Source organism: Flagellimonas sp. 2504JD1-5 (genome assembly GCF_053618295.1).
Window position 1 is genome coordinate 1753455 of sequence record NZ_JBSIOU010000001.1, and the last position, 43944, is coordinate 1797398.

At 43.5% G+C, this 43944-nt stretch carries 37 protein-coding genes (1 of these 37 cut by a window edge); 16 read left to right on the forward strand and 21 right to left on the reverse strand.

Features of this window, described 5'->3' with window-relative positions; genetic code table 11:
• Positions 1–291: the 3' portion of a TrmH family RNA methyltransferase gene (locus ACULLG_RS07770; RefSeq protein WP_452126199.1), read on the forward strand. 432 nt of this gene lie to the left of the window's left edge; the window shows 291 of its 723 coding nt (coding positions 433–723); its start codon lies beyond the left edge, outside the window; it ends in the stop codon at positions 289–291.
• Here the strand turns inward: ACULLG_RS07770 and ACULLG_RS07775 are convergent.
• From ACULLG_RS07775 to ubiE, 3 genes are all read right to left on the reverse strand, one after another.
• Positions 288–1838 (reverse strand): sulfatase family protein, encoded by a 1551-nt coding sequence (locus tag ACULLG_RS07775; protein WP_452126200.1) that lies wholly within the window; start codon positions 1836–1838, stop codon positions 288–290. The two genes, ACULLG_RS07770 and ACULLG_RS07775, sit on opposite strands and share 4 nt — an antisense overlap.
• A gap of 230 nt (positions 1839–2068) precedes the next feature.
• Positions 2069–2767: a type IX secretion/gliding motility protein PorT/SprT gene (porT, locus tag ACULLG_RS07780; protein ID WP_452126201.1), complete on the reverse strand. Its 699-nt coding sequence runs from the start codon at positions 2765–2767 to the stop codon at positions 2069–2071.
• A gap of 4 nt (positions 2768–2771) precedes the next feature.
• Positions 2772–3500 (reverse strand): bifunctional demethylmenaquinone methyltransferase/2-methoxy-6-polyprenyl-1,4-benzoquinol methylase UbiE, encoded by a 729-nt coding sequence (gene ubiE / locus ACULLG_RS07785; protein ID WP_452126202.1) that lies wholly within the window; start codon positions 3498–3500, stop codon positions 2772–2774.
• Positions 3501–3695: 195 nt separating this feature from the next.
• Here ubiE and trkA point away from each other — a divergent pair, with 195 nt between their 5' ends.
• The 5 genes from trkA to ACULLG_RS07810 are packed head-to-tail and all read left to right on the forward strand — an operon-like array spanning position 3696 to position 9028.
• Complete coding sequence (gene trkA / locus ACULLG_RS07790; protein WP_452126203.1) at positions 3696–5045, forward strand: Trk system potassium transporter TrkA; 1350 nt, start codon at positions 3696–3698, stop codon at positions 5043–5045.
• Complete coding sequence (locus ACULLG_RS07795) at positions 5045–6535, forward strand: TrkH family potassium uptake protein (protein ID WP_452126204.1); 1491 nt, start codon at positions 5045–5047, stop codon at positions 6533–6535. Before trkA ends, ACULLG_RS07795 begins: the two co-directional genes overlap by 1 nt.
• 33 nt (positions 6536–6568) lie before the next feature.
• Positions 6569–7000 (forward strand): YybH family protein, encoded by a 432-nt coding sequence (locus ACULLG_RS07800; RefSeq protein WP_452126205.1) that lies wholly within the window; start codon positions 6569–6571, stop codon positions 6998–7000.
• Between the two features lie 13 nt (positions 7001–7013).
• Positions 7014–7967: an ornithine cyclodeaminase family protein gene (locus tag ACULLG_RS07805; RefSeq protein ID WP_452126206.1), complete on the forward strand. Its 954-nt coding sequence runs from the start codon at positions 7014–7016 to the stop codon at positions 7965–7967.
• Positions 7964–9028, forward strand: a complete 1065-nt coding sequence (locus tag ACULLG_RS07810) for a proline racemase family protein (protein ID WP_452126207.1) — start codon at positions 7964–7966, stop codon at positions 9026–9028. The genes ACULLG_RS07805 and ACULLG_RS07810 overlap by 4 nt, the downstream gene beginning before the upstream one ends.
• 51 nt (positions 9029–9079) lie before the next feature.
• Here ACULLG_RS07810 and ACULLG_RS07815 read toward each other — a convergent pair whose 3' ends face one another.
• Together ACULLG_RS07815 and ACULLG_RS07820 are read right to left on the reverse strand one after the other, a co-directional pair.
• On the reverse strand, positions 9080–10270 hold the full coding sequence (locus tag ACULLG_RS07815) for a pyridoxal phosphate-dependent aminotransferase (RefSeq protein WP_452126208.1): 1191 nt from the start codon (positions 10268–10270) through the stop codon (positions 9080–9082).
• A gap of 13 nt (positions 10271–10283) precedes the next feature.
• A complete protein-coding gene (locus tag ACULLG_RS07820; RefSeq protein ID WP_452126209.1) occupies positions 10284–11387 on the reverse strand; it encodes a fatty acid desaturase family protein in 1104 nt (367 codons plus the stop codon).
• 113 nt (positions 11388–11500) lie between these two features.
• On the opposite strand from ACULLG_RS07820, the gene rsmG reads away from it, so the two are divergent.
• Complete coding sequence (gene rsmG / locus ACULLG_RS07825; RefSeq protein WP_452126210.1) at positions 11501–12136, forward strand: 16S rRNA (guanine(527)-N(7))-methyltransferase RsmG; 636 nt, start codon at positions 11501–11503, stop codon at positions 12134–12136.
• 223 nt (positions 12137–12359) lie between these two features.
• On the opposite strand, the gene ACULLG_RS07830 is transcribed toward rsmG, so the two are convergent.
• The 5 genes from ACULLG_RS07830 to ACULLG_RS07850 all read right to left on the reverse strand — a co-directional run bounded on the left by ACULLG_RS07830 (position 12360) and on the right by ACULLG_RS07850 (position 18915).
• Positions 12360–14195, reverse strand: a complete 1836-nt coding sequence (locus ACULLG_RS07830) for a Na/Pi cotransporter family protein (RefSeq protein WP_452126211.1) — start codon at positions 14193–14195, stop codon at positions 12360–12362.
• Between the two features lie 109 nt (positions 14196–14304).
• Positions 14305–15933, reverse strand: a complete 1629-nt coding sequence (gene pruA, locus ACULLG_RS07835) for an L-glutamate gamma-semialdehyde dehydrogenase (protein ID WP_452126212.1) — start codon at positions 15931–15933, stop codon at positions 14305–14307.
• A 117-nt stretch (positions 15934–16050) separates the two neighbouring features.
• Positions 16051–16437, reverse strand: coding sequence for a Co2+/Mg2+ efflux protein ApaG (apaG, locus tag ACULLG_RS07840; RefSeq protein WP_452126213.1), 387 nt, complete (start codon positions 16435–16437; stop codon positions 16051–16053).
• 3 nt (positions 16438–16440) lie between these two features.
• Entirely contained in the window at positions 16441–17640 is a 1200-nt protein-coding gene (locus ACULLG_RS07845; RefSeq protein WP_452126214.1) for a DUF3667 domain-containing protein, read from the reverse strand.
• A gap of 30 nt (positions 17641–17670) precedes the next feature.
• The gene (locus tag ACULLG_RS07850) at positions 17671–18915 is read right to left on the reverse strand and encodes a type IX secretion system plug protein (RefSeq protein WP_452126215.1); all 1245 of its coding nucleotides are present in this window, start codon (positions 18913–18915) and stop codon (positions 17671–17673) included.
• A 151-nt stretch (positions 18916–19066) separates the two neighbouring features.
• Between ACULLG_RS07850 and ACULLG_RS07855 the strand changes: the two genes are divergently transcribed.
• From ACULLG_RS07855 to ACULLG_RS07890, 8 genes are all read left to right on the forward strand, one after another.
• Entirely contained in the window at positions 19067–20416 is a 1350-nt protein-coding gene (locus ACULLG_RS07855) for a Na(+)-translocating NADH-quinone reductase subunit A (RefSeq protein ID WP_452126216.1), read from the forward strand.
• A gap of 3 nt (positions 20417–20419) precedes the next feature.
• Entirely contained in the window at positions 20420–21682 is a 1263-nt protein-coding gene (locus ACULLG_RS07860) for an NADH:ubiquinone reductase (Na(+)-transporting) subunit B (protein ID WP_452126217.1), read from the forward strand.
• A 2-nt stretch (positions 21683–21684) separates the two neighbouring features.
• On the forward strand, positions 21685–22434 hold the full coding sequence (locus ACULLG_RS07865) for a Na(+)-translocating NADH-quinone reductase subunit C (RefSeq protein ID WP_452126218.1): 750 nt from the start codon (positions 21685–21687) through the stop codon (positions 22432–22434).
• 1 nt (position 22435) lies between these two features.
• Positions 22436–23083: an NADH:ubiquinone reductase (Na(+)-transporting) subunit D gene (locus ACULLG_RS07870; RefSeq protein ID WP_452126219.1), complete on the forward strand. Its 648-nt coding sequence runs from the start codon at positions 22436–22438 to the stop codon at positions 23081–23083.
• Positions 23084–23094: 11 nt separating this feature from the next.
• Positions 23095–23835, forward strand: coding sequence for an NADH:ubiquinone reductase (Na(+)-transporting) subunit E (gene nqrE / locus ACULLG_RS07875; protein ID WP_452126220.1), 741 nt, complete (start codon positions 23095–23097; stop codon positions 23833–23835).
• A 2-nt stretch (positions 23836–23837) separates the two neighbouring features.
• Positions 23838–25145 carry an NADH:ubiquinone reductase (Na(+)-transporting) subunit F gene (gene nqrF, locus ACULLG_RS07880; protein WP_452126221.1) on the forward strand — a complete coding sequence of 436 codons (1308 nt, stop codon included), beginning with the start codon at positions 23838–23840 and terminating at the stop codon, positions 25143–25145.
• 108 nt (positions 25146–25253) lie between these two features.
• Entirely contained in the window at positions 25254–25619 is a 366-nt protein-coding gene (locus tag ACULLG_RS07885; RefSeq protein WP_452126544.1) for a Na(+)-translocating NADH-quinone reductase subunit F, read from the forward strand.
• A gap of 2 nt (positions 25620–25621) precedes the next feature.
• Entirely contained in the window at positions 25622–26620 is a 999-nt protein-coding gene (locus tag ACULLG_RS07890; RefSeq protein ID WP_452126222.1) for an FAD:protein FMN transferase, read from the forward strand.
• A 3-nt stretch (positions 26621–26623) separates the two neighbouring features.
• Here the strand turns inward: ACULLG_RS07890 and ACULLG_RS07895 are convergent, their stop codons facing one another.
• The 3 genes from ACULLG_RS07895 to gpmI are packed head-to-tail and all read right to left on the reverse strand — an operon-like array spanning position 26624 to position 29811.
• Positions 26624–27388 carry a class I SAM-dependent methyltransferase gene (locus ACULLG_RS07895; protein ID WP_452126223.1) on the reverse strand — a complete coding sequence of 255 codons (765 nt, stop codon included), beginning with the start codon at positions 27386–27388 and terminating at the stop codon, positions 26624–26626.
• Positions 27389–27415: 27 nt separating this feature from the next.
• Positions 27416–28234, reverse strand: a complete 819-nt coding sequence (map, locus tag ACULLG_RS07900; RefSeq protein WP_452126224.1) for a type I methionyl aminopeptidase — start codon at positions 28232–28234, stop codon at positions 27416–27418.
• A gap of 59 nt (positions 28235–28293) precedes the next feature.
• Positions 28294–29811: a 2,3-bisphosphoglycerate-independent phosphoglycerate mutase gene (gene gpmI / locus ACULLG_RS07905; protein WP_452126225.1), complete on the reverse strand. Its 1518-nt coding sequence runs from the start codon at positions 29809–29811 to the stop codon at positions 28294–28296.
• 207 nt (positions 29812–30018) lie between these two features.
• On the opposite strand from gpmI, the gene ACULLG_RS07910 reads away from it, so the two are divergent.
• Entirely contained in the window at positions 30019–30411 is a 393-nt protein-coding gene (locus ACULLG_RS07910) for an ankyrin repeat domain-containing protein (RefSeq protein WP_452126226.1), read from the forward strand.
• A 95-nt stretch (positions 30412–30506) separates the two neighbouring features.
• Here the strand turns inward: ACULLG_RS07910 and ACULLG_RS07915 are convergent, their stop codons facing one another.
• From ACULLG_RS07915 to ACULLG_RS07950, 8 genes are all read right to left on the reverse strand, one after another.
• Complete coding sequence (locus ACULLG_RS07915; protein ID WP_452126227.1) at positions 30507–30674, reverse strand: DUF6747 family protein; 168 nt, start codon at positions 30672–30674, stop codon at positions 30507–30509.
• A gap of 111 nt (positions 30675–30785) precedes the next feature.
• Complete coding sequence (locus ACULLG_RS07920) at positions 30786–31550, reverse strand: M48 family metalloprotease (protein ID WP_452126228.1); 765 nt, start codon at positions 31548–31550, stop codon at positions 30786–30788.
• A 40-nt stretch (positions 31551–31590) separates the two neighbouring features.
• On the reverse strand, positions 31591–32325 hold the full coding sequence (locus tag ACULLG_RS07925) for a M15 family metallopeptidase (protein WP_452126229.1): 735 nt from the start codon (positions 32323–32325) through the stop codon (positions 31591–31593).
• Positions 32326–32391: 66 nt separating this feature from the next.
• Entirely contained in the window at positions 32392–33513 is a 1122-nt protein-coding gene (locus ACULLG_RS07930) for a gliding motility-associated C-terminal domain-containing protein (RefSeq protein ID WP_452126230.1), read from the reverse strand.
• A gap of 141 nt (positions 33514–33654) precedes the next feature.
• On the reverse strand, positions 33655–34668 hold the full coding sequence (locus tag ACULLG_RS07935; protein ID WP_452126231.1) for a hypothetical protein: 1014 nt from the start codon (positions 34666–34668) through the stop codon (positions 33655–33657).
• Positions 34669–34674: 6 nt separating this feature from the next.
• Complete coding sequence (locus tag ACULLG_RS07940; protein ID WP_452126232.1) at positions 34675–41814, reverse strand: hypothetical protein; 7140 nt, start codon at positions 41812–41814, stop codon at positions 34675–34677.
• 157 nt (positions 41815–41971) lie between these two features.
• Entirely contained in the window at positions 41972–43138 is a 1167-nt protein-coding gene (locus tag ACULLG_RS07945) for a gliding motility-associated C-terminal domain-containing protein (RefSeq protein ID WP_452126233.1), read from the reverse strand.
• Positions 43139–43141: 3 nt separating this feature from the next.
• A partial coding sequence (locus tag ACULLG_RS07950; RefSeq protein WP_452126234.1) for a hypothetical protein occupies positions 43142–43944 on the reverse strand: 803 nt, incomplete at its 5' end.

Below are 43944 nucleotides of genomic sequence, written 5' to 3' on the forward strand. Positions count from 1 at the left end.
GGCTCTATTGCCCGGGTGAATGTTGTTTATGTTGATTTGGTGAAATACCTAAAGGAAACGCACCAACCCGCTTATGGGGCTTTTATGGATGGAGAAACGGTTTATGCTTCCAGGTTACCGAAACATGGGATTTTGATAATGGGAAATGAGGCCAATGGAATTTCTTCTGAAATCGAATCCATGATTTCCAGAAGAATAGCCATTCCACAGTTTGGGGAACAAACCACAGAAAGCTTGAATGTAGCCACTGCTACAGCAATTCTTTTAAGCGAAATTAGAAGAGAGGGTTAATCCAGTTCTGCTTGCAATATTTCAATCATTTCAGGATGATTTTCATCCGTGTCCCTAAAATGTTCCTTTTCTTTTTTCAATTCGACCTTCATTTCAGCAATGATGTCCGCATATTTTGGGTCATCTATGGCGTTATGCAATTCTTTTGGATCTTCTTTTAGATCATAAAATTCCCAAGCAAGCTGTGTTGAGGTAGAATCGCTACCATACATGCCCAATCCTTGTCCATAAAAAAGAGCAAGCTTGTATCTTTTATTACGAATACCGAAATGGGCCGGTCTATCAGGTGAGTGAAGCCAATACCGGTAATACATTTGTTCGCGCCAATCTTTGGCTGTATTTCCCTTTAGATTTTCACGAAAACTTTTGCCCTGGATATAATCTTGTGGCGGCAAACCGGCATAATCGGCCAATAAGGCTGCAAAATCAATATTCAGAATAATATCATCCAAGCGTTTGCCCTTCATCGTTTCTTTTGGGTATCTAATCACAAATGGCATACGAAGACTTTCCTCATAGATCAGTCGTTTGTCAAAAAAACCATGTTCCCCTAAAAAGTATCCTTGATCGGCGGTGTATATAACAATGGTGTTGTCGGCAATGCCTTCTTCCTCCAAATAATTAAGCAGTTTACCTATGTTGTCATCGATAGCCGCCCCACATCGAATAAAGTCTTTTGTTAGCTTTTGGAATATTTTACTCCTTTTTTGAACACTGTCCAGGCCATCTAGGGGATAGGGAAGACCTGGATACGAAGTCCAAAAAGTTTCGGGACTTTCGGTGGCTTTTTGCCATCGAATGCCCAAATTCTCCAATTTTTGCCCCTTAAATGATCTTCCGGTGGTTTCTTTGCCAAAATCATAGAGTGATTCTGGCTCCGGAAGGGTCACATCTTTCAGATAGTCATTGTATCGCTTCGGATATTCAAAAGGTTCGTGGGTGGCCTTAAAGCTGCAGACCATCATAAAGGGCCGGTTGTTTTGTCTTTGTTTTAAATGTTCAATCGTCAAATCTGTGATTACATCGGTAGAAAAGCCCTCATGGGTAATGCCTTCTTCCTTTTTGATATAGCCGTCTTGCCAGTTTTCCTTGACTTTGAAGACCGGATTCCAGTATTCGCCCTGGCCGGGGAGTACCTTGAAATAATCGAACCCTTCAGGCTGCTTGTCCAAATGCCATTTTCCAATGATTGCGGTCTGGTAACCCGCTTCTCCCAAAGATTTTGCAATGTTGGGGTGTCCCTCGGGCAAGGATTCCCGCAGTGTGTATACCTGATTTAAATGGCTGTATTGCCCGGTAAGAATAGCGGCACGACTTGGACTGCAAATGGAATTTGTGCAAAATGCATTATCCAAAACCACACCTTCATTGGCGAGTCGTTGTATATTTTGATTTTTCACATAATCCTTCAATTGTCCCCCATAAATTCCCCAAGATTGGGAAGTGTGGTCATCGGACAGAATAAATAAAATATTAGGACGCTCTTCTTCTTTTTGGGAGTTACATCCAATCAAAAGCACCAGCAAAGGAATAAGTAAATAGCGCATATTCAAGTTTTTAATGAAATGAGCATAAATTTTTTCGGTGGTACATTTCCCACCAAAATGAATAAAATTTATACGAATTACTGAATGTCTTGAAATTTTTAAAATATTAAAATTCAATGATTTAAAAATTTCATACGGATGAAATTAGTGAACCTATTTCATTTATAAAACTCAATCGACAAACAACGCTTCTTGAACTCTAAATGGTGGTGGAAGGGGAAAGGAAGCTTCTACTCAAATGTAAAATTGATAAAGAAACCTCGGGTGCGCATGGCGTCAATATTACCTGTCCATGGGCTGTTTGGGTCGTTGTCCGGTACAATTTCGTCCGTAAGGGCAAAAACTCCTCGAATGGAAGGTGAAAACTTGAAATATTCGGTATATATGTCAATGCCAAAACCAAGTTCGTAACCGTATACATTTTTCTTCATTCGGAATTCACCACTGCTGTTATCATCCAAGCTATCTTCCTTGCTACCTAAATTCATAGCTGTATAAACACCTCCGGTAATGTATGGTTTCCAGTTGCCAAACCTTCGGGCACTAGCTTTTAATAACAATGGAAACCGAATATAGGTTGATTTAACTTCTCTTAGCGCATCTGCTTCAGAAGTAAAACCAGGAAAACCCAAAGTTCTTGCAGTATAAAGTAAACCAGGCTCAAAGCGGGCATCCAAAAATTCATTAATACGTACCTCTCCAATAAGGCCTACATTGAAACCGATACTTTTATTGACCAAAATGTCTTGACCTATGTCATTTTCGTATTCAAATTGGAAGTCATACTGATTGAATCCCAGGTAGTATCCCCAGTTCAATAACTTCAAATCTTCACTTTGAAGGTTGAGTACGGGGTCTTTTTTAAACTGTGCCAAGGAATTTGGACATGCCAGTATCAGCAAGCCAAAAAGAAGAAGGACATTTCTCATCAAATTATTTTGTAGCGACATATATAGATGCCACCCCAAATGTCTGGGGTTTGTTCTCTATACCTATAAACCCGATTTTGCCCAAAATATTGTTGAACGCCTCTCCATGTGGGAAAACAGAAGCGGATTCACATAAATATGCATATGCCGATCTATCCTTAGAAAAGATTTTACCAATTGCAGTGAGAATGTATTTCGTGTAAATACGATACCCTTGCTTAAAAGGTGTTTTAGTTGGAACCGAAGTTTCTAACACTACAAAGCTCCCACCGGGTTTGAGTACTCTTAGAATTTCGCTGAGTCCTTTTTCTAGATTTTCAAAATTTCGAACGCCGAAGGCAACAGTTATGGCATCAAAAGAGTCATTATCAAATGGAAGGTTTTCGCTGTCCCCCACAATCATTTCAATGGTATCTTGAAGGTTTTTGGCGACAACTTTTTCCTTTCCAACCTCCAACATGCCAGGAGATATGTCCAATCCCACAATTTTTTCGGCGCCCGTGGCCGTCATGGCTATAGCAAGATCACCAGTTCCTGTTGCGATATCAAGAATGTTTTTTGGAGCTTTGGATTTAAGTATAGCAACTACTTTTCTCCGCCATTTTAAGTCAATGCCGAAAGAAATAACCCTATTCAACCCATCATAATCCCCAGAAATGGTATCGAACATTTGCCTGACCTGCTCCTTTTTACCTAGGTCTGAATCTTTATAAGGTTTGACTTTTTTCGACATCTGATAAATTTGCTGGCAAATATACAACTTCGGTATATGGAAGGGGTACAAAAATAATTATGTAATTTTGCCGTGCAATCATGGAAAGCTTTTCCGTATTATGTTAGGTATTTGTCTTAGGGACCGCGGCTGTTATTCTTTGTTGCCGCTCATGACACACAAATTGAACTTTTTGGGAACATTTTATTCTAATCAATGAAAATAATAATTGCGGGAGCAGGTGAGGTAGGCTTTCATTTGGCAAAATTATTGTCCTATGAAGCCCAGGATATTACATTGATTGATACGGACAAGGAAAGTTTATCGTATGCGGATAATCATTTGGATATTAGGGTACTCCGTGGTGATGCCACTTCAATAGAAGTGTTAAGGGATGCCCGTGTTGAAAGTTCAGCACTGGTTATAGGGGTTACGGCATCTGAAACTACAAATCTCACACTTTGCATGTTGGCAAAACAGCTGGGCTGTAAACGTACCATTGCCCGAATTTCCAATACGGAATTCATGGATAACAGGGAATTGATAAAGTTTGATGAACTTGGAATTGATGAATTGATTTCTCCGGAAGAACTTGCCGCAACAGAAATACAGTTGTTGTTAAACCAGTCTGCGTTTAACGATACCTACGAATTTGAAGAAGGATTGCTGACAATGATAGGGGTGTTCTTGCCAAAATCAGCCCCGTTTGTAGGTAAAATGGTTAAAGAAGCGGCTAAAATATTTCCAGAACTCCATTTTATGCCAATAGCCTTACAACGAATGGGTACCCAATACACCTTGATTCCACGTGGGGATACTGTTTTTAAGGAAGGTGACCAAGTCTATTTTATTACTTCCGATGAAGGCGTGGATGAGCTGTACAAGCTTACTGGTATGCAGAAAAAGGAAATCAAAAATGTGATGATTCTAGGTGGAAGTAAGGTTGGTTTCAATACAGCTCGTGACCTATGCAATAAAAAATTCAATGTAAAATTGATAGAAAAGGACAAAGAAAAGGCCTTTGATATTGCTGACGAACTTCCGCATGCCCTGGTTATCAATGGTGATGGTAGAAATGTGGAGCTTTTGGACGAGGAAAGCCTGGAATCCATGGACGCCTTTATCGCAGTTACAGGGAATTCTGAGACAAATATTATGTCCTGTTTGGTCGCCAAATCAAAGAAGATAAAAAAGACCATCGCCATGGTCGAGAATATGGATTATTTCCAACTGTCCCATTCCATTGGTGTGGACACCCTGATCAACAAAAAGCTATTGGCGGCAAACAATATATTCCGATATATAAGAAGGGGAGAGGTTTTGGCTTTGACCCGATTGAACAATTTAAACGCCGAGATATTAGAGTTTGAGGTAAAAGCTACTTCATTGGTAAATGGGGAAATTATCCGTGAATTGAACTTTCCCAGGGAAGCCAGTATTGGCGGAGTGATTCGGGATGGCAAAGGCATCATTGCTCTTGGTGATTTCAGAATTCAGGAGGGCGACCGCGTTGTTGTTTGCTGCTTGCCCAAAGCGATTCCAAGAATAGAAAAGTTGTTCTTGTAATGGGACTCAATACCCGTATCATAATCCACATTATGGGGCTATTGCTACTATGCAACGGCTCATTTATGCTTTTGGCTGCTTTTGTAAGTGGTATTTATGATGATGGGGTTACTCTGGACATTACCCTTGCAGCTATTGTTACAATGTTGTTTGGAATAATGGCTATGTTCGGTACCCGTGGCCATAAAAAGGAGGTCAAAAGAAAAGAAGGGTACATTGTAGTGACCTTCGGATGGATTATCATGTCCATTTCAGGAACGCTCCCGTATCTTTTTTCTGGCGCAATTCCTACGGTGACTGATGCTTTTTTTGAAACAATCTCCGGTTATACAACCACGGGAGCCTCAATATTGGATGATATAGAAATATTGCCGAAGGGAATCCTATTCTGGCGAAGCCTAACCCATTGGATAGGCGGAATGGGTATCATTGTACTGGCCATAGCTATTTTACCACTTTTGGGAATAGGAGGGATGCAGTTGTTTGCCGCAGAGGCTCCGGGACCTGCAGGGGATAAATTACATCCGAGAATTACGGATACCGCCAAACGACTGTGGTTGATTTATTTTGGATATACGGTGGCCGAGACCATTCTTTTAAAATTGGCCGGAATGACCTTCTTTGATGCCATGAACCATTCCTTGGCAACCCTTTCCACAGGTGGATTTTCCACCAAAAATGCAAGCTTGGCCTATTGGAACAATCAACCTCTAATCCAATATATTACAATTGTTTTCATGTTTTTGGCCGGGAGTAACTTTGTATTAAGCTATTTCGCTTTCACTGGTCGGGTACAACGCATAATAAAGGACGAAGAGTTTAAATATTATACCACCTTCATTATCTTATTTACCATTACGGCTTTTTTAGTAGTGAATTTTAAAGCGAATGTTGAGGTTTCCGATTTCCATCCTATGGTGTGGGGAGAAGGTGAAAGTTCCTTTAGACATGCTCTTTTTCAGGTGGTTGCGATTGTAACAACAACTGGATTTGTAACAGCTGATTTCACAGGTTGGACACCATTTCTTACCATTTTCTTTTTTGGATTGATGTTTTTGGGAGGGTCAGCAGGTTCCACTGCAGGTGGAATAAAAGTAATGCGACACTTGCTTATCATAAAAAATGGGATTCTAGAATTTAAGCGAACACTGCACACTAATGCCATAATACCGGTCCGCTATAATAATAAAACGGTTACCGAGCATATCGTGTACAATATCATTGCCTTCTTTGTGCTCTATATGTTGTTTTTTATAATTGGATCTCTGGTTTTGGGCTTTCTGGGTCTTGATTTTGTATCGGCAATCGGAGGTTCGGCTTCATCATTGGGAAATGTCGGTCCCGCATTTGGTAGTCTCAACCCTATGAGCAATTACAATAGCCTGCCGAATGCAGGTAAATGGTGGTGTGGCTTTTTAATGCTGTTAGGGAGGTTGGAACTGTTCACAGTGCTGATCATACTTACCCCATATTTCTGGAAAAAAACGTAGCTTACCTCTGTTTTAGAATTCAATATTTATTTTATGAAAAAAGCCATGTTCCTTGTAATGGGTATTGCCCTATGCTGTTTTGGTTGCACTGTTTCAGAACAAGAAGATAAAGAAGAAATCATGCAGATATTGTATAATCAGGAAGAAGCTTGGTCCAATCATGATTTGGAAGGGTTTATGCAGGGATATTGGAAGAATGACTCTTTGCAATTTTATGGAGCAAGAGGACTTACATTGGGCTGGGATAAAACCCTATCAGGATACAAAGAAAGATACCCTACCGAGGCAGATACAGGTACTTTAAAATTTACCGTTGATGCCGTAACCAAAATCGATTCGAATTCTTATTATGTTATGGGGCAGTATCATCTTATGCGAAAGGCAGGGGATGCAAATGGCGTATTTCTGATAGTACTTCGAAAGATTGATGGGGAATGGAAAATTGTGGCCGATATGTCTTGCTAAAACACCATTAAAATTGGAACAACCCTTATATATTGATTCAACTTTTATTGAAGAAAACACCAACTTTTCCGAATTGGTAGAAGAGTTGGAAAACGCTTTTGCGTCAAAAACTGTTTTAATCCCCAAAAGACACCATCATGACTTGCCCAACCCAAGAACCGAGCAGGACACTACATTGTTGTTGATGCCAGCTTGGAATCCTGGTAAAGAAGCCGGGGTTAAAGTGGTTACGGTTAACCCGGGCAATGATAATTTCGGGTTGCCATCCATTCAAGGAAGTTATTTGTATCTGGATGCAGTTACAGGTGTTTTAAAAGCAATAATGGAAGCCAAAAGTTTGACCGCAAAAAGAACAGCTGCAGCATCTGCCTTGGCTTCATCCTATTTATCAAAAAAAGATGCATCTTCAATGTTAATGATTGGTACGGGAGCACTTTCGGTGAATCTGATTAAAGCACACGCTTCCGTCCGACCCATTGAAGAAGTTTATGTGTGGGGTAGAAATTTGAAAAAGGCAGAGGGAGTATGCCGGGCACTTTCGAATCAGGAATTTCGTGTCAAAGCAATATCCAAAATGGAGGAGAAAATTTCAGAAGTGGATATCGTCTCCTGTGCAACGCTTTCTGAAGAACCTTTGGTTTTCGGTAAAAATCTGGTTGCTGGGCAACATATAGACCTGGTTGGAGCCTACAAACCCAATATGCGCGAGGCTGATGATGATGTTATTATAAAAGCTTCAGTTTTTTTGGACACGTTTTCAGGATTAAAAGAAAGTGGTGACATAGCCATCCCTTTGCTAAAAGGAATTCTAAAAGAATCTGATATTAAGGCAGATTTATTCAATCTCTGCGGCGAAACTCATTTAGGGAGAACAGATGACAACGAAATTACGTTGTTCAAGTCCGTTGGACATGCTTTAGAGGATTTGGCCGCTGCCACATATTACTATTCCAAATTTGAAAAATGAGCAGTACGTATAAAAATATACTTAAAAAAACTACTTTTTCAGCCCCTTCAGATTGGCTGGAAATTAAAACTATCGATATGCATACCGGAGGGGAGCCTTTAAGGGTGATTGTTGATGGTTTTCCAGAGCTAAAGGGAAATTCCGTTCTGGAATACCGAAGGTATTGTAAGGAAAACTATGATGATTTGCGCACTGCCCTAATGTTCGAACCTAGAGGACATGCCGATATGTATGGGTGCATTTTAGTACCGCCCAATGATGAAAATGGGGATTTCGGCATTTTGTTTTTACATAATGAAGGATATAGTACCATGTGTGGTCATGCCATTATTGCGATTTCTACTCTAGCGGTTCAGATGGATTGGATTCATGTGAAAGAAGGGGAAAACATGCTAAAAATTGATGCCCCCTGTGGAAGAATTATTTCTTACGTCAATATTGTGAATAAACAGGTAAAAGACGTTCGGTTTCATTGTGTGCCCAGTTTTGTGGTTGGCCTTGATAGAAAAGTTGAGGTGAAAGGATTGGGAGAGGTGACCTATGATTTGGCTTATGGTGGCGCATTTTATGCTTATGTGGATTTAAAAAAGAATGCTATAAAATTGAATCTTTCTCCTGACTCATACCAAGAGATGATTACAAATGGAATGGCCATAAAAAGAGCGGTGATGGAGCAAGATTTGGAAATTAAGCATCCCTTTGAAGATGACCTGAGTTTTTTATATGGTACCATTTTTATTGATGAATCTTCCAAAGAAGGTATTGATAGTAGAAATGTCTGCATTTTTGCGGAAGGAGAAGTGGACAGGTGCCCCACAGGTTCGGGAGTTTCAGGAAGAATGGCAATACATTGGGCAAGAAAGGAGTTGGAAATGAACCAAGCCATGTCCATTGAAAGCGTTACCGACTCTATTTTTGTAGGAAGTGTGGTTTCAGAGCAGGATTATGGTCCTTTTAAAGCAGTAATTCCACAAGTTGAAGGTACAGCTCATATTACGGGGAGACATACTTTTCTTATTGACCCAAAGGATCCGATGAAGAATGGATTCATCCTTAGATAAAAAAAAAGGGAACCTTAAGGTTCCCTTTTTAGTTTGAGTTTAGGTATTCTTTTATGATACTGCAGAAGCAATTCGCGAAATGGCTTCTTTAATATCATCTTCACTGGCGGCATAGGAAATACGAATACTGTTTCCATTTCCAAACGCATCACCTGTAACAGTTGCAACATTGGCTTCTTCCAGCAAATACATGGCAAAGTCGGAAGCATTATTGATTTGTTTTCCATTCAGTGTTTTTCCAAAGAAAGAACCAATATCAGGATAAACATAAAATGCGCCCTCAGGTTCGTTGCATTGGAAACCAGGAATATTGTTCAGTAATTCTAAAATAAGCTTTCTTCTATTCTTGAATTCATCCACCATGTATTGTACGCGGGTTGGAGATTCCAAAAGTGCGGTGATTACGGCCCGTTGTGCAATACAATTGGCACCACTGGTCACCTGTCCCTGTAATTTATTACAAGCCCTTGCAATATAAGTGGGTGCACCAATGTACCCAATTCGCCAACCTGTCATGGCAAAAGCTTTTGCAACTCCATTAACGGTAACTGTACGGTCATACATATCCTCAAATCCAGCCATTGAAGCATGCGCCGTTACCCCATAATTGATGTGTTCGTAAATTTCATCACTTACCACCACAATTTGTGGGTGCTTCTGCAACACATCGGCCAAGGCCCTAAGCTCTTCTTTGCTGTATATAGATCCGCTTGGATTACATGGAGAGCTGTACCAAAGCATCTTGGTCTTTGGGGTTATGGCAGCCTCCAACTGCTCTGGGGTCATTTTAAAATCATTTTCAATAGAAGTGGCAACTTCAACTGGAACCCCATCGGTAAGTTTAACAATATCGCTATAACTTACCCAATATGGGCATGGTAGAATAACTTCGTCACCCTTGTTCAAACAAGCTTGGGCCACATTGTAAAGTGCTTGTTTTGCACCTGTTGAAACCACAATTTGGGAGCGGTCATAATCGATGCCGTTATCCCGTTTGAATTTAGTAATAATGGCGTCCTTTAACTCTACATATCCATCAACTGGAGTGTAGGAATTATATCCGTCGTTTATTGCTTGGATTGCGGCTTCTCTAATGTAGTCTGGAGTTTTAAAATCCGGTTCCCCCAAACTAAGTCCAATGATATCTTTTCCCTCAGCTCTTAATTCGCGTGCTTTTGCAGCCATTTCGAGGGTTGCGGAAGGGACTAAACTATTGATCCTATCCGAAAGTTGGTTACTCATAAATCCAATTGTTTTACTGGTATTGAAGGGCTGGATTCTTACCTAGCTCCCTCAAATGTTTGAAGTGCGAAATTATCGCTTTTCTGGTAGTTTTATATTCGTTGTAAGGTAAATTAAACTCCCTGGCAGTCTGTTTCACAATTTTGGAAATTTTTGTGTAGTGAACGTGACTGATATTTGGAAAAATATGATGTTCCACCTGGTGGTTCAGTCCACCCGTAAACCAGTTTACAATACGGTTCTTAGTGCCAAAATTTACGGTCGTCGCCAATTGATGTATGGCCCAAGTGTTTTTCATGGTTCCACTTTCATCTGGTAATGGGGTTTCCGCTTCATCGACAATATGGGCCAATTGGAAAACCACACTTAAAATTACCCCTGCAACATAGTGCATAATAAAGAAGCCCAATAACACTTGCCACCATGCAATTTCCACAAAAATCAATGGAAGCACGATCCAAATGGTGATATAAATAAGCTTGGTGATTACCAAAGTACTCCAGTTAATAACAGGATTTGGTAACTTTCCATAAGATAGTTTTCTTTTCATGTAACGATACATTTGCTGAAAGTCTGTGGTGATCGCCCAATTGAAAGTCAACAGACCATAAAGGAATATAGAATAGTAGTGTTGAAATTTGTGATGCTTTCGCCATTCGGCATGTCTGGAAAATCGAAGAATCCTTCCTGCTTCCATGTCCTCATCATGATCTTGAATGTTCGTGTATGTATGGTGCAATACATTATGCTGTACTTGCCAGTTATATACATTGCCGGCCAATATGTAAATACTGCCGCCCATGAGTTTGTTCACCCATTTTTTGTTGGAGTAGGAACCGTGGTTGCCATCGTGCATAACATTCATCCCAACTCCCGCCATTCCAACACCCATAGTTACTGACAACAGCACATATCCCCAGAATGGGAGATTTAAGGTCAGCATCAAAAAATAAGGTGCAAGAAATAAAGCGAACATCACCACAGTTTTGAGGTGAAGTTTCCAATTACCGGTTTTCTTTATCTGATTTTCATTGAAGTATTGATTTACTCTCTTGTTCAATGTTTTAAAAAATTGGGCTGAATCTTTTCTTGAGAACCGGATAATCTCCTTTTCCATAAAATAAATTTTTTCAAAGGTAACCAAATTGACCGCTCAACTTGTTCACCTTTTCTATAAAACGATGTTAAGATGCCAAAAGTATTAATTTTGCCCAAATTAACAGATAGCATATGGATGCCAACCTAATATTCAAATATTTTACGAAGCTCAGTGATACCCAGAAGAAGCATTTTGAAGCATTGGATATTTTATATCAAGACTGGAATAAAAAAATAAATGTGGTTTCAAGAAAGGATATCGATGAATTGTACCTTCGCCATGTACTGCATTCATTGGGAATAGCAAAAGTTCAACAATTTAATGAAGGCGCGGAAATATTGGATGTTGGAACCGGTGGTGGTTTCCCAGGAATTCCTTTGGCAATATTATTTCCTGAAGTCCAATTTACACTTGTTGATGCAATTGGGAAGAAAATCAAAGTGGTAAATGAGGTAATTGAAGGCTTGGGATTGGAAAATGTGAAAGCGCACCATACCCGTGTAGAGGATTTGGACGGACAATACGATTTTATTGTAAGTAGGGCGGTGGCAGCTATGCCAACCTTTGTGCATTGGACCAAAGGCAAGACCAAGAAAGAATCGGCCCATGAGCGCAAAAATGGGATATTATACCTAAAAGGAGGTGATTTGACCGAAGAACTCAAAGATTATAAAACGGTCCAAATTTTTGATTTAAAAACCTTTTTTACAGAGGACTTTTTTGACACCAAAAAAGTAGTATACCTACCTCAAAAGTTTAAAAGTTGAACTTATATACTCAACATTCTATTGTACACCAATCTGCACTTTCGGGAATATTCCCTGACATAATTTACGAAATCATAAATACGCTTTTTCATAGGAGACAGTATTTGAATTGCTTTAATTTTACAATTACTTAACGTTAAATTTACATATAAATTATGTTACCATGCAAATAATGGTTCTTATTTAACAGAAAATCCGTCTAATACCTGTAGGAGTTATGTGATTATCTAGAAGGGATGTTTTGGTCATCTCCACTTAAAATGCCCTCTTCAAATTCCAATTGTTCGGGTAACTTTGATTCTTCAAGAATTGAATCCTTGGTAATGTAAAGCAGTTCAACCACTGTAATAAGATCCTTTACAATATTGATTACGGAGTCACTGTCGTTCATCAAAGAGGTGGCCATTTCATTGGTAATGTGGTTTTTTCTTATCAGTTGGTTTATGGACCCGTTCATGATTACGTCGCTTTTATCAGCTTTATCCCTAAGCTTATCTAATTTGACCATAAAACTTGAAGGATCCTCCGCATCTTTTATGTTGGTTACAATACGCATGACCTTTACAATTATTTTCCGAAGGGCATTGTACTCCTTTTTGATATAATGATTATCTGAATCCATATATATGGAAAGGTTCCGATGTATTGGTTTCATGGCCTTGACCACAGAAACAATATGCCTATTTGCAATCAGAATATTTCTTATTGCGGCTATTAGATCTTTGTTCAATTCAAATTTGCTCTGTAAAACGGTGGCATACTCCACAATTTTATTGTAAATCGATTTGATTTTAAGGTAATACAGTTGGTCCAAATCTACTTCAATGGCCTTTTTACTGTCTACTATCACTTTAGCTTTTTTATCTGACCTAATGTCTTCCCTATGCACGTGAACGCCATGGGCAATTGCTTTAAAAGCCGATTTTTCAAAAAGTCTTGTCGACTCTTTTAAAAGAGCCGCAATCCCAGTTTGAGGATATTTTAGATCATTTTTGTTGAGGTACATGGGTTGATCTATCTCTTTTTCAGGGTCAATTAGTTCTGGAACAAATCTTTTCACAATTTTGGCAATAATGGGTACAAACCAGATCAACAAAAAGGTGTTGGTAATGTTAAATGTGGTATGAAATATGGATAGGGCCACTGGTATGGCAGTGGCTTCGGCAAAAGGAGAAAGTCCACCATCCCGTGTGACGAACCAATTGACACCGTTCAAAAAAGGAACAAACAATATCAGAAGCCATAGTACGCCCAGGACATTAAAGATCAAATGTGCCCGAGCAGCTCTTTTGGCCTGAAAGTTGGCCACGAGTGCCGCTAAATTGGCGGTGATGGTCGTTCCAATATTTTCACCCAGTACCATGGCTGCAGCCATATCAAAAGGAATCCAGCCTTCATAACACATCACAAGTGTCAAAGCCATAGTGGCGCTTGACGATTGTATAATTACGGTCAATAGGGTGCCAATTAATAAGAATATCAGAATGGAACCAAAACCAAGCTGGGTGTATTTGGATAAAAAGGCAAGGGCCTCTGGATTATTGCCAATATCGGGAACAGCATCCTTCAAAAATTGTAGGCCAATAAACAATATGGCGAAACCGATAATGAAGCGTCCCCACTGTTTGGCCTTTTTGTTTTTTGCAAAGGTCATTACAAAACCTAAACCCACTAATGGAAGGGCAATGGCACCCATGCTGACCTTAAACCCCAATAAGGTGATTAGCCAAGCCGTTACAGTGGTTCCGATATTGGCTCCCATAATAACACCTATTGATTCGGTAAGAGTTAGCAGGGATGCATTGGCAAAACTCACAACCATTAAGGTTGTGGCCGATGAGGATTGAATAACTGAGGTGATCAAAAAACCAGTGAAGACAGCGAAAAGACGATTCGAGGTCATGGTAGCCAATATATTGCGCATTTTATCGCCCGCAACTTCCATAAGGGCATCGCTCATTACCTTCATACCATAGAGGAAAAGCCCAAGAGACCCAAGTAAAGTGACTATATCACCAAAACCATATTGCATCAACAATTCTTTGAAATGAAAGTACAAGAAATACTTGAAATTTTAAATGGCATGAACTTCAATTATTGGCCCAATGCAAATGAAAAGCCCCAAACTACTTTAGTAGAATGGGGCCATATCTTATTTATTAGGAATGTTATCCTAAAAATGGATATCTATAATCCTCTGGGGTAACAAATGTCTCCTTGATCAATCTTGGAGAGACCCATCGCAACAAGTTCTGTGCAGAACCCGCCTTGTCATTGGTTCCTGAAGCTCTAGCTCCACCAAATGGTTGTTGACCTACAACAGCGCCTGTTGGTTTGTCATTGATGTAAAAGTTTCCAGCGCAATTTTGCAACGCTTTGGTAGCTTGGTCAATAGCGTAGCGGTCGGTAGCCAAAACAGCACCTGTTAAGGCATATTCTGAGGTACCGTCCACCAATTCCAAAGTTTGGCTCCAGTCTTTGTCATCGTAAACGTAAATCGTGACAACAGGTCCGAAAAGTTCAGTGCACATGGTGGTATATTTGGGGTCTTTGGTCAAAATAACCGTAGGCTCTACAAAATAACCCACTGATTTGTCATAACCACCGCCAGCAATAATTTCTGCATTGTCATCCGCCTTAGCTTGGTCAATGTATTTAGCCAGCTTGTCAAAGGAGCCTTCATGAATAACTGCTGTTATGAAGTTGCTCATATCGGCAGGCGAACCTGGTTTATTGAACGATTTAATATCTGCTTTTACCAAATCCAGAATCTCATTTGCTGTTGATTTTGGAAGGTATACCCGCGAAGCGGCACTACATTTCTGTCCTTGGAACTCAAAAGCACCTCTTACAATTGCAGTTGCTACCTGTGCAGGTTTTGCTGTTGGATGGGCTAGGATGAAATCCTTTCCTCCTGTTTCACCAACAATTCTTGGGTATGTTTTATAGGTATGGATATTGTTTCCGATTTGTTTCCACAATTCTTTAAAGACAAAAGTGGAACCGGTGAAGTGAAGCCCTGAAAAATCGGCGTGGGACAAGATTGTATTCGAAATCATCACAGGATCACCGAAGACTACATTGATGACACCATCTGGAAGTCCAGCTTCCTTGAAAACGTCAATTAGAACTTTTGCTGAGAAAACTTGGCTGTCACTTGGTTTCCAAACAACAACATTCCCCATCATGGCTGCGCTTGCGGGAAGGTTTCCTGCTATAGCGGTAAAGTTGAACGGTGTAATGGCATATACAAAACCTTCCAATGGTCTATATTCTACACGGTTCCATATGCCATCTGCAGATTCTGGTTGCTCTGCGTAGATTTGCGACATGTATTCCACATTAAATCTTAGGAAATCTATAAACTCGCAAGCTGCATCAATTTCCGCTTGATGTATGGTTTTTGATTGTGCCATCATTGTGGCTGCATTTATCTTGGCTCGATATGGACCGGCAACCAAATCAGCTGCTTTCAAAAAGATGGCCGCTCGCTGTTCCCAAGTTAAATTTGCCCAGGCGTCACGTGCCTCCAAGGCATTGGATATGGCCTGGTCTACATGTTTTTTTTCAGCTAAATGATATTGACCCACTACATGGCCATGCTCATGTGGAGGTGACATTGCATTAGTGTTTCCAGTCTTGATTTCTTCAGAACCTATATAGAGCGGAACATCGACTTTTCCGTTATAGTATGCGTTATATTGTTTGAGCACTTCCTCACGTTCAGGAGTACCTGGAGCATAGCTTTTTATCGGCTCGTTATATGCGGTTGGTACTTGAAAAAAACCTTTTCCCATTATGATGGATTTTAGATGTTAAAAATTCCGTCAAAGGTACTAAAAGAAAAAAGTATTTACAGATTAATAATTACAAGATATTGTAATTGAATTAATGAAAACAAAGAGCCCGAAAATTTAATTTATCGCAAAAGGAGCGGCAAATTTGAAGGTTGGAATATCAACCTCAAATTCCTCGGTAGAGCTGAAGTTTACCATATGGTAATGTCCGCGCATTGCACCAATTGGCGATGCCAACAAACAACCGGAACTATAGGTGTGTGATTTACCTGGCTTAATGACTGGTTTTTTTCCGATAACACCTTCGCCATCTATGGTTTCCATTTCCTTTAGGGCATCAAAAATATCCCAATGCCTTGCCGTAAGCTGAACGGTATCTTGACTTTGATTTTCAATGGTAATGGTATACCCAAAGGCATAGTGCATTTTGTAGTTTTTGAAGAATGTACCTTCAAAGGTGGTTTGCACCGATACTTTGATTCCTTTTGTAATTTGAGTAAACATACACTAATAGGTAAAAACACTTCCTGTAAATAATACAACTACCACAAACAATGCCAATAAAGTGAACATTGTATTCAGAAAGAGATATTTTATAATCGTTTTAATCCTTCCTTGCCCGTAAAACCTTCTCATGGCCTTGTACAGATAAAAACCGAAAATCAGCAAAAATATACCTGCACTTGCCGTATTGAATATGGTATCTATTATAAGGCTAAGGATGAGCAAGATAAATAATAATGACTGGTTGTGGAAACTAAAGATAAGATGATCGGTGTAGGTGTATTTTTTTCTGATGTACACCATCCAAATGAAAACTGCGAACAGTGGTAAAAAGAAGAAAATGACAAAAGGAAGCTTGGAAAGGGTGACATTTATAAAGGTCCCTGGCTCCTTAATAACCCTTAAAAGACTATTGGAAGCATTATAGGTCATTCTGTTCGATAATGCCGTGTCCACTCCATATTTGGTTTTGGCCTCGGCAAAACTGCTTAGGCTGTCGTGCCTGATCATATTGGAAAAGAACTCCATTTTGGAGGCATAACCACCTATTCCAGAATCATTTCTTATGCTTTCAAAATAAGTTTTCGGGTCTGCTAGCATAATAGAGTCCTTGTTGGCTTCATTTTGGACATATTCCCCATTAAACACTCCAAAGGAATCCAGATATTGTATCTGCTTTGTGGCAGGGACATCACTCAAACCCATGGAATCCATTTTTTGGAGTCCTTTGGTGACTTGTTGCTTGATTTGGACGCTGTCGGCGGTAAGGGTGCCAGAGTTGAGATCAAAGGAAATAGGACTAGTGGTTGTATTTTTACTGTACTTTTCTGCAGCTTTGTCCAAGCTGGAAAAATTGTTGTTGTAGGAGAACATCAAAAGGTAAAGAAAAGCAAGGCTCAATAAAAACCGAAATGGATTTGTGTATGATACCCGTTTCCCATTGATATAATCTTTGGTGATAGTTCCAGGTTTCAGCAAGAGGGCGTAAAGCGTCTTTAGAAGTTTGGAATCGTAATTGATAAGACTTGAGAAAAACTCATCCCAAAAATCCTTAAGGATTAATTTTTTGGTGCTGTTCGCTTGTGAACAATTAGGGCAATACTTGTCACTGATGTCCAGTGGATGACCGCAGTTAAGGCATTCGGTTCCCCTAAACTTTAGTTCGTAGCGTCCTTTGGTTATTAAGCTTGGTTTGTTGGCCATTTCCCTTTCAGGATTTGCCGCTAAAGATAGTTAATTGCTAATATTTCTAGAGTTAACAGAACCTATACCTATAATACTATCATAGAGATCTCCAAAATTTCGATAGTAGACCAAAATCAGATAGTTGTTTTCCGTAAAGTGAAAATTGCCCGAGACCAAGTTCATATCTGCCTCCGCACCTTCACCCACAACTACATATTTATAATTATAAAAACCTTGTTTAATGGGGTAGATGAGTTCAAATTTGCCTGACTCCTCATTGTAGTTCATTTTGTTTTCTTCGCTCAAATCAAAATTATTGAACTTACCCACTACATAAACCTGGTCTAAACCTATTTCATTGGTGTAAGGTAGACTAAAATGTACCTTTGTGTATTCAGCTTCCCGAGAGACATCGTCGCCTTGTAATGTTCGTACAACAAAATCCCCATTAATATCCGGGAAGTAGGTGTAGGGAACATCATACCTAAAATCATTAGTGAATAAATAATGGTTGTAAAGGTCTTTGAACTCTACCCTGGAAATAGCAAAGGTGGGTGATCTTAAATCTTTGGTGTCAAAATTTAAAAACTCGTTACCGCCATAAAAGCTGGTCTCTTTGTCGTATTTGTAAACCAGTTCGGTTCCCAACGTAAATTGTGGTTTTACGTTGAACAGTGCTGTCGGCCAAAAATTATTCTGCAAAATGGCAACCTTTACTTCCTTTTTTGGGTTCACCACTGGAAACCCGGCTGTGTTGATGTAAAACTGAACTACTTGTTTTTCATTGAGGAAGTTGAAATCCCGGGAACGCTTTACTTCACCTCTTACCGAAACCAAATCGCGATACACTACAAATCGACGAGAAAATTGAAGTTCGCCATAAGTATTGTAAATCTCAATGAGGTAATTGCCGCTAACCTTTAATCTAACATTGTCATTCGGAATGGTCAATCTATAATTGGAATAGGGCTGCAAGGTGGTGTAGCTGTTTTCATAGTCGATGATGCGTTGGTTGTCCGCTCCGGCCAAGTATTGCGATTTTAAAAGTTGTGAAGGTGTCCAGTCATAGTCACAGTGTATTATTTTATAATAGTAATCCTGTTCACTTGCTGTAAGATCATCAAATTCCAATGTAATGGACTCTCCCAATTGGATAACTGGAAACTGGTCTTCTGTTGGGCCTTTGAAAACTATGGTTTTAATGTTTTCGGGAGGATTCACTTCTTGCTGGACTTGGGCGAAGATTCCTGAAACAAAAAAACAGCAAAAGATTTGTTTGATCATTAAACGCATTAACAGCGTATTTTTTGGGTAAAGGTAAACAAAAAGTGTGCCCGACAAATTTAGCTCGATGTAATCCCATTTTTATGGTCAAATAATTATGAAAACAATCCTTTTAGTGCTAAATTTGCGCCAGTTTTGATAACAAAAGGTCTACAACAATATGTCTAAAGACATCCGGATTAAAAAAGGGTTGAACATCAACCTTGTCGGGGCAGCAGAGCAGACTACTTCTAAAGCCGTTTTAAGTAACGTATATGCCCTTAACCTAGAAGATTTTCATGGAATAACACCTAAAATGTTGGTAAAACAAGGAGCCGAGATAAAAGCCGGAGAGCCATTGTTTTACAACAAGAACAAAGAGGAGATGCTTTTCGTTTCCCCTGTTAGTGGAGAATTGGTGGAAATAGTTCGCGGGGCACGAAGAAGAATATTGACATTAAAGATTTTGGCTGATAAGAGTCAGGAGTATGTTGAGCACAAAACATTGGATACTTCCTCTGATGCTAATGCTATCAAGGAATTGTTGCTTAAATCTGGTGTTTGGCCATTTATAAAGCAGCGCCCGTACGATATAATAGCAAATCCTGATGTCACACCAAAGGCAATATTTGTATCAGGATATACAACAGCACCTTTAGCTGCAGATGCCGATTATGTGCTAAATGGAAAGGAAACCGAACTTCAAGTCGCAATAAATGCATTGGGAAAACTGACTCCGGGACAAATACATGTTTCGATAGGGAAGTCAAATAGTTCACCATTGGCAAATTTGGAAGGAGTAACACTTCATAAAGTTTCAGGACCGCATCCCGCTGGATTGGTTGGAACCCAAATCAATAAAATAGATCCTATTAACAAAGGAGAAACTGCTTGGACAATTTCGCCTCAGGATTTGGTGATTATTGGTGAGTTGTTGTTGACAGGAAAGTTTAATGCTGAGCGTACCATTGCCTTAACAGGTTCTGTGGTGAAGGCGCCAAAATATTACACCACCAAAATAGGAACGGAAATCTCTACCTTTTTATACGCGGCCGGAGTAAAGGAGGATAAATTCCGATTGATCAATGGCGATGTGCTTACGGGTTCAAAAACCCATCCAGAAGGATTTTTGGGGTTTTATAACAATACGGTGACCGCCATTCCTGAAGGGGACGACTATGAGTTCTTCGGATGGAACAAGCCTATTTTCAATAAAATTTCTACAACTAGGGCGCTTACCTTTTCCTGGATGCAGCCCAAAAAGAAATACGACCTTACCACAAATACAAATGGAGAGCATAGAGCTTTTGTTGTAACAGGTCAATATGAGCAAGTCTTTCCCATGGATATTTATCCTTTACAACTGTTAAAGGCATGTATGGTAAAAGACTTGGACGAAATGGAGCAATTGGGCTTGTACGAGGTGGCGCCAGAGGATTTTTCTTTAACGGAGTTCATCTGCATCTCCAAACAGCCTCACCAACAAATTATTCGAGAAGGACTGGATTTATTACATCAAGAAATTGGATAGCACATGGGATTGAAAGAAAAGTTACATAAAACCAAACTGAAGTACCAGGGCAAGAAAATGGCCCCGGCCTTCAACGCAATACATACTTTTTTGTATGCTCCCAATGAAACTACCCATTCCGGGTCACATGTAAGGGGAGCTGATGATTTAAAACGAACCATGAATACGGTGATCATGGCATTGGTGCCCTGTTTATTGTTCGGTATTTTCAATACAGGGTATCAATACAATGCAGCAGTAAGTGGTTTTCCTGAGAATTTTTCACTTTTTGAGCATTTTTTGACATTGCCCAATTTCTTATTAGGTGTTAAAACTATCTTACCTCTGTTGATTGTCTCCTACGGAGTTGGATTGGCGGTAGAATTCGTTTTTGCCGTAATCAAGGGCCACGAAGTGGAAGAAGGATATTTGGTGACCGGAATGCTTGTTCCATTGATTGTTCCTGTAGATATTCCACTTTGGATGTTGGCAGTTGCGGTTGTTTTTGGTGTTGTTATTGGTAAGGAAGTATTTGGAGGTACAGGAATGAATATTCTGAACCCCGCATTGACCATTCGGGCGTTTTTGTTCTTTGCCTATCCTACATGGATGAGTGGTGATAAAGTTTGGGTTCACGGTGCTGTGGATGGCGTTACCAAAGCTGGTACAACAGATGCCATTTCTGGCGAAACTGTACTTGGATATTTAGCGCAAGGCAACACCGATATTTCTTATTCTCTTTCCGACATGTTCTACGGATTCATCCCAGGTTCTGTTGGTGAGACATCAACTTTGTTGATTCTTTTGGGTGGACTGTTCCTGATTTTTTCAAAAATCGCTTCATGGCGAATCATGGTAAGTGCCGTAATCGGTGCCTTGGTCATGGGATTGATATTTAACGGGGTTGTTACTGCAGGATGGATTCCAGAATATAGCAAGTTCTATACCTTAATGAGTTTCGAATTCTGGCAACATTTACTTGTTGGAGGATTGGCCTTTGGTATTGTTTATATGGCCACAGACCCAGTAACGGGATCACAGACAAACCGAGGTAAATGGATTTATGGCTTTTTGATTGGCTTCCTTTCCGTAATGATCCGGGTGTTCAATCCAGGATATCCAGAAGGAGTTTTCTTGGCCATCCTATTGATGAATGTATTTGCTCCAACAATAGATCATTATGTGGTAAGGGGTAATATCAAGAGAAGAATGAAAAGATTAAAGAGTGCTACCATATACCCTAAAGTATCTGGTGAAGTGGAAGCGTTAAAAACGGAAACAGTTTAATTATGGCATTCAACACAGAAAAAAATAGCTACACTGTAATTTTTGCGACCGTTATGGTAATTATCGTGGGCTCCCTGTTGGCTTTTTTGGCTTCAGGGTTAAGACCACGTATCGACGAAAATGAGCGTTTTGAAAAACAACAAAATATCCTCTACGCCATGGGTGTGAGCCAAAATGAAGATGCGGGCAGTGTTAACTTCATTCCAACAGATATTGTTGAGGGTGAGTTTTCAAAATACATCAAAAAACAATTGGTTGTTGTTGGTTCAGAAACCAAGGAACGTGATGAAGCGTACTTGATTGACATGAAAAAACAGCTAAACATCATCAAAAATGGTGATGAAGCTGAATTGCCTCTGTTCATCGGCGAAAAAGATGGGAAAGAATTTTACATCATTCCGATGTATGGAAAAGGACTTTGGGATGCCATTTGGGGATATATTTCCTTGGATGAAAATATGGTGGTACAAGGCGTGGTTTTTGACCATAAAGGAGAAACTCCGGGATTGGGCGCAAATATCAAACTGCGCTATTTTATGGATGATTTTACCGGAGAATCTGTTTTGGACGGAAGCCGTATTTCCGGTATCGCTGTTATCAAGGGCAACAATGACCCCTTGAACAATGACAAGGATGACAACGAAGTTGATGCCTTGGCCGGAGCTACCATCACAGGAAATGGAGTCTCTGCCATGATCAAGGAGACATTAAAACTTTACAAACCTTATTTAGAAACAATTAGAACCAAATAATATGGGGCTACTTTCAAAAAAAGATGCAAATCTAATATTAGATCCATTAGCGGATAACAATCCCATTACCATTCAGGTATTGGGAATCTGTTCCGCATTGGCGATTACAGCAGAACTAAAGGCCTCCGTAGTGATGTCGCTTTCCGTTTTGTTTGTACTAGGAGTGGGAAATGTGGTAATCTCATTATTGCGTAACGTTATTCCGTCAAAAATTCGAATAATTGTACAGTTGATTGTGGTTGCTACCCTTGTTATTGTGGTCGACCAAGTATTAAAAGCCTTTGCGTACGAATTGAGTAAGACACTTGCAGTTTTCGTGGGATTGATTATCACCAACTGTATCATTATGGGTCGATTTGAGGCCTTTGCTTTAGGTAATGGGCCTTGGAAATCGTTTTTAGATGGAATTGGTAACGCACTTGGATATGGTGTTATCCTGATCATTGTTGGTTTTTTCCGCGAACTTTTAGGTTCAGGAACACTATTTGGAATCCCTGTGTTGGGAGATCCAATAGCAAAAACTGGGTTGTATTCCACCGGATATGAGAACAATGGATTTATGATTATTCCGCCAGCAGCTTTGATTGTTGTTGGAATCATTATCTGGGTACAACGTTCAAGAAATAAAGCATTAATAGAAGAAGCATAAAAGATTAGGGTATGTTAGAGCATGTAGAATTGTTTTTTAAGTCCATCTTCATAGATAATATGGTCTTTGCGGTCTTTTTGGGAATGTGTTCCTATTTGGCCGTATCAAAAAAAGTATCCACAGCGGTGGGATTAGGAGCCGCGGTAATCTTTGTATTGGCTGTAACCGTTCCATTGAACTGGTTGTTGGATCAATACCTATTACGTGACGGAGCCCTGGTTTGGTTGGGCCCTGAATATGCAGATTATAATTTAAGTTTCCTATCGTTCATCCTGTTTATTGCGACCATTGCGACCATGGTACAATTGGTGGAGATTGTGGTAGAGAAGTTTTCCCCATCCCTATATAATTCACTAGGTATTTTCTTGCCATTGATAGCAGTAAACTGCGCCATTTTGGGGGGGTCGCTTTTTATGCAGGCAAGGGAAATTCCTTCTTTGGGATTGGCATTCAATTATGGGGTAAGTTCCGGAATTGGATGGTTTTTGGCCATTTTGGCCATTGCTGCCATCCGTGAGAAAATAAGATACTCCAACGTTCCCGCACCACTTCGTGGGTTGGGAATTACCTTTATTATTACTGGTTTAATGGGTATTGGGTTTCAAAGTTTTGGCGGAATGTTGACAGGGGATAATGAGCCACCCGAGGAAGTAGCGACAACTACCGCAGAAAGCATAGAAGAAAAAGAAATTAAAAAGGAGATTGAAGATGATGAAAAAGCAGTCTCATATAACGAAGTTATAAACGAATAAAGATGATATTAGCCACAAGTACCGGAGGTACCATTCTAATCACCGTAGTAGCGTTTTTGGTTTTATTGTTGTTGTTGGTGGCCTTGTTGCTGTTCACAAAAGAAAAATTATCCCCATCCGGTCCAGTTACCATCACCATTAATGGTGAAAAGGAAATAGAAGTCGCCTCTGGAAACTCTTTGTTGACAACATTGGGTAACCAAAAAGTATTTCTACCATCAGCTTGCGGTGGGGGAGGAACCTGTATTCAGTGTGAGTGTCATGTACTTTCTGGTGGAGGAGAGGCGCTGCCTACTGAAACCCCACATTTTTCCAAGAAAGAATTAAACCACGGAGCCCGTTTAGCTTGTCAAGTTAAAGTGAAACAGGATATGGAAATCACCATTCCTGAAGAGGTTTTTGGAATTAAAAAATGGCCTGCAAAAGTTGTTCGCAATTACAATGTTGCTTCATTTATCAAAGAATTCGTTGTTGAAATTCCAGAGGAAATGAACTACAAGGCAGGTGGATATATTCAAATTGAGATTCCGCCTTGCGAGGTGAAATATTCAGATATTGACATCACTGCGCATCCAGAAGAACATGAAACACCGGATAAGTTCCAAAATGAATGGGATAAATTCAATTTGTGGCCTTTGGTCATGAAAAACCCTGAAACTGTGGAACGTGCCTACTCAATGGCTTCTTACCCAGCGGAAGGACGTGAGATTATGTTGAATGTACGTATTGCCACACCACCATGGGACCGTTCTAAAAATGGATGGATGGATGTAAATCCTGGAGTTGCTTCGTCATACATTTTCGGTTTAAAACCAGGTGATCCAGTGACTATTTCAGGTCCGTTTGGTGAATTCTTCATCAATGAATCAGAAGCTGAAATGCTATATGTAGGAGGTGGAGCTGGAATGGCACCGATGCGTTCGCACTTATATCATCTGTTCAAAACGTTGAAAACGAACAGAAAGGTTACCTATTGGTATGGTGGGCGTTCCAAAAGGGAACTCTTTTATATTGATCATTTCAAACAATTGGAACAGGAATTTTCAAATTTCAAATTCTATATGGCACTTTCAGAACCTTTAGAAGAGGATAACTGGAAGGTAAAAGAAGATATTGATGCCGAAGGAGATGGTTTTGTTGGATTCATTCACAATTGCGTAATCGACAATTATTTGAACCATCATGACGCTCCTGAAGATATTGAACTATATTTCTGCGGACCACCATTAATGAACAAAGCGGTCCAGAAAATGGGTGAGGATTTTGGAATCCCGGATGAAAACATCAGATTCGATGATTTCGGTGGATAAAATTTAATAATGTCACCTCGAGCGCCCGCCTTACGAAGTTTCGCACGGAGGACAGGCAGTCGAGAGGTAAACAATAAACCCAACCGATGCGAAAGTATCGGTTTTTTTATGGAAGAACGGAGGGCGTTAACAAATCAGGAACTACACAATTTAGCCATGAATATTGTGGGACGACAATTGGAGGCTGATGGTTATGAATTTATGGCCATCAACAGCAAACCCAAAAAGAATCCCCAATATGTTTGTTTGAAAGAAAAAGTGCTCCATTTTATTGTGGTCCGAAGTGTGGAGTTTCCAAATAATCCGAAGGATTATGATTTGGAGTTGATGAAAAAGGTGAAAAATCAAGCGAACAAATTTGAAGCTCGAACATATTTCGCAGGGGTAGGCCTTTCCAATGCCTCAAATAGAGAAATACCCATATATCTAAATGAAGAGTATATTGTGGATTATCAGGGTTTGATAGAAATTTAGGAATGAGAAAACTAATCTTTTTATTTGCAGGGGTACTTTTTTTTGGATGTGGTACTGAGCAGTTGTTGAAAAATCAAAGTGTGGGCAATGCTTTGGGGACAACTTATTCGATCATTTATATCACCCATGAAGAACTGGATTTTCAGAAAGAGATTGATTCCGTTTTCCAAGTGGTAAATCAATCTATGTCCACCTATATTCCAGCTTCGGATATCTCAAAAATAAACGATGGAGACACTACAGTGGTTGTGGACCAGATGTTCCGTGACGTTTTTGAAATATCAACGAGAGTTTACGAAGTTTCCAACGGGTATTTTGACCCTACGGTGGGTATTTTGGCCAATGCATGGGGGTTTGGACCTGGAAAACAAATGGATTTGGACAGTTTAAAGGTGGATAGCTTGTTGAATTATGTGGGATGGAATAAAGTAAAGTTGGATGCTGATGGAACAATTTCCAAAACCCATCCCGAAATCCGGTTCGATTTTAATGCGGTTGCCAAAGGTTATGCGATTGACCGTTTGGGAGCTATGTTGAATGCCAAAGGAGTTGAAAACTTTTTGGTTGAAGTAGGAGGTGAGGTGTTGACCAAAGGGATAAATACCATTTCCGTAAAACAATGGACTGTTGGTATTGATGATCCCCAAGTAACCACTGGCCGACAGTTAAAACGGATTGTATCCTTGGAAGATAAGGCTATGGCTTCCTCTGGGAACTATAGAAAATTCAGAATAGACCCCGATACTGGAGAAAAATATGTGCATACAATAGACCCAAAAACAGGGTATACCAAAAATTCTAACGTGCTAGCGACCAGTGTGGTGGCCAAAACTTGTGCGGAAGCTGATGCGTTTGCAACTGCTTTAATGGCAATGGATTTGCCGGCATCCAAAAAATTACTGGCAACCAATGAGGATATGGAAGGGTATATTATTTACCTGGATGATGAAGGAATTCCCCAGGAGTTTATGACTCCAGGTTTTGAAAAATTGATGAAGTAATAGCTATTTGGAAACCACAGGAATAATCTCCCCTTTGGCCAAACGATACTTTTCTATATGCTTATCGGAAAGTTTTGCAGTATAGTCCACTTCATCCACCTGAAACCCTATACGACGGAGCTTATCAAAATAGTCCCTACCATAGATTCGGACGTGGTCGTACTGTCCAAAAATTTGTGTACGTTCTTTTTTGTCGGTAATGGAATCATCCTCGAAGGTTTTATCCCGATTTAAATCCTGTGGAATTTGTAAAACACCCCAACCACCCGGTTTTAATACCCGATATAATTCTTGCATGGCTTTTGTGTCATCCGGAATATGTTCCAAAACATGGTTGCATAGAATCACATCAAAGGAATCATCATCAAAAGGTAAATTGCAGATATCGGCTTTTACATCCGCCAAAGGCGAATTCAAATCCGTTGTGGTATATGAAAGATGTTTTAATTTTTTGAACCTTTTGTAAAAAGCCTGTTCGGGGGCAAAATGTAAAAGGCTTAGTTTTTTGGTAAAGAAATCAGTTTCGGTTTTTAAGAACAGCCATAATAATCGATGTCTTTCCAAAGAAAGGGTAGAGGGGGAAAGTACATTTTCCCTTGGATTTTCATAGCCATACGGAAGGAACTTTCTAAAACTTTTGCCATCAATGGGGTCTATATGTTTTTTTCCTTTTAAGAAAAGGGCAATGATAGGCCTCACCCAATAGCTCAACTTGATCAGCCAAGGTCTGGGAAGAAGATTCAAGAAAAATTTGAAGAACCGTTTCATTTCTTTTTTAATGAAGGGTTAATCGGTTCAAACCTGAAGCTTTTTACTTCGGAACTCCTCTTCCTCATCACTTTTAATTCCCAAGGCATCATAAATATATTGGAAAGTGGACAAAAGCTCCGGTTTGCCATCAATCAGGGCAACATCATGCTCAAAGTGAGCGCTTGGTTTTCCATCGGCAGTTAGAATGGTCCAACCGTCTTTAAGTTGTTTTATTCTTCGAGTACCCATATTGATCATAGGCTCAATGGCCACAACCATCCCGTTTACGAATTTTTTTCCACGCCCGCGTTTGCCATAGTTGGGCATTTGAGGGTCTTCATGAAGTTCGGTGCCCAAACCATGTCCCACCAGCTCTCGGACTACTCCATAGCCATGGCTTTCACAATAATTTTGAATGGCATATCCAACATCCCCAACACGGTTTCCTTCCTTGAATTGTAGTATGCCAACATACAGTGATTCTTTGGTGATGCGTAGCAGTTTCTTGGTATCCTCATCAACCTCACCCACCTCAAAAGTGTAGGCATGATCTCCGTAGTATCCATTTTTTAGAGCACCACAGTCTACAGAAATTACATCACCTTCCTTTAGTGGTTCATTATTGGGAATTCCATGTACTACTTGGGCATTTGGACTCCAATTTAAGGTATTCGGAAAATCATACATACCTAAAAATCCAGGTTCCGCACCTTGTTCTCGAATAAAATTCTCCGCTAGTTTGTCCAATCGCAGGGGATTGGCGCCGGGTTTGATTTCCTTGGCCAACATTCCGAGTGTTCTAGAAACCACCAATGCGCTTTCGCGCATCAACTCGATTTCTTCAGCAGTCTTTATTTTTATCATGGGTGCAAAGATAAGCTGAAATCAATTAATGACGCACGTTCCGATAGATTGATAGGTGGTTAAACCAATGATTTCTGAGTCATTAAATCTGGTTGTTCAATACCCAAAAGTTGTAAGATAGTGGGGGCAATATCTCCCAAAACACCGTCCTTGATTTTTTTGATTTCGCTATCCACCAGAATTAATGGAACGGGATTCGTGGTATGTGCCGTATTTGGACTTCCATCTGGATTGATCATGGTATCGCAATTTCCATGATCAGCGATAACAATTGTTGAATAGCCATTTTCCAAGCCAGCTGTAATGACGTCCCGAGCACATGAATCGACAGTTTCACAAGCTTTGACGGCTGCTTCCATTACTCCTGTATGGCCTACCATATCAGGATTGGCAAAATTGAGGCATACAAAATCAGCTTCACCTGCTTTCAACTCCGGAATAATGGCATCCCTTATTTCATAAGCGCTCATTTCGGGTTGCAAATCATAGGTGGCAACCTTTGGAGAAGGGCATAGAATTCGTTTTTCACCTTCAAAAGGCTCCTCTCTGCCTCCATTAAAGAAAAAGGTGACGTGCGGATATTTTTCGGTCTCCGCGATACGAATCTGATTTTTACCATGTCTGGCCAATACTTCACCAAGGGTGTCTTTTATGTTTTCTTTGTCATAAACTACTTTGATTCCTTTAAAAGAATCGTCATAGTTTGTCATGGTAACATAATATAGATCCAATTTGTGCATATTCTGCTCGTGAAAATCTTCCTGACTCAAAACCTGGGTCAATTCCCGACCTCTATCTGTTCTAAAATTGAAGAAAACAATCACATCGCCGTCGGTAATTTTGGCCATTGGATTATTTTTTGAATCGACCAATACTAAAGGTTTTATGAATTCATCGGTAATGCCTTCATCATAACTTTTTTGCATTGCTGCGGATATATCGGAAACTTTTTCCCCAACATTGTTTACCATCACATCATAGGCCAGTTTTACCCGTTCCCATCTTTTATCGCGATCCATTGCATAATAGCGCCCAACTACGGTAGCTAGTTTAGTGCTTTTGTCAGTACAGAACTTGTCAACATCCTCAAGAAAGCCTTTTCCGCTTTTTGGATCTACATCCCTTCCATCAGTAAAGGCATGAACAAAAGCTTGTTGCACCCCACTTTCATCCGCAGCTTTTATAAGGGCTTTCAAATGATCTATATGACTGTGGACTCCCCCATCACTTACCAAACCCAAAAAATGAACAGCTTTATTGTTGCTTTTGGCATGTTCAAAAGCGGTAGTAAGCACTTTTTCGGTCTTTAAAGTATCCTCTTTGACAGCTTTGTTGATTTTGGCCAGATCCTGGTAAACAATTCTTCCAGCGCCGAGATTCATATGTCCGACCTCACTATTCCCCATTTGACCTTCAGGGAGACCCACGTTCATTCCATCCGTTAAAAGGTTGGAATTAGGGTATTGCCCATATAATGAATCTATAAAAGGAGTGTTTGCCTGTGCAATTGCCGATACTTTTGGGTCTGGAGACTTTCCCCAACCATCCAGAATCATAAGAATCACTTTCTTATCCATGCTATTCAAATTAGGCATCAAAAATAACTTGATTTGGCTGGATGCACCAGTATTTGGGTGGATTTCTGCCCGAAGGGTTGTTAATTATTTATGTTAAAAAATGGAGCGTTGTTAAAATTTAGTTATTTAACTGTTAATGCTGTAACATTTGCCACGCCAAGCAGTCTATTTTTATAATAGTTAATCATTAATCAAAAATTATTCATCATGAAAAAAACAATCCTAACCGTAGCTGCGGCATTTATGTTCGTGGTTACAGGCACTTTTGCCACCGAACCAGAAACATCTGCTAATGAAGATTTAATCGTTGCTGCTATCCCAGATGAGCTGAGCTCTTTTTGCAAAGCAATCTTGAAGGGAGACGTTGTTACGGTAAAAAAACTAATTGAACTTGGCGAAGATGTAAACAAAAAATCGATGGGTATGGCGCCCATCCATTTTGCTGCACGTTACAACAAGCCTGAAATTTTGGAATTGTTGATTGCAAACGGTGCGGATGTTAAAAAAAGATGTGATAAAGGATACACCGCAAAAAGATATGCGGAGTTGTCCAATGCCACTGCAGCCTTGGAAGTATTAAAAACCGCTATGAAAAAATAAAGAAGGGGTTTATTCATTCAAATTAAAAAGGGCCCATCCTTAAGGATGGGCCCTTTTTTCTCATTTACTTATAGTGTCCGTGTAAAAGAGTGTTTCTAAAAATCAAATCCCGTAAAGACCCGGTACAAAAATGCGTATAGGGCCATGGTCAAAAGTATACCACAAAAAATAGTATATCCCTTTAGTAAGACAACCACAAAATTTGGTCTGCAGTTATCAAACGCCTCCATATAGAGCTGCTTAAAATGTAATAGTGTTCCCATTGTTCTCTAGTTTGATAGCACAAATGGGGTAAGAAAGCTATTAAGATTTGGTACTCGACAAAGGTAGTTAAAACTTCCTAAAGCTTATTTTTAATCGATAAAGCGCCAATTCTATCGACCTGAATATTTTTCGATGGCCTCTTTAATTTTTTCAATCCTATTTTCTGGATCGGGATGGGTGCTTTGAAATTCAGGTACTCTATTGGGGCCTGCCGCCGCCTTTAGGATTTTCATGACCTTAATCATTTCATTAGGGTCATAGCCAGATTGTATCATGAACAAAACCCCAAGTTCATCGCTTTCCAGCTCATCGCCCCTTCCATTTTTTAGTAGAGTGTTTTGTCCAATACCACTCACCAGTCCACCCATATCACCTCCAACAGATGCACCCATGGTCAAAGTTTGCCAAAAGCTACTTTCCGCGATTCGTTCTGCTGAATGTCTTCCAATAACGTGGCCTATCTCATGCCCTAGCACCCCTGCCAATTGGGCTTCTGTCAATTGGGAAAAAAGAGCGTAGGTGATAAAACATTGCCCGCCAGGCAACGCAAATGCATTGATGGTTCTGTCATCCGCAAGCAAATGAAATTCGTACCGATACGGTGTTTCACGGGCAATACTATTTTGTACCAACCTTCTTCCCACCGCATCCACTAATGCTTGCATTCTTTCGTCGGGATACAGTCCGCCATGTTGTTGGGCCATTTCTGGAGCACTTTGCAGTCCAATGGCAATCTCTTGCTCGGCAGACATATTAATATTCTGAACTCTACCCGTATATGGGTTTTCTTGCTTGTTGTTGCAACGCTGTACAAAGGCAAAGGCCACAATGGCCAATCCGATAAGTATTCGGATTTTCCAACTTCCTCTTCTCATGGTGTTAGTGTTCTAGAGGATTCAAGATACAAAAAATGCCCTATAAAAGTGCTTGGTTAATATCCAAAATATTGTCTTGGATATAGGATCTAAGGAAACCAGAAGTAAAATGCTCGCATCCCAAAAAATCCTCGTTTTGAAGTTGCTTTAGGATGTTCACTTTTCTGAATGCGGTCAACATAGGAATCGAAATAGGAGCATAGCTATAGTGCCATGGCTCATATTTAAACCCCCGTCTTTTGGGTTCATTGGTATAAACTAGGTGATAACCGTATTTTTCGGAATTTTCATCTAGCCATAGCTTAAAATCCTCATATGGTCCGCCAGCCTCAAATTTTTCTGGAAGTAAAACATCACCCGTAACCTTGGGATAGCCATTAATGATGTCGATATCCGTTCCCCAGTGGTGCCTACTGGTTCCGGGGATGGTTGAGTATTCAATAATTTTGTCAATCGCATCTAATGGCTGCATTCCGTTATCTTCTGTGAACCGAAGGTATTTTCGCTCCCAAATGCCTTCTTGCCGATAAAAATCGCGAAAACTGGACACCATTTTAATATCAAATCCATCAGTATAGGCAGCTTTTTTCATTTTGACAAAAGCTTCATATGCCTCTTTGCGCAGATTTATTCCCTCACCAAATAAATCAATATCTGCTTTTCCCATTAATTCGTCCACCGAATACTCAGGATCCAATTGCATAGGTAGAATAGGGGGGAGGGTACAGGCCAATCCAGAGATTGATGCTTTTTTGATGAAACTCCTTCTTTTCATGAAACAAATTTATTGGGCAAGTTAAGAAGTATTTTGAAACGTGTTATACTCTTTAAGAAATACAGCTTATTCTGAAATGTATAGATATCCCTGAAATTTCTGCCTTAAATCAACCACGGTAAGCGTATAAAAATAGATTCCAGATGATAGACCAGAATCTCTTGAGATTACCAGGTTACGGTTGGACACTCCATTAAATTCATTGGCATAGTTCAATTTGGAATAGACTAAAACACCATATCTGTTGTATATGTTCAAAAGGTTGTTGGGAAGATTTTCAATACCATCAATGACCAAGTAATCATTGATGCCATCATTATTTGGTGTTAAAAAGTAGTTGTCGAGCTCCAAGACCGAAAAAGGTTCCAATAAATCATCAGTACCACCCAACGTCAATATTTCAAAGTCATTTGGGACAAAGGCTTCGGAAGTGATACTACCTGTCTGCAAGTTTCCACTTACTGAAGAATTTCCTAACTGTTCCCAACGATTTCCCCTTTTATTCCAACCAACAACGGTAAGATTATCCATGGTTTCTGCTAAAAGATCAGCATTACTGCTTAAATCCCATGTTAGTGTTACTACAGAATTTTGGCTACTTTCCAATCTCCAAAATTCCAGCTCACTTATTTGAAGGTCCTCGAATTCTTTGTTGTTCGTATCAAATTGTTGTCCTAATGAAATGGGATTATTTGGATTTTCAAAAAAATAGGCACACTTGGCCAAGTTATTCGGGGCAATTGAGGTCAAGGTAAGGTATCTTAATCGGTTGCCATCCCCAATGGGAAAAGTAACTATTTCTTTACTGGTGGCACCTACATATCCATTAACATGCGTAAGATCACCAGTTCCAACATCAAATGCGGAACCAATAAAATTGAGGTGATTATTGGATGAGGTTTTCGCGGTCAAGACATCCCCTATCACAAAATTGGCATTGTTTGTAACGCCTATCCACGTATTTAGGAGGAGACCATTATCCGTAACAATTTCGATGTCTTCAAAAATGGGGTTGGATAATCCGGATATGGTAAGTTGATTTGGACTGTAAAATCCGGTAAGACCTTGATTATTTTCAAATATACCATCATCGATCAAATCAATGTGGAAGCCAACTGAAGCCGAACCATGAAATTGAAGATTCCCGTAGTTATGAAACGCATCTTGCCCCCAGGAAAATGTAGTCAAGAATACACTGAATCCTAGTAATAATGATTTTGTATGGTTTTTTGATTTTAACATGTGCTCATTGAAATACTCGATTTGGCGATAATATTTATTTAGTTAAACTGTCAGTGTCGATTTTGAATTTATCTATGATTAAATTGTTTAATCCCTTACTATTTGCTGCCACTCTACACCATCGCTCTGTAAAACATAGCACCCTCCATTACGTATTTGAGTGCTGGTCCCTCCGTTATCCGTCCGATATCTAGAGCAGGATCTGTTACTTCCGGAGTAATTTTTAATAATGTAAACCCTTCCTTGACAACTGTTTGCATTGGGTAAGGTTATGTTCGCAAAACCACCTGTCATTATAATAGTATGATGATCTTCTGTAAGGGTGATACTGCTTGTGATTCTTACAATTGAGGTAGACATGGATCCATTCACCTCGAAAGTAGAATTAGCCATTTGCCCTGTATTTACACCTACACGAGGTTTTGCATTAAGACTATTTGCGCTTCCTTGAATTCTAAAAAGCTCTTTTAGTTGTTGGTCTCTATAATCAAAGCGTTTAAAAAGGAAAGGCTCGGCACCATCATCAGCGATAATAAATTCCAGTTCGCCATTATTGGAAACTCCATTGGACCCAATTTCAAAAAAATCGGTTCCAGCGGCACTTCCTTTAAGTCTAAAATTCCCGTCGCTGTTGGTAAAGAACATGGGTTTGTAAAAAGCAGCGGCATCTGCTTGAAATTGTAAAGCTGAGACTCCATTCTGACCTTTAACGTAAGTTAGGTATTGGTTTCCATCGGTATAATCAAGATAGTTTTGTACTAACCCAAGTGTTTGCCGTCTTCCAAACTCAAGAGTACTAACATTGTTGGATCTTATGTCCATACTTACATCATTGGTTGTTCCTAAAAAGGATCCGTTGCCACCCACATTTCCGGTTAAAAGCCAGTTAGAATTTGAAGTAGTCACCCAATTTGCACCGTTGAAAATATATAGTTCACGAGTATCTGTATTGAATAACATTTGCCCCTGTTGCGTACCAGTAATGGCATTTATTTCTGAGGTGCTAGCTGTGGTAAGGCTAAACAATAGACCTGCCTCAATTTGAGCAAAGGCGGTATTGATGGTTAGAACAAAACTTAATATTGTAAATACTTGTCTCATAGTTATCTATAAATCTAAAATGGTAAACATAAATTCAGAGTTGAATCTAAATCGATTGCCGGCACCATTGTCATTGTCACCGATAATAACCTCAAAGCCAGCTGGTGTTTGGTTGTTATATGATATTCCGGGATCATCATTTCCAGCACCGCCTCTTCCTGGCTGGGTTAATTGGATTATATAGTTGGCGTCCGATACTATTCCAACAGGTAAATTAACTCGATAGCGGCCGTTTCCACCCAATTTGGTGACCGTTATGCCTGGAGTTGCTCTCAACACAGATCCATTTGACGCAATTTTTCCGAATGCTTTTATTGGACTTTCGTAATAAGCACCACCATTTGCACCTACTGTGATACTATTATCGGTTTCCGCGCCAACGGTGTTCGCTGTTTGATTTGCAGCATTCTCATTTGTGTATGTTATCACTCCCGTGGAAGTGTCTTGAGAAAGTGTTGTAACAGTTTCATCAACTGATCCCCCACCATCACTTAAAGTAATGGTGATTCCTGCTTTGCTTAAAGTTTGAGGTGGACCTACTGGTCCTTGAGGTCCTTGAGGCCCCTGTGGACCTGTTGCGCCATCTGCTCCATCAAGACCATCAGCTCCATCTGCCCCTGGCAATCCTTGTATTCCTTGTGGTCCTGTGGGTCCCGCGGGTCCTGCCGGTCCTGTTGCTCCATCGGCACCTGCTGGTCCCTGCGGCCCTGCCGGTCCTGCGGGTCCTGTTGCGCCATCTGCACCATCAGTTCCATCTGCCCCTGGCAATCCTTGTGGCCCCTGCGGCCCTGTTGCACCATCAGCTCCATCGACACCTGGCAATCCCTGTATTCCTTGTGGTCCTTCCGGTCCGGTCAATCCTATCGGCCCCTGCGGCCCTGTGGGTCCTTCGGGCCCTGTTGCGCCATCGGCTCCATCGACGCCTGGCAATCCCTGTATTCCTTGTGGTCCTTCCGGTCCTTCCGGCCCGGTCAATCCTATGGGCCCCTGTGGCCCTGTTGCACCATCAGCTCCATCGACGCCTGGCAATCCCTGTATTCCTTGTGGTCCTTCCGGTCCTTCCGGCCCGGTCAATCCTATGGGCCCCTGTGGCCCTGTTGCACCATCAGCTCCATCGACACCTGGCAATCCCTGTATTCCTTGTGGCCCTGCCGGTCCTGTTGCACCATCAGCTCCATTGGCACCTGCTGGCCCCTGTGGTCCCTCGGGTCCTGTTGCACCGTCGGCACCATCGGCCCCTGGCAATCCCTGTATTCCTTGTGGTCCTTGCGGTCCTGTTGCCCCGTCAGCGCCTGGTAATCCCTGTGGTCCTGCGGGTCCTGTTGCGCCATCGGCTCCATCTGCACCTGCGGGTCCTGTTGCGCCATCGGCTCCATCGACACCTGGCAATCCCTGTATTCCTTGTGGCCCTGCGGGTCCTTCGGGCCCTGTTGCGCCATCGGCACCATCGGCCCCTGGCAATCCTTGTATTCCTTGTGGTCCCTGCGGTCCTGTTGCCCCGTCAGCTCCATCGGCCCCTGCTGGTCCCTGCGGCCCGGTCAATCCTATCGGTCCCTGTGGCCCTGCCGGTCCTGTTGCCCCGTCGGCTCCATCGGCACCTGCCGGTCCTTGTGGTCCTGCGGGTCCTGTTGCGCCATCAGCTCCATCAACACCTGCCGGTCCTTCTGGCCCTGTTGCACCATCTGCACCATCAGCGCCATCTGCACCCGGCAATCCCTGTGGTCCTTGCGGTCCTGTTGCTCCATCGGCTCCATCTGCACCTGCTGGTCCCTGTGGTCCTGCGGGTCCTGTTGCGCCATCGGCCCCTGGCAATCCCTGTATTCCTTGTGGTCCCTGTGGTCCTGCGGGTCCTGTTGCGCCATCTGCACCATCAGTTCCATCGGCCCCAGGCAATCCCTGTGTTCCTTGTGGTCCTTGTGGCCCTGCGGGTCCTTCTGGTCCTGTTGCGCCATCTGCACCGTCGGCTCCATCGGCACCTGCTGGTCCTTGTGGTCCTGCTGGCCCGGTCAATCCTATCGGTCCCTGTGGCCCTGTGGGTCCTTCGGGCCCTGTTGCGCCATCTGCACCGTCGGCTCCATCGACACCCGGCAATCCTTGTGGTCCCTGCGGTCCTTCAGGTCCTGTTGCACCGTCGACTCCATCGGCACCTGCTGGTCCTTGTGGTCCTGCTGGCCCGGTCAATCCTATCGGTCCCTGTGGCCCTGTGGGTCCTTCGGGCCCTGTTGCGCCATCAGCTCCATCAGTTCCATCAGCACCTGGCAATCCTTGTATTCCTTGTGGCCCCTGTGGTCCTGCCGGTCCTGTTGCACCGTCGGCTCCATTGGCACCTGGCAATCCCTGTGGTCCTGCCGGTCCTTCAGGTCCTGTTGCACCGTCGGCTCCATCAACACCTGCTGGTCCCTGCGGCCCTGTGGGTCCTTCGGGTCCTGTTGCACCATCGGCCCCTGCTGGTCCCTGAGGTCCTTGTGGCCCTGCGGGTCCTGTTGCACCGTCGGCTCCATCGGCACCTGCCGGTCCTGTTGCTCCATCAGCTCCATCGGCCCCTGCTGGTCCCTGCGGCCCTGCCGGCCCTGTTGCACCGTCGGCTCCATCGACGCCTGCGGGTCCCTGTGGCCCTGCGGGTCCTGTTGCACCGTCAGCTCCATCTGCACCTGCCGGTCCTTGCGGTCCGGTCAATCCTATCGGCCCCTGCGGTCCTGTTGCACCGTCAGCCCCATCTGCACCTGCTGGTCCCTGTGGTCCTGTTGCGCCATCAGCACCATCGGCCCCTGGCAATCCTTGTATTCCTTGCGGCCCTGCGGGTCCTGTTGCACCATCGGCCCCTGGCAATCCCTGTATTCCTTGTGGTCCCTGCGGTCCTTCTGGTCCTGTTGCACCATCTGCACCGTCGGCTCCATCGACACCCGGCAATCCCTGTGGTCCTTGAGGTCCCTGTGGACCTGTTGCGCCATCGGCTCCATCAGCACCATCAGCTCCGGGTAATCCCTGTGGCCCCTGCGGTCCTTCGGGTCCTGTTGCCCCGTCGGCTCCATCGGCACCTGCTGGCCCCTGTGGTCCTGCCGGTCCTGTTGCACCGTCAGCCCCATCCGCGCCTGCTGGCCCCTGTGGTCCTGCGGGTCCTGTTGCACCATCGGCTCCATCCGCACCTGCTGGCCCCTGTGGTCCTGCTGGCCCCTGCGGTCCTTCGGGCCCTGTTGCTCCATCGGCTCCATCGGTCCCTGGCAATCCTTGTATTCCCTGTGGCCCCTGCGGTCCTTCGGGTCCCGTTGCACCGTCAGCTCCATCAGATCCATCAGCTCCGGGTAATCCTTGTGGTCCCTGCGGTCCTGTTGCACCATCGGCCCCTGCTGGTCCCTGAGGTCCTTGTGGCCCTGCGGGTCCTGTTGCCCCGTCAGCTCCATCGGCCCCTGCTGGTCCCTGTGGTCCTGCGGGTCCTGTTGCGCCATCGACTCCATCGACACCTGCTGGTCCCTGTGGTCCTTGCGGTCCTGCGGGTCCCGTTGCTCCATCAGCTCCGTCGACACCCGGCAATCCCTGTGGTCCTTCCGGCCCGGTCAATCCTATCGGTCCTTGCGGTCCGGTCAATCCTATCGGCCCCTGCGGTCCTGTTGCGCCATCTGCACCGTCGGCTCCATCGACACCCGGCAATCCTTGTGGTCCCTGCGGTCCTTCAGGTCCTGTTGCACCGTCGACTCCATCGGCCCCTGGCAATCCTTGTATTCCTTGCGGCCCCTGCGGCCCTGTGGGTCCTTCGGGTCCTGTTGCACCATCGGCTCCATCAGCTCCATCAACACCTGCTGGTCCCTGAGGTCCTTGTGGCCCTGCGGGTCCTGTTGCACCATCTGCACCGTCGGCTCCATCAGCTCCGGGTATTCCCTGTGGCCCCTGCGGTCCTTCTGGCCCTGTTGCACCATCGGCCCCTGCTGGTCCCTGAGGTCCTTGTGGCCCTGCGGGTCCTGTTGCCCCGTCAGCTCCATCGGCCCCTGCTGGTCCCTGTGGTCCTGCGGGTCCTGTTGCACCATCGGCACCTGCTGGTCCCTGAGGTCCTGTTGCGCCATCAGCGCCATCTGCACCCGGCAATCCCTGTGGTCCTTGCGGTCCTGTTGCACCATCAGCGCCATCTGCACCTGCTGGTCCCTGTGGTCCTTGCGGCCCTGTTGCACCATCGGCTCCATCGGCACCTGGCAATCCTTGTATTCCTTGCGGCCCCTGCGGCCCTGCGGGTCCTGTTGCACCATCAGCTCCATCGACACCTGCTGGCCCCTGTGGTCCTGCGGGTCCTGTTGCGCCATCGGCACCATCAGCTCCATCCGCACCAGCTGGCCCCTGTGGTCCTGCCGGTCCTGTTGCGCCATCGGCACCATCGACACCTGCTGGTCCTTGCGGTCCTGCGGGTCCTGTTGCACCGTCGGCTCCATCGGCCCCTGGCAATCCTTGTATTCCTTGCGGCCCTGTGGGTCCTGCGGGTCCTTCGGGCCCTGTTGCGCCATCAGCTCCATCCGTGCCTGCTGGCCCCTGTGGTCCTGCCGGTCCTGTTGCACCATCGGCACCTGCTGGTCCCTGAGGTCCTGTAGCGCCATCAGCGCCATCTGCACCCGGCAATCCCTGTGGTCCTTGCGGTCCTGTTGCGCCATCAGCTCCATCCGCGCCTGCTGGCCCCTGTGGTCCTGCGGGTCCTTCGGGCCCTGTTGCGCCATCAGCTCCATCCGTGCCTGCTGGCCCCTGTGGTCCTGCCGGTCCTGTTGCACCATCGGCACCTGCTGGTCCCTGAGGTCCTGTTGCGCCATCAGCGCCATCTGCACCCGGCAATCCCTGTGGTCCTTGCGGTCCTGTTGCACCATCAGCGCCATCTGCACCTGCTGGTCCCTGTGGTCCTTGCGGCCCTGTTGCACCATCGGCTCCATCGGCACCTGGCAATCCTTGTATTCCCTGTGGCCCCTGCGGTCCTTCGGGTCCTGTTGCACCATCGGCTCCATCTGCACCTGCTGGTCCCTGTGGTCCTGCGGGTCCTGTTGCGCCATCGGCTCCATCGACACCTGGCAATCCTTGTATTCCTTGCGGCCCCTGCGGCCCTGTGGGTCCTTCGGGTCCTGTTGCACCATCAGCTCCATCAGCTCCATCAACACCTGCTGGTCCCTGCGGTCCGGTCAATCCTATCGGTCCCTGTGGCCCTGCCGGTCCTGTTGCCCCGTCGGCTCCATCGGCACCTGCTGGTCCCTGTGGTCCTGCGGGTCCTGTTGCGCCATCGGCTCCATCCGTACCTGCTGGCCCCTGTGGTCCTTGCGGTCCTGTTGCGCCATCGGCACCATCGGCACCTGCTGGTCCTTGCGGTCCTGCAGGTCCCGTTGCTCCATCAACTCCGTCGACACCTGGCAATCCTTGTATTCCTTGTGGTCCTGCTGGCCCGGTCAATCCTATCGGTCCCTGTGGCCCTGTGGGTCCTTCGGGCCCTGTTGCGCCATCGGCTCCATCGGCCCCTGGCAATCCCTGTATTCCTTGTGGTCCTGCGGGCCCTTCAGGTCCTGTTGCACCATCGGTTCCATCAGCTCCATCAACACCTGCTGGTCCTTGCGGTCCGGTCGATCCTATTGGCCCCTGCGGTCCTGTTGCACCATCTGCACCATCAGTTCCATCGGCCCCTGGCAATCCTTGTATTCCTTGCGGTCCCTGCGGCCCTGCGGGTCCTGTTGCGCCATCGGCTCCATCTGCACCTGCCGGTCCCTGTGGTCCTGCGGGTCCTGTTGCGCCATCGGCACCATCAGCTCCATCCGCACCAGCTGGCCCCTGTGGTCCTGCGGGTCCTGTTGCGCCATCGGCACCATCGACACCTGCTGGTCCTTGCGGTCCTGCAGGTCCCGTTGCTCCATCAGCTCCGTCGACACCTGGCAATCCTTGTATTCCTTGCGGTCCCTGCGGCCCTGCGGGTCCTGTTGCGCCATCGGCTCCATCCGCACCAGCTGGCCCCTGTGGTCCTGCGGGTCCTGTTGCGCCATCGGCACCATCGACACCTGCTGGTCCTTGCGGTCCTGCAGGTCCCGTTGCTCCATCAGCTCCGTCGACACCTGGCAATCCTTGTATTCCTTGTGGTCCTGCTGGCCCGGTCAATCCTATCGGTCCCTGTGGCCCTGTGGGTCCTTCGGGCCCTGTTGCGCCATCGGCTCCATCTGCACCTGCCGGTCCTTGCGGTCCTTGCGGTCCTTGCGGTCCTTCGGGTCCTGTTGCCCCGTTGGCTCCATCGGCACCTGCTGGTCCTTGTGGTCCCTGTGGTCCTGTTGCGCCATCGATACCATCGACACCTGCTGGCCCCTGTATTCCTTGTGGTCCCTGCGGCCCTTCCGGCCCGGTCAATCCTATCTGTCCCTGTGGTCCTTCTGGTCCTGTTGCGCCATCGGCTCCATCAGTTCCGTCGGTCCCTGGCAATCCTTGTATTCCTTGTGGTCCCTGCGGCCCTGCGGGTCCTGTTGCACCATCAGCTCCATCGACACCTGCTGGTCCCTGTGGTCCTGCGGGTCCTGTTGCGCCATCGGCACCTGGCAATCCCTGTATTCCTTGTGGCCCTTGTGGCCCTGCGGGTCCTGTTGCTCCATCAGCTCCATCAGCTCCATCAGTTCCATCGGCCCCTGGCAATCCTTGTATTCCTTGCGGTCCCTGCGGCCCTGCGGGTCCTGTTGCGCCATCGGCTCCATCTGCACCTGCTGGTCCCTGTGGTCCTGCGGGTCCTGTTGCGCCATCAGCTCCATCGGCTCCATCTGCACCTGCTGGCCCCTGTGGTCCTTCGGGTCCTGTTAAGTTTGGAGATGTAAAAACTGTTCCGTTGTCGTAGTTGATTGTAAATGTGCCGTCTCCATTGTCAATAAAAGAAAAGCCTGCTTGATTGGAAGAATTACAGAGGTTTATCCATTGACTCCCATTATAATAATGTACACATGAAGTTTCAATATTATATATTATGGCACCGTGCAAAGGATTAATGCTTTGCATTTGCGCAGATGTTAACCTCGTTAAAACAAGTGCTTTGTTTGAACTTTCCAATTCAAAGATGGATGCAGAATCTATTGTATTGGGATTGGAACCAACTTTAACCTGAGAAAAAACAAATACTGAAAAAAATAGGGCAAAAAAGGATAATATTCTTGTCAATTTCATTACAACTGATTTGGCGGTCGCCTAAAAATACATGGATGTAAAGACAAGTACCACTAAATGTTGTGTAGTGGGAAAAGAATGTTGTAAAACGAAGAAATTGATTTTAATGTTCTAATTCTAAGTGGTTTAGAATCACGGTTTGAAGTATTTTTCTTACTTATCTATCAAGAAACAGAAAACCCTGGTATTCAAGCTCCAAGTCGTCAAGAGTAATCAAATAGTAATAGACACCTTCCGGGAGTCCAATATCTTGATTTAAAATAAAATTTCCAGTGTTGGATTCTCCCCGAAATTCGTCTACATAATTGATTTTTTCAAATACTTTTTGTCCAAAACGATTAAATATTCTCAAACTGTTATTTGGAGATTCTGACATGCCATCAATAACTAAAAAATCATTTACACCATCATTATTCGGACTTAAAAAATAATTACCCAGGGTAGGATTATTGACCGCGAAGGTATCTGTTGGTAATGGAATAGTACCAAAGGTAATTGCTGCAAATTCACTTGGAACAAAAGTTTCAGAAGTTACAAAACCTTGGGTGATGTCTCCACTAACAGCGGTATTTCCGATTACGACCCATCTACTTGAAGCCTTACTCCAACCTACTACAATTATGGATTCTGCAGTAGCATTTGGAATTGCCGTTAAATCGCTACGCTGGTTCCAGCTGATAGTTACTTGCGCCGGAATGTCACTCTGTACAATCCAAAACTCCCTTTCGGTAACTGTACCGATGTTACGTACTTTTTCTTGAACATTGAAGTTTTCCAAAATTGAGGAGGGATTGGATGGATTCTCAAAAAAATAAGCACAAACGGCCATAGGGGTTGCCGATTCGGATTCAAGAAGCAGTGGTCTTAATTGGTCCTGATCACCAACTGGAAACGAGAAAAAGTCCCGATTGGTTATCGCAGCAAAGCCCGACACCTTGGAGGCATCGTTTTCCCCGGTAAAGAAACCAGTATCCATAAAATTAAGGTTGATGGCCTGGTTATTCTGGGGCGTGAGTACATTTCCATCAATGAAGTTGGTATTGTTGAGTACATTAATCGAAGTCTGTAAAAAAACATTGTTTGGCACCATAAATTCCACATCGTTAAATGTTGGAGTAATGCTTCCTTGCACCTGAATCACATTATTACCGTAAAAACCAGCCAACCCCTGATTTTGGTCAAAAGCGGAATCATTGATCAAATCCGTATGAAAACCGATATTTCCATTGTTGTGAATACGAATGTTACCGCTATTGTATAGGGCGGTTTGGGCGTTGATAACAACTGCCAAGAACAAAAATAGTATGTAAAGAAACTTTTTCAAAGCCTAAAAATCTGTTACCGTAAAATACCAAGAAGCATCTACCCCGGCTCCTGATGAGTCTGAAATTTGAACTGTAAAATTGTTTGCTGTCTGGGTGACGACCTCAATTGAATATCCATTAGCTCCGGCATTTAAGACACTTAGTTGGATTACGTAATCAATTGAAGAAGCACTAGCTGAAAAATTTACTTGATAATTACCGGTACCAATAGATGTTATGGAAGCCCCGGATATGTTTGCCGCCGTAGCAGAATTTACTTTTCCAATTGCATGATATGGGCTCTGCCAAACTGCTGCCCCGGCAACCGTTGTTAATACTTGTCCATTTGTGGCCGACGGTTCAATTTTAGCAGGAGTAACGTCACCGTCCAGAATCTTCACGGTTGTTACGGCATCGTTGGCTATTGTTACGGCCCCGGCGTTGTCGATGGTGGCGTCTCCCGACATGGTCACGCCTGCTGCGGTGTTGGTCGCGTCGCCTACGAATATCTGTGCGTTGTTGAGCGCGGATGAGGCAAAGTTGGCCCTGTCCTCCCATTGCGGGTCACCGGCCCCATCTGTGGTCAGGACCCTGTTGGCATCCCCGGCACCGGCTGTCCCTATCTCGGCGGTGGTCACGGCATTGTCGGCTATCTTGGCATTGGTCACCGCATCGTTGGCAAGTTTAACATCGGTCACGTTGGCGTCCAGAATCTTCACGGTTGTTACGGCATCGTTGGCTATTGTTACGGCCCCGGCGTTGTCGATGGTGGCGTCTCCCGACATGGTCACGCCTGCTGCGGTGTTGGTCGCGTCGCCTACGAATA

Excerpts from the sequence above, each read along its gene's own strand:
- ACULLG_RS07795 (WP_452126204.1), top strand. The coding sequence starts at position 5,045 with ATGGGACTCAATACCCGTATCATAATCCACATTATGGGGCTATTGCTA.
- ACULLG_RS07775 (WP_452126200.1), bottom strand. The coding sequence starts at position 1,838 with ATGCGCTATTTACTTATTCCTTTGCTGGTGCTTTTGATTGGATGTAAC.
- ACULLG_RS07800 (WP_452126205.1), top strand. The coding sequence starts at position 6,569 with ATGAAAAAAGCCATGTTCCTTGTAATGGGTATTGCCCTATGCTGTTTT.
- ACULLG_RS07895 (WP_452126223.1), bottom strand. The coding sequence starts at position 27,388 with ATGAAACGGTTCTTCAAATTTTTCTTGAATCTTCTTCCCAGACCTTGG.
- ACULLG_RS07845 (WP_452126214.1), bottom strand. The coding sequence starts at position 17,640 with ATGGCCAACAAACCAAGCTTAATAACCAAAGGACGCTACGAACTAAAG.
- ACULLG_RS07910 (WP_452126226.1), top strand. The coding sequence starts at position 30,019 with ATGAAAAAAACAATCCTAACCGTAGCTGCGGCATTTATGTTCGTGGTT.
- apaG (WP_452126213.1), bottom strand. The coding sequence starts at position 16,437 with ATGTTTACTCAAATTACAAAAGGAATCAAAGTATCGGTGCAAACCACC.
- ACULLG_RS07815 (WP_452126208.1), bottom strand. The coding sequence starts at position 10,270 with ATGAGTAACCAACTTTCGGATAGGATCAATAGTTTAGTCCCTTCCGCA.
- ACULLG_RS07935 (WP_452126231.1), bottom strand. The coding sequence starts at position 34,668 with ATGAGACAAGTATTTACAATATTAAGTTTTGTTCTAACCATCAATACC.
- map (WP_452126224.1), bottom strand. The coding sequence starts at position 28,234 with ATGATAAAAATAAAGACTGCTGAAGAAATCGAGTTGATGCGCGAAAGC.
- ACULLG_RS07820 (WP_452126209.1), bottom strand. The coding sequence starts at position 11,387 with ATGGAAAAGGAGATTATCCGGTTCTCAAGAAAAGATTCAGCCCAATTT.
- ACULLG_RS07885 (WP_452126544.1), top strand. The coding sequence starts at position 25,254 with ATGGAAGAACGGAGGGCGTTAACAAATCAGGAACTACACAATTTAGCC.
- ubiE (WP_452126202.1), bottom strand. The coding sequence starts at position 3,500 with ATGTCGAAAAAAGTCAAACCTTATAAAGATTCAGACCTAGGTAAAAAG.
- ACULLG_RS07940 (WP_452126232.1), bottom strand. The coding sequence starts at position 41,814 with ATGAAATTGACAAGAATATTATCCTTTTTTGCCCTATTTTTTTCAGTA.
- gpmI (WP_452126225.1), bottom strand. The coding sequence starts at position 29,811 with ATGGATAAGAAAGTGATTCTTATGATTCTGGATGGTTGGGGAAAGTCT.
- ACULLG_RS07860 (WP_452126217.1), top strand. The coding sequence starts at position 20,420 with ATGGGATTGAAAGAAAAGTTACATAAAACCAAACTGAAGTACCAGGGC.
- trkA (WP_452126203.1), top strand. The coding sequence starts at position 3,696 with ATGAAAATAATAATTGCGGGAGCAGGTGAGGTAGGCTTTCATTTGGCA.
- ACULLG_RS07920 (WP_452126228.1), bottom strand. The coding sequence starts at position 31,550 with ATGAGAAGAGGAAGTTGGAAAATCCGAATACTTATCGGATTGGCCATT.
- porT (WP_452126201.1), bottom strand. The coding sequence starts at position 2,767 with ATGAGAAATGTCCTTCTTCTTTTTGGCTTGCTGATACTGGCATGTCCA.
- ACULLG_RS07855 (WP_452126216.1), top strand. The coding sequence starts at position 19,067 with ATGTCTAAAGACATCCGGATTAAAAAAGGGTTGAACATCAACCTTGTC.
- rsmG (WP_452126210.1), top strand. The coding sequence starts at position 11,501 with ATGGATGCCAACCTAATATTCAAATATTTTACGAAGCTCAGTGATACC.
- ACULLG_RS07865 (WP_452126218.1), top strand. The coding sequence starts at position 21,685 with ATGGCATTCAACACAGAAAAAAATAGCTACACTGTAATTTTTGCGACC.
- ACULLG_RS07810 (WP_452126207.1), top strand. The coding sequence starts at position 7,964 with ATGAGCAGTACGTATAAAAATATACTTAAAAAAACTACTTTTTCAGCC.
- nqrE (WP_452126220.1), top strand. The coding sequence starts at position 23,095 with ATGTTAGAGCATGTAGAATTGTTTTTTAAGTCCATCTTCATAGATAAT.
- ACULLG_RS07890 (WP_452126222.1), top strand. The coding sequence starts at position 25,622 with ATGAGAAAACTAATCTTTTTATTTGCAGGGGTACTTTTTTTTGGATGT.
- ACULLG_RS07915 (WP_452126227.1), bottom strand. The coding sequence starts at position 30,674 with ATGGGAACACTATTACATTTTAAGCAGCTCTATATGGAGGCGTTTGAT.
- nqrF (WP_452126221.1), top strand. The coding sequence starts at position 23,838 with ATGATATTAGCCACAAGTACCGGAGGTACCATTCTAATCACCGTAGTA.
- ACULLG_RS07870 (WP_452126219.1), top strand. The coding sequence starts at position 22,436 with ATGGGGCTACTTTCAAAAAAAGATGCAAATCTAATATTAGATCCATTA.
- ACULLG_RS07925 (WP_452126229.1), bottom strand. The coding sequence starts at position 32,325 with ATGAAAAGAAGGAGTTTCATCAAAAAAGCATCAATCTCTGGATTGGCC.
- pruA (WP_452126212.1), bottom strand. The coding sequence starts at position 15,933 with ATGGGAAAAGGTTTTTTTCAAGTACCAACCGCATATAACGAGCCGATA.
- ACULLG_RS07850 (WP_452126215.1), bottom strand. The coding sequence starts at position 18,915 with ATGCGTTTAATGATCAAACAAATCTTTTGCTGTTTTTTTGTTTCAGGA.